The following is a 57,482-nucleotide window of genomic DNA, read 5'->3' as shown; positions in this document are numbered from 1 at the left end:
CGCCAACCAGGCGGTAGAAAACAGCCTCAAGCAGCTAAAGCAGAGCGACCTGGAGATGATCCGGGTGCTCGACGACCTGATCCAGGTTCTGACCGCCAAAGGTGTCATCCGTGTCACCGATCTGCCAGCGGCGGCCCAGGCCAAGCTGATGGATCGCAGCCAGGCCCGGGAAGCATTGGGTGGGTTGAGCCGGTTGATCGATGATGATGAGAAAGGGTTGATCTAGGCCTGATTCATCTGCGTCAGGGCTGGCCTCATCGCGAGCAGGCTCGCTCCCACATTGGTTCGGTGTGAACAAAGTATTTGCGACAACACCATCCCATGTGGGAGCGATCCTGCTCGCGATAATCGACTGACCGGCAACACCGCTACCAGGCCTTAAACCCAGCGGCCGGGCTCCCCAATCAACTGCCCCTGCACCCCGAACAAGCCCATTTCGCGGATCACCGCCAGCTCCCCCTCAGTCTCTACCCGCTCGGCAATCAGCGGCAGATCGATACTGTGGGCGGCGCGCTGGATGGCTTCGATGAACAGGCGCTTATCGCTTTCCTGATCGATGGCGCGGATGTAGCTGCCGTCGATCTTCAGGTAAGCCAGCCCCAACCGCGAGAGGTTGCCGATCATGCTGAATCGACCGCCGAAACGTTGCAGGCTCAGAGAGAAACCGAGTTCGCGCAGGCGTCGGGTCAGCTGCTCCAGTACCGCTTGCTCCGGCAATTGCTCTTCGCCGATCTCCAGGGTCAGGCGCGGCCCAAGGTTGGAATGGGAGCGCAGAATCTCGAAAATTTTATTCAATGCCTGAGAGTCGGCCAGGGTGGCTGAGGACAGGTTCAACGCCAGGGCGTGTTCGTGCTCGACCATCTGTTTGAGCACCTGCTCAAGCATCAGGCGGTCCAACCGCGCGGTCCAGCCAAAACGCTCCAGCCAGGGCAGGAAACGCCCGGCGGGTATGGTCTGGCCCTGCTCGTCCAACAGCCGGGAAAGCACTTTGTAATGCAGGACCACCTGGGTGTCCTGGGCCGCCACCACCGGCTGGAAGTACAGCTCGAACCGTTGATTGTTCAACGCCACGTCCAGCCATGTGTGCCAGGCATGGTGATCGTCGCCGACGCTGATCGATGCACTGTGTTCCAGGCAAGCCCAACCCGGTTCGCCCTGGCTTTCGGCCTGAGCCAACGCCTGGTCGCCAAGCTGGAGCACCGCTTGTGGGGAGTCGCCGTGGACAAACGGCGCCAGTCCGATGGACGCCACCGACGCCACGTCGGTCGCCCCCGTGGCATGCAGACTCGCCAGCGCGCCTTCGAGGTTCTGTGCCAACTGCACGGCTTCCTCACGTACCAATCCCGGGGCCAGCACAGCGAATTCGCCACCGCGGATGCGCGTCACCAGATTCTGGGTTTCAGGGTAGCGGGCACTTTCGCGCAGCAATTGCTCGCCCACCGCTTTAAGCAGTTGGTCGGTACGCTGCCCGCCCAATCGCTGGTTCAGGCCAGCCAGATCCCTGACCCGCAGCAGCAACAGATAACCGGAACTGGCCTGCTCGGAGCTGCTCACTCGGGCATTGAGCTGCATTTCGAAGTAGCGCCGGTTGGCCAGGCCCGTGAGCGTGTCCTGGTAGGATTCGATCCGCAGTTTTTCACTGCGCTCGGCCTGCTCCTCGAACAGCGCCTTGAGCTTCTCGACCATCTGGTTCATGGCCTGTACCACGCGACGCAGTTCGGGGGTACGCGGCAGCTCCGGCAGGCTCAGGAACTCGCGGCGGGCGATGGCGTGGGACTGGTGCACCATATAATCCAGCGGCTTGAGCTGACGTCGCAGCAGCAAGGCTCCCAGCACTGCACTGATGGCGCCACACAGCAACAGCCAGCCCAGGCTGCCCAGCGCACTCTGCCAGAGCTTGGCGAGAGCAAACATCGGATGGCTGACCACTTCGACCCGCGCCGCCTGCTCCCAGCCACGACTGACAATCGCGTCGCCACCGGCCGGCTCCAGACCAATGAGCTTGACGAACCATTGCGGCACGCTGCCAGCATCCGGCACGCCGGTGCGCTCGACGAGGGTCTTGTCGGTGGCCACATCGACCACGCGGATGCTGGCGTAGTAGCCGCTATCGAAAATCGAGCTGACCATCAGCTCCACCATCGCCGGGTCATCGATGTTCGGCGTCAGCGACAGCGCCAGCGCCGTGGCCGCGTCCTGGGCGTGGGAGCGCAACTGGTTGACGTACTGGGCCCGCGAGCTCTCCAGGCTGACCATGAAGCTGCCGCTGAAGGCAACCACCAGGAACAGACAGATAGCGATCAACAGCTGTTTGAACAGGGACATCTGAGCGCGCGCTCCTAGTTAGTCTCGACCGGAAAACCTTCGGCCTGCATTTTCTTCAATACATCCTGCCACCGGGACAGGCGCTTGGTATCACTCACTTTCTTGTTGCCCTTGGTGCCCGGCAGCCAAAGCCCTTCGGCGTTGAAAGAGTAGACCGGCAACAGGTCGGTTCGCTGGCTGGCCGGCTGGATGCCGTCGATCAGGCTGTCGAGCACCAACGGCATTGCATCGGGGGTGGCGTAGTAGGTCAGCACCATGTGCGCACGGTTCTGCCGCAACGCCTTGACGTAGGTGATGCGCAGCTTGTCACTGGACACCCCGAGATGACGCAGGCTGAAATACTTGGCGATGGCGTAGTCCTCGCAGTCGCCAGCGCCCTTCCACAGGGCCTGGATCGGGGTTTCCCAATAGTCGACTTCACGCCACAGGTCGATGTCTTCCACGTAGCGCACCTGCTTGTTGAAGAACAGGTTCACCACCTTGAGCTGTTCCAGTTCCGGAATCTGCTTCTGGGTCGCCAGCAATTGCTGCCAGGCATCGATCCGCTGCTGCCCTTCGCCCAACTGCCCGTACAACGCCTGCGCCCGCCGGCTGATCTGGGCAAAGTCCCAGTCGGCCCTGAGGCCGCCCAGCATGAGGCCGGCCAGCAACAATGCCGAACACAGCCAGCGCAAGGACCTGCAGACAGGGGAAGGTGCAGCCAAGGGAAATACGTCCGGAAAAGGGCCGTTGGAAATCGTTGGATGGTGAAGCCTGGCCCGGGAAAAAACAATGGCAGGGTGGAATCACCGCGGACACGCTAAACTTTAGTTCAGGAACCGGAGCCGTGAGATTTTGACGGCATGACAAACTGTAACTAGTGTTGGCTTGGATCCAATTTCGTTACACCAGTCAGGTGCGTTGTCGTGACACAGAAGCCCAAGCCGTTAAGCACTATCCAAGTCAATAAACCCGTCCCTGCGGCTCAGGCACGGTCGATCATCGAAGCCTCCCTGCGCGAGGCCATCCTCGACGGGCGCCTGCCTCGCGGCACTGCCTTGCGCCAGCAGGAGCTGGCCGACCTGTTCGGTGTGAGCCGTATGCCAGTGCGAGAAGCGTTGCGTCAGCTCGAAGCCCAATCGCTGCTCAACGTGGTCCAGCACAAAGGTGCCGTGGTCGCCCCGTTGATCACCAATAACGCCATCGAAACATATGCGTTGCGCGCGGTCCTGGAAGCATTCGCCCTGCGCCTGTCGATTCCGCTGCTGGATGACGATGACCTGGCTCAGGCCGCCCGGTATATCGATCAGTTGGAAACGCAGACCGATCACAGTGAAATCGGCAGGCTCAACCGGCTGTTTCACATGTCGCTTTACCACAAGGCGCCCAACAGCAAGCTGCTGGACCTGATCGAGCGCGAACTCAGTGAAGAAGAGCGCTTCCTGCGCTTTCACCTGTCTTCCATGGGACTGGGCAAGCTGACCCAGGATGATCATCGCGCGCTGCTCGAAGCGGCGGCATCCAGAGATATCGATCAGGCAGTGGCGCTGCTGGAGCGCCATCTGGAAAAAGCCTGTGTGACCATTCGCCGGTACCTGGAGCAGTCTCCAGGCTGACCCGCCTATCGACCCGCGTATCACTTTCTTACACATCCTTCCTACCGGCCTTCCCGCCTCTACGGCGGGCTTGGCCGTGGACGCGACGCATCGTCGTGTCGGCCTAATGGCACTGCCGTCGATTTGGGCTCACTCTTGCGTTTGTCGATTCAAGAAACAGACCTGAAGAAGTCAGCGTCCGGCCGTCAGCCAGGCGAATCGAAGCCACCACGCAAGGAGCGTCGCCCAACCGGCGGGATGATCGAGTGTCCGACCGATATCCCTCCCTTAATACACAAACTTCCTTATTTCCTGTTCCCTGAAGTGCTCCGAGTGAGGCATTCACTCGAACTTTCGATTCTGATGGCCCTCCATCGGAAGGAGCAACTTCGCCCCAATAAAACTTATAAATAAAGTTTTAATATCCCTCTTCGCACCCAATAAAACCACAACTAAAAATAATAAAAAAAGTTCTTGCGACCTACTTATTACGTGTATTAGTTTTTCGCTGTCGAGCTTTTATCGACGATCGATTTTTTTACCAAACACCGATAAACAAAGGCCCCAAGGCCCGGCACAGCTGGTAAAGCAAACACTTTAGCTATTCATGGATTCCGGTTCAGGCCCCCGCTCGCCTTGATTAAATATCGAGCCGCCTACTGGTCAAACATCATTGATGAGGACGTTCCAATGCAGCCAACCAAAGAACAACTTTTTCTGAAAAAGCGTGAACTTGGGCAACATCCGGTTTTTTCTGAAATAACGTCAATTGATCTGTTGCGCCGTTTTATGGAAAGCCATGTGTTTGCCGTGTGGGACTTCATGTCGCTGACCAAACGGTTGCAGCGGGAATTGACCTGCGTCCATCTGCCCTGGCTGCCGCCGGCCGATCCGCATGCGGCTCGCCTGATCAACGAGATCGTCCTGGGAGAAGAATCGGACGATCGTCCGGGTGCGGGGTACTGCAGTCACTTCGAACTGTACCTGGACGCCATGCGCGAGGTCGGTGCGGATACCCGAGCGATTGAACAATTCATCACCCTGCAGCAGGAAGGTGTCAGCCCTGACACAGCACTGGACAGCGTCGAAGTCGAACCGGCGGCGGCGCGGTTCGTTCGCCAGACTCTGCACACCGCCCTGCACGCCCCGGCCCACAGCGTGGCGGCTGCGTTCGTGCACGGCCGCGAGAGCGTCATCCCGCAGATGTTTCAGCGCATGTTGGATGCCTGGGGCATCGGCCTGGACCAGGCGCCGACGTTCCGTTACTACCTGCAACGGCACATCGAAGTGGATTCCGAAGATCACGGCCCGGCGGCGGAAAAACTGCTGGCCCGGCTGATCGATGGCGACCCGCAACGCGAGATGGAGGTGTTATCCGCCGCGCTCGCCGCCGTGCACAGCCGCGCGGCCCTATGGGACGGCCTGCGCGAAAGCATGAGCCAGCCGGTCGCGCAGGTGATGCCATGAACGCCATCCAATACCAATCTTTCGCCGACACCTGGGAAAGCCGCGCCACGATCCGCACCCGCCCACGGCGCCGTGTCGAAAACGACGACAAGCTGATTTTCCCGATGAGTCGCCAACCACTGGTGCACAGCCAGACCTTTCTCAGCCACTGCCCACAACTGCGCGACTTTGCGCTGGTGCAGAGCCTCTACAAGTTCATCAACGACGTGGTGATCTTCGAGACCGAACTGGTGGACCACACCGCCCGGCGCATCGCCAAGAATCGCTTCGGCATCGAGTTCCCGTTCGCCTGTCGCTACGACGCGATGACCGTGGTGGTGGACGAGGATTATCACGCGCTGGTGGCAATGGATTTCATGCAGCAGACCATCGACATGACCGGCATCGCACCGATCCCATTGCCGACACAGATCGAACTCAGCCGGGCCATCCCCGCGACACTGGCCCAGGCGCCGGAGCACTTGCTCAGCGCCGTCGAATTGATCTGCATCGCCATTGCCGAGAACACCGTGACCAACGAAGTAGCCGCCTTCGCCCGGGACGACTCGGTCAAGGCGTCGATCAAAGGGTTGATGGCCGATCACTTGCTGGACGAGGGTCGGCACTCGGGGTTCTGGACGCGTCTGGTGCAGATGTACTGGCGCACCGCTAGCGAAGAAGACCGCGAGACGATTGCGCGCCTGATGCCCGGTTTCATCGCCCAGTACCTGGCGAGCGACCTGCAGCAGGCCTTCGATTTCGAGCTGATCGCCCACTTGCCCGTCGACGAATCGGTGCGCCAGTCGCTGCGCGAAGAAGCCAGCGCGCTGGCCTATCCCATCAATCGCTATCACCCGCTGGTGGGCAACATCACTCGATTTTTCCGCAGCAGTTCGATGCTCGCCTCCCCCTGCGTGCGTGATGCGCTGGCCGATTACCTGATCCCATGAGGAGCCCCCGATGAGACGCCTCGAAATTGCAGTGCCTGGCACAAGCCAGGCCATGGCCGAATTGGCCCGAGAACTTGAAATGCACGGTCACGGGATCGTGGATGCTCAATCACCTGTCGACCTGTTGATCGATGACGGCACGGTGCAGTGCGCCATTGAAGCCCGATCCTGTCTTCAAGTGCGTGTGGCATTGCGCACGGTGCCCGGCGAGGCGCTGCCGCAACCCGTCGTGGTGTTCCACGACGGGGCCCAGCGCCTGCTATGCCAGGAAACCGTTGCCATGCAAAACTTTGGTAACGGTCAATCCTTGCGGCTGAATACACTGGCAACAGTGGTCGAAACCGCTGCTCGGCTGGTCAGTCAGCTATCCCGGGATGCTACCTGCTTCGATCACTGGCCGGCGCCCCATGTCGACGTTGTCGATCAGCCTTTACATGGGCTCGACGCACTGGAGCCACTGGCTTTCGAACACCGGCTCAATCGAGCCTCCGTGCCGTGGCTGTTGGCCGCCGCCGAAGTACCGGTGATGCACGACATCGAACAACGCATGCTCGATGACCCCATGTCACCGGCGCTGTGGGCCGACGGCAAGCTGACCGACTACAAAACCTTGCGCAGCGAAGCGCTGAAGTTGCAGCACGCCATGCTGGAACTGTTGGCGCATGCCTCTGTTGACGCAAGGCCTGTGGGAGCAAGGCTTGCCCGCGATACTGACACAGCGGTACCCAACCAGACCGAGCCATCGTTCATCGCCGGCAAGCCTTGCTCCCACAAGCCTCGCTCCCACCAGCCCTCTCTTCATCAGCCTAGCCCTCAAACGGTGATTGCGCTGTGCCTGCCAAAATCGGCGCAGTTGTACGCGGCTATTCTGGCGGTGCTGGGCTGTGGCGCCGTGTACCTGCCACTGGACCCGCAACACCCGGCGCAACGTCGACGCTTCATCTTGGAGAACGCCAGGGCCGACCTGCTGCTGCACGACGGCAGCACCGACCTGGGTGATCTCCCGGTGCCCACCCTGAACGTGCATCGGCTGCCCTCCGCCAGGCCGGATGTCCCCGCCTCACTGATCCGCCGCAGGGTGGACATCGACGATCCGGCGGTGGCGATCTATACCTCGGGCACCACCGGTCAACCCAAGGGTGTGCTGCTCAGTCATCGTAACCTTAGCCATTTCTGCGCCTGGTACGGCGACCATGTCGGGTTGCAGCGCAACAGCCGGGCGTTGCAGTTCTCCACCATCAACTTCGACGCATCGCTGCTGGATATCCTGCCGACTTTCATCCAGGGAGCGCTGCTGGTGGTGCCCGGCGAAGACCAACGTCGCGATCCGCGACAACTGGTCGAGCTGATCCGCTCACGACAAGTCACCCATGCCTTCCTGCCGCCCGCGCTGCTGAGCGTGATGCCCCTGGAGGAGCCGCTGGGCCTGACGCACCTGATCACCGGCGGGGATGTCTGCGAGCCGTTCGTGATTGAGCGCCTGGCGCCACAGTGCCGGTTTCACAACATTTACGGCCCGACGGAAACCACCGTGCTTGCCACCACGCGACAATTCACCGGTGGCGACAACAACCGCAACCTGGGGGTACCCATTGCCAACGGTCGGGTGCTGATCCTGGATGAACACCTGCAACCGGTCCCAGAAGGTACACCGGGCGAACTCTATATCGCCGGGCCTGGTGTCGGTCTGGGCTATCTGAATGACTCGACGCTGACCGCCAGCCGCTATCTCGACCTGTCGCTGCCCGGCGAGCGCACGCTACGGGTTTATCGCACCGGTGATATCGGCCAGTGGACCGAGCACGGTATCGAACTGTGCGGCCGTCGCGACAACCAGGTGAAGATCCGCGGCTTTCGGGTCGAACCGGAGGAAATCGAGCATTGCCTGCGGGAAAGCCAGTTGTTCCGTCAGGTCGCGGTCGGTGTGGATGAACGTCGACGGATCCTCGCGTTCCTCGTCCATCCGCAGGAAGACCGACCCGGTGCCGCACTCCAGGCCTTGCGCGAGCATGTGCAACGGATGCTGCCCGGCTACATGCATCCTGGTGCCTACATCGAGCTACCCAACCTGCCCTACACCAGCAACGGCAAGGTCGACCGCCGGGCCTTGCTCGCCCTGTCGGTGCAGGTCCAGTCCGATAGTCAGCACCGGCAGCCACAAAACCAGCTGCAAGCACAGTTGCAGCAGCTGTGGGCCGAGCTGCTGGAGCTGCCCGCCGAAGACATCGCCATCGATGAAAGCTTCTTCAACCTGGGCGGGCATTCGATCCTGCTGTCGCAGATGCTGCTGAACATCCACCAGGCTTTCGGTCGCAGCCTGTCGATCAATCGCTTCATCGAAGCGCCCACGCTGGTCACCCTGGCGAAATTACTCGACGGTCCCGAAACAACGGATGTATCGGTACTCAGCCCACAGGCTTTCATCGATGCCGAAGCCGAACTCAACATCGATCCGCTGCCCATCAGTCAGATCGGTGATGTGCACAAGGTGGTGGTGACGGGGGCCAACAGTTTTCTCGGCGTGCACATCGTCGAGGCCTTGCTGGCCTGGGGCGCCACCGAAGTCGCCTGCCTGGTGCGTGAGTCCGCCGGGCAAAGCGCGGCACAACGCTTCTCCCAGGCCCTGCAGGACAATCGCCTGGCTCATCTGGACCTGAGCCGGGTCAGCGTCTACGCCGCTGACATCACCCTGCCGCAGTTGGGCCTGCCGGACGACGTCTACACTCGCATCGACCGCACCTTCGGCGCGCTGGTGCACAACGCCGCCCACGTCAATCACGTCCTCGATTACGAGTCGCTGGCGCGGGACAACGTGGAGCCGATCTTCGAATGCCTGCGTCTGTGCGAAGGGCGCAGCAAGAAGATCTTCAACTTCGTCTCCACCCTGTCGGCCTCCAGCGCGTTGGGCGACGACGGTCAGGTGCTGGAGCAACCCGCTGCACCGACACCGCCCATCTACATCAAGAATGGCTACAACCTGTCCAAATGGGTCGGTGAACGGATCCTGCAACGGGCCCGGGATCGGGGCGTGCGGGTCAATCTGTTTCGCCCCGGCAACATCAGTTTCAACAGCCTGACGGGGGTCTGCCAGCCCCACAAAAACCGCCTGATGCTGATGCTCAAGGGCTCGATCCAACTGGGCCAGGTGCCAGCCCTGTCACTCAATTTCGACCTGATGCCCGTGGATTTCCTGGCTCGTTTCATCGCCTTTCATGCCAGCCGCTACCAACCGAACCAGGCGGTATTCAACCTGCACAACCCCGAGCCTTTGAGCTGGGACGCTTACGTGGCGTCGTTTCGCGACAGCGGCCGGGAGTTCTCGCTGGTGAGCGTGGCGGACTGGCAGCGGCAGCTGGGCCGGGTCGATCCCGACAATGCGCTGTTCGGCGTGCTGGGTTTCTACCTCAACGGATTCGAGGAGGACATCGGCGACATTTCGATGATCCGCCACGACAACGCCCGGACCGGGATACGGCAGATGGGCGCCCGCTACCCGGAAAAATCACCGGCCCTGCTGCGACGCGGCGCCGATTACCTCAAGGCCATCGATTTCATCTGAAACACCCCATCCAAAAAGGAGCAAGACCATGACTGCATTTCAACCCGACACCCTGATCAAAAATCCCCAGGCCTGCCACGTCGAAACGTCGGTGGAAGTGGCAGCCGATGCTGCTCGGGTCTGGGAATTGGTGGGTAATTTTGGCGGATTCGACCAATTCATCCCGGCACTGGCGCGCATCGAAATGACTGGCGAGGGCGTGAGGTCCCTGCGCAAGAAGTTCTTCACCGACGGGCAGAACCTGGTGGTGGAACAGCTCAACAGCCGGGACGACCAGGCCATGCACATGACCTGGACACTGATCTACAACACCCTGGGCATCGACAACCTCTGGGCGGCGATGCGCGTCGAGCCGCTGGCGGACCACCGCTGCCGCGCCACCTGGACCATCATCGCCGACCACACCGACGCCCACACTCCATCGGGCTTCAGGGACTTCCTGCAAGGTTTCGCCGATGAGGCGATGGGGAATGTGCAGGCGCAGTTCGCCGGACCATCGCTAATACTTTGTGGGAGCTGAGCTTGCTCGCGATGACGGTGGATCGGCTCGCAGTGATGTTGAATATGCCGACGCCTTCGCGAGCAAGCCCGCTCCCACAGGGACTGGTGGAGAACCCTGATTCCAGGTCCACCCCGGAACCCAGTGTGGGAGCGGGCTTGCTCGCGAAAGCGGTCGGCCAGCTTGCAGCGATGCCAACTGGCCGACCGCTCCCGTGGGTCATCAGATTTTGAAGCTGTCCACCAACTGCTTCAGCCGATTGGCCTGTTGTGACAAGGCATCGCAATCCTTGAGGGTTTCATTGAGGTTGGCGACGCTTTGCTGGTTCAACAGATTGATGTGGCTGACGTCCATGTTGAGGGTTTCCACCACGGAGGTCTGTTCTTCGGTCGCCGCGGCGACTGATTGGTTCATGCCGTCGATCTCACCGATACGTTGCGTCACGCTGACCAGCCGCAGGCCGGCCTGGTTGGCGACGTCCACGGTTTCGGCGCTGGAGGCCTGGCTGGCGTTCATCGTGGTCACCGCTTCGCGGGAACCCACCTGAAGCGAGGTGATCATCTTGTGGATCTCCTCCGCCGATTCCTGGGTACGGTGCGCCAGGTTGCGCACTTCATCGGCCACCACCGCAAAACCACGCCCGGCTTCACCGGCACGGGCCGCTTCGATGGCGGCGTTCAGCGCCAGCAGGTTGGTTTGCTGGGAGATGCCCTTGATGACATCCAGGATGTGCCCGATGTTGTCGGTGCTGGCGTTCAGGGTCTCGATCTGCGTGCACGACAGGCTGATCTTCTGCGACAGTTCGGTCATGGCCTGGATGGTTTTTTCCACCACCTGACGACCATCGTCCGCCTGCTCGCTGGCACCGCTGGCGTGTTGCGAAGCGTCAGCGGCATTGCGAGCGATTTCCTGGGTGGCGGCGCCCAATTGGTTGATGGCGGCCGCCACGCTGTTGGTCCGCGCGCTTTGCTCATCCGACCCCACCAGCGAAGCGTTGGACGACGTCATCACCCGTTGCGACAAGTCGTGCACTTGCCGGGTAGCAGAAGATACCTCGGCGATCGACGCGTGGATCCGCTCGACGAACTGGTTGAACGAGCCCGCCAACACCGCGAACTCGTCCTTGCCGTGCACCACCAGACGCCGGGTCAGATCGCCCTCGCCCTGGGCAATGTCCTGCATGGCGCGGCCCATGGCGGTCAACGGACGCATCAACACCTGGATCAACAGACTCAGCAACAGCGCAATGGCCGCCACCGCAACGAACATCGCGATCAGGGCCGAAGTGCGGAACTGGCTCAGCGGGGCATAGGCCTTGTCTTCATCGATCGACAGACCGATGTACCACTGCGCATTCGGCAGGCCCGCGACCTGCGTGAACGACAGGATGCGATCCTGCCCGTTCAGTTCGACTTCCTGGATGCCTTTCTCGATGCGCACCGGCGTTCCAGGGTAGATGTCCTTGAGGTTCTTCATCACCTGGTCCTTGTCCGGGCTGACGATCACCTGACCGTCACCGCTGACCAGGAATGCGTGGCCGATCCCGCCGAAATCCACCGAGTTGATGATTTTCACCAGGGTGTCGAGGCTCAGGTCACCGCCCACGACGCCGAGCAGTTCGCCGTTTTTCTTCACCGGCAGGGCAATAGTCACCACCAGGCCACCGACTGCCGCCGAATAGGGCGGGGTGAGCATGGTTTTGTCGGCGCTCACGGCCTGTTTGTACCAGGGACGCTGACGCGGGTCGTAGCCGTCGGGCATTTTTGCGTCAGGGCGCTGGGTGAAGACACCGTTGGCCTGGCCCACATAGGTGAACTGGAAGTTCGATGTCAGTGCCGGCTGATCCACCAGCCCCGCCAGATCGGCATTGGCGCCTTGATGCGCAATGTTCTGCGCGAGGTTCTCCAGCACCAGTACCCGCCCACTCATCCAGTTCTGGACGCTGCTGGCCGTCAATTCGCCGGATTGCTCGATGGAAGATTCGAGGCTGCGGCCGATGGTATTTCGCTGCAGGTAATCGTTGTAGAGGGTGAAAAGCGCGAACGCCAGCACCACTACACCAGAGGCGGCCAGCAGGATCTTATGGCTGAACTTGAGATTCATCGATGAGGCTTCTTATGCAAAGAGTTGGGGTGCATTCCGGGTTGCAACGTTCCATGTAACAGCGTGGGCGGGAGCTGACCCGCTCCATTTTGGTGCACGCATGATTCTCTGTCGGCCAGTTCGCAAAAAAAATTAGGGCTTTCAAACATCAGGCGACGGAAGGATGCCAGTCGAATGGTGGTTGCAAATTCCCTGAACGCTGATGACAATGCGACCTATTATCATTTGTGACATCCAGGGCGTCGCGTTCATGTCATCTCCCGAGTTTGCAGTACAGGCGCTCTACAGCAGTCATCACGGCTGGCTTCATGCATGGTTGCGCAACCGGCTTGGCAATGCCGCGGACGCGGCAGACCTGGCACAGGACACCTTCGTCCGCTTGCTGCAGCGCACCGAACGGCTGGAACTCAAGGCCCCAAAAGCTTTTTTGCGCACCATTGCCCAGGGTCTCGTCATCGACCACTGGCGACGGGAAGAAATCGAGCGCGCCTACCTCGAAACCATCGCCCATCTGCCGGAAGCCGAAACCCCCGGCGCCGAAGCCCAGGCGTTGATCCTGGAACTGCTCGAAGCCATCGCCAGGATGCTCGAAGGCCTCAAGCCCAAAGTGCGCAGGGCATTTCTGCTGGCCCAGTGTGAAGGCCTGACCTACAAACAGATCGCCGAGCAAATGGGCGTTTCGTTGCGCTCAGTGGAACGTTACGTCGCTGATGCGCTGTATCATTGTTACGTGTTGCGTTATGAGAACTGAACCCGTGGGCCGTCGTAGCGGCCCTTCGCAGCAAGTGGTCAAACAGGCGATCAACTGGGTGCTGCGCCTGCGCAACCACGCCACCCATCCCACTCTGCATCAACAGTGCGAGGCCTGGCGCGCCACTCATCCTGAACACGAACTGGCCTGGCAACGGGTGCAATCGCTGCACAGCGAACTGACCTCGAACCTGAGGGCCGTGCCCGGCGCTCATATTGCCCTCGAAACCCTGGAAAACAGCGCCCGGCGACTCAACCGCCGCCAGGCTCTGAAATTGCTCTCGGGGGTGGCGCTGCTGGGCTCCGCCGCGTGGCTGGGCAAGGACCTGGGCTGGCAGCCGTGGAGTGCCGATTTCGCCACCACCATTGGCGAGCGACGGGGTTTCCAGCTACCGGATGGGACGCGCCTGGAGCTCAACACCCAGAGCGCAGCCGATCTGGACTACACCGCCCGCCAACGCCTGATCAACCTGGCACGCGGTGAAATCATGGTCACCTGTGGTCGAGATCCGGAACGGCCCTTGCTGGTACGAAGCCGGCAGGGACTGTTCGAAGGCATCGAGGGCCGCTTCGTCGTCCGCCAGGACAGCGACTGCACGCGTCTGAGCGTCAGCAGTGGCCGGGTGGTGATCCGTTCGCACGCTGACAGCAACGGGGATCCCCTCCAGGTGAATGCAGGGCAGAGCTACCTGATCACTTCATCCACGGCCACCGTTGCGCCGCCGTTGGACATGGATGCCGGCGCCTGGGCGGACGGGTTGATCGTCACACGCAACATGCGCCTGGAAGACTTTCTCAACGAGGTGGGGCGCTACCGCCGGGGTTACCTCAACTGCGCCGAGTCGATTGCGGACTTGCGGCTGTCAGGCGTCTTCCGCCTGCAGGATACCGACAAGCTGCTGGCCGTGCTGCCGCGCACACTCGCGGTGCAGATACGTTATCGGACCCGCTGGTGGGTCACGGTGGAACGCCCTGCCTGATTTTTTTTGGCGGGTTTTGGGAGGCTGACCGGCTAGGAAGGTAATCAACGCTTTTCTGCCTTCAGCGACTCCAACGGAAACCTGTAAATGACCGAGCGCGTAAACCTCAAGACCCCCTTCGGCGGTTCCTCGCAAACCCGACTGCTGCGCCAGGCCATCCGCGCCGCGCTACTGACCACCGCGCTGGGTGCCGGCGTCGCACCGGTACTGGCGGTCGCCGCCCCCGACAGCGTCAGCACCAGCCGCCAGAGCTACAACATCCCGGCCGGCCCCCTCAGCGACGTATTGAACCAATTCGCTCGCCAGGCAGGTATCACCCTGGCCAGTACCCCGGAGCAGACCCGTGGCGTCCAGTCCCCCGGTCTGCAAGGCGAATACTCGGCAGACCAGGCCTTGAGCCATCTGCTCAGCGGTTCAGGACTGGTTGCCGTCAGCCAGGACGGCAGCAGTTATGTCCTGCAGACCGAGGCCGAGGGCAGCACTCTGGCGTTGCCAACCACCGATATCAAAGGGTTTGCCCTGGGTAATGCCCTGGGCAGCATGGAGGGCTACAACGCCACCCACAGCCAGGTCGCCACCAAGACCAGTACCGCCCTGCGGGAAACCTCCCAAAGCGTATCGGTGGTCACTCGCGAGCAGATGGACGACCAGGGTGCACAGACCGTGTCCCAGGCCATGCGTTATACCCCAGGCGTGTTGACCAACCCCTACGGCGCCACCCACCGCTACGACTACGTGGCGATGCGCGGCTTCAACGATGGCTCGGTGGATAACATCTACCTCGACGGCCTCAAGTCCATGGGCGACAGCGGCACCTACAGTTCCATCCAGATCGACCCGTATTTCCTGGAGCGGGTCGATATCCTCAAGGGACCGTCCTCGGTGCTCTATGGCCGCAGCTCTCCCGGCGGCCTGGTGGCGCTCACCAGCAAGAAACCCTTGTACGAGGCTTATCGCCAGGTCCAGGCGACGGTCGGCACCCAGGGCCAGCGTGGTGTAGGCTTCGACTTCACCGGGCCGGTGGACGATGACAAGCGCATCGCTTATCGCCTGATCGGTTTGGCGGACACCTCCGACACCCAGTTCGATCACAACAAGGAAAAACGCTTCGCCCTCGCGCCCACGGTGAGCATCGATTTCACCGAAGACACTTCGCTGACCCTCCAGGCCTATCTGCAGCACGACCCCGACGGCGGCTACCACGGCGGCATGCCGGCCGACGGTACCTTGCACCAGCGCAACGGCCGACGGATTTCCGAAAACTTCTTCGAAGGTGAACCCGGCGTCGATCGCTATGAGCGTGACCAGCAATCGTTCGGCTACCAGTTCGAGCACCGCTTCAACGATGTCTTCACTGCCCGGCAGAACTTCCGTTACCTGGATTCGGAGGTCAAGAACGACCAGGTCTACGCCTACGGCTGGACGACGCCCACCAGCAACGAGCTGAACCGCTACTACACCGGCGCCGAAGAAAAGCTCCACGCCTTCATCGTCGACAACATGTTGCAAGCCGAATTCTTCACCGGCGCGACCAAGCACACCGTGCTGACGGGCATCGATTATCAGCGCCGCAAGACCGTGGTCGACTGGACCAGCGGCAGCCTGGCACCGATCAATGCCTTCGATCCGGTCTATGGCAACTCGGCCATCACCTATTTCAGCCCTACCAGTTATCTGCGGCGTCTGGAGCAGACCGGCGTTTACCTGCAAGACCTGGTCGAAATGGACAAGTGGCGCTTCTCTCTCGGCCTGCGCCAGGACTGGGTCGAGACCTCGGATGAAAACCGCATCGCCGAATCGGGTCGCCCGCAAGGCACCGAAATCAACGACAAGCGCACCAAGCTTACCGGCCGCGCCGGAGCGTTGTACCTGTTCGACAACGGACTGGCGCCATACATCAGCTACTCCGAGTCGTTCAACCCCAACTCCTATGCCGACAGCGCCGGCAACCCGCTGCCGCCGACCGATGGCAAGCAATGGGAGCTGGGCTTGAAGTACCAGCCACCGGGCACGGATGACCTGTACACGGCGTCGCTGTTCCGCATCGACCAGGAAAACCTGGCGACCAAACTGCCCCAGGAAAACTTCTACCGTGCCGTGGGGGCCGTACGTTCCCAGGGCCTGGAACTGGAAGCGCACCTGCAGTTGACCGAGCAGCTCAAGCTGTTGGGCAGCTACACCTTCACCGACATCGAATACTCGAAGTCAATGGTCAGCACGTTGAGCACCCCGAGCGACATCATCGAAAACAAAGGCAACTCACCGACCCAGGCCCCGCGCCACATGGCTTCGGTATGGGCCGACTACAAGTTCGACAGCGGCGCCCTGGATGGCCTGCGACTGGGCGGCGGCGTGCGTTATGTCGGCTACAGCTGGGCGGATGCGGAAAACACCATGAAGGTGCCGTCCTACACGCTGTTCGACGCCTCGGTGGGGTATGACCTGGGCAAGGTCGGCTTGAAGGGTATGGACGTGCGCCTGAATGCCAACAACCTGACCAACGAAACCTACGTGGCCTCGTGCGCCAGCCTGAGTTATTGCTACATGGGCGAAGAACGCAACGTGGCGGCTACCGTGAGCTACCAATTCTGACTCATTCTTCAGGTCACCCACGGCAACCTGTGGCGAGGGAATTTATCCCCTCGCCACAAGTTGTTTTTTATCCCTGAAATTGTGCTCCTCAAACCCGAACGGCCTTCCCTTCCCTCCGCACCACACCTTCCTGTCGCACGAACCTATTCGCCCGCCCGAACGTGCCAACGTCATTGAACCGCACGCCCATCTCCCGCATAACCTCGTGGGCCACCGGCACCGTCAATTGACGAATGTAGAACGGCTCCTTCACCACGAAATGATGGATTCCGTGACTGCTGCCGAAATTGAAGCAGAACGCCTGCAACGGCCACAGCCACCACGCATTGAGCACCTGGGTCTGCTGCATGACGTTGCCCGGCTCGACGTCGCCGTAGTAGTGCATGTTCGAGCTGATGAAATGCAGGCAAAAAGTGCGCAACACGTTCGGACCGATGATCACCACCGCCGCGATGTCGATGACGTGCATCACCGCCAGGGTGTCGGCGGACCAGTCGATCGCGGTGCCGAGCAGGCCGGCAATGCCGTTGGCCCCGTGAAAACCGAGAAACACATACCAGGCTCCCCAGTGCACCAGCGCCAGCGGGAAATACACCTTGAGTGTGCGCTTGAGAATGCTGCGTTTGTGGGCCCATGTCCTGGCCCGGAGCAGGCGGATGAAGGCCGACATCACGTTGTCGCCGACCATCAGCAATCGCGCCAGCCCCCAGGGCTCCCCGTTGGTGATGGCCCGCTCTTCCATGTCGGCTTCGCTGCCGGAGACCTTGTGGTGATTGAGGTGCAGGTGTCGACGGATCCACGGGTTGATGGTACTCGGCCGCGCCAGCCACACCAGCCCCATCATCAGGTTATGGGGCAGGCGCTGCTTGCGAAAGTACATGCTGTGGATCAGGTCATGCTCCAGCTCATGGGTCAGGGACGCGAAAAACGCGTTGAGCAGCAGGCATGCCCAGCCGTCCAGGTGACCGTTGAGGTACAGCAGGGCCGATCCGATCATCCCGGCCAGGGCGAACGCCAGGATGCACACTCCCAGCGCGTCCTGATGCCGAAGGATCGGATAACGCCGGCGCAATTCATCGCCTCGGGCCAACACCACCTGGCGAATATGGGCAGCTCGTTGTTGTGCATTCAATCGGTCGGGACTTGCGCAAGTGCCATGCATGGCTTACATCCTCTAGTAACGATGTGCTCATCCTGACGGGCGTGGTTCCACAGGGTGGTAGCCGTAAACGCCAACCTGTTGACCGCAAGCGCCAATCGTCATGACTGAACCGACCACCCTCGCCAGCTGGACCCGCGCCCTGCGCAAACAGCTCGATGCACTGGGCCTGGACAGCCACGCGCTGTGCGTCGAGGCTGGCCTCGACCCGCAGTTGATGGATGACCCCAACGCCCGCTACCCGCTCTCGGGCACCACGCGTCTGTGGACGCTGGCGGTACAAGCCAGTGGCGACCCGGCCATCGGTCTGCGGGTGTCGCGCTTCGTCAGTCCCACCACATTCCATGCATTGGGTTATGCCCTGGTGGCCAGCGGCAGCCTGCGGGAAGTGTTCGAGCGGATCGTGCGCTATCACCCGGTGGTCAGCGATGCCTTGACGTTGCAACTGCGCCGCTGCGAAGACCGCTACCGCTTCAGTCTCGATGCCCCCCAGGCCCATCCGGCCCCAGCCTTCGAGGCCATCGATGCCTTCGCCGCGATTTACGTGCGTACCTGTCGCAACCGGCTGGGCCGTGACTATGCGCCCCTGGCGGTATACCTGCGGCGTCCGGAGCCGGCGGATCCCGGCCCCTGGCATAAAGTGTTCCGCTCACCGGTGCATTTTTCAGCCGGCCAGGATTACCTGGAATTCGGCCTGGCCGATTTCGACAGGCACTTGGACGACGCCAATCCGGAACTGGCCGAACACAACGAAACAGTGCTCAAGCGCACCCTCGCCCAGCTCCAGCCACTGACCTGGGAACGCAAGGTACGCGCCGCCATCGAGGCCCAGTTGCCCGAAGGCGAACCCAGCGCCGAACGCATCGCCCAGGCCATGCACCTGAGCCTGCGCAGCCTGCAACGACACCTGGCCGATGAAGGCTGCCGCTTCGACGCGCTGCTCAACGAATGCCGGGAAAACCTGGCGCTGCTGCACCTGCGCGACCCCGATTGCTCATTGAGCGAAGTCGGATATCTGCTGGGTTTTGCCGACGCCAGCAGCTTCAGCCGTGCGTTCAAGCGCTGGACCGGGATGACGCCGGGGCAGTTTCGCGAGGGGTTGCGCTAGGGTTTTGTGTCGCCCGATCTGCCGTCATCGCGAGCAGGCTCGCTCCCACAGGAGGTTAGCGGCGAATGAAAATCGGTGTACCACCGAAGACCAATGTGGGAGCGAGCCTGCTCGCGATGACGGCGGATCAGTCGATACAACCCTTCAGGTGGCACTCAGCACCCGCAGCCGCTCAATATCGAGGATCTCGATTTCACCGTAGCCAAGGTGAAGGATGCCCTGGCCTTGCAGGTCCTTGAGGATCTGGTTGGTGGTCTGGCGCGAGAGCGACAGCATCAGCGCCAGTTGTTCCTGGGGCAGTTGCAGGACCTGGCGGGTCGCTTCGATTTCGCCGTAGCCCTCGGCAATCATCAGCAAGCGGTGGGCGACGCGGGCCGGTGCGGGCATCAGGCTCAGTTGTTCGAGATTGATGAAGGTCAGGCGAAGTTTGTGGCTCATCAGCAAAGCCAGTTGCCGCCAATGGACCGGTTGTTCCTCCAGCAATGCCAGCAACGCCGCTTGAGGCAAATGCAGCAAGGTGCATTGACCTACCGCCACCGCGTCGTGGGTACGCGGCTGGCCGTCGAACAGGCAGATCTCACCGAACCAGTGCGGCGCCTCGATCACGCTCAACAACGCTTCCTTGCCCTGTTCGTTGACCGCGCCGACCCGCACCGCGCCTTCCAGTACGGCGTACAGGCCGCACGGCGGATCACCGCGCTTAAAGAGTCGATGCCCCGGAGAAAGGCGACGCACCCGCGAGATCCCCAGCAGACTATCCTGTAACGGGACGGGCAAATGGCTGTACCAGTGACCGGTCATCAGGTGCGAGTGCCAGGGATGCGAATTCATGGAAACTCCGGGACAAGTGTCGGCTAGCTGACAGAGCGCCGCGTAGAACCTGGGCATCATGCAGGTATCACATCAGGAGGAACAACAATGAAAAGCCTCGTCGATCATCTCAGTCAATACGCCGCCTACCATCGCGACCCTCGCAACATCGCCACGCACTTCATTGGCATTCCGCTGATATTCGTCGCCGTTGCCGTGCTGCTGTCACGGCCGGGCTGGCCGTTGGGCGCGGTTCTGTTGTCGCCAGCCTTGCTGGTGGCGGCGGCCAGTGCCTGGTTCTACCTGCGCCTGGAGTTACGCCTGGGTGTGCTGATGACGGTGCTGTTGGGTCTGGCCGTATGGCTGGGGCAGGTATTGGCCACGCAAAGCACATCGGTGTGGCTCGGCAGCGGCCTGGGCCTGTTTGTGGTGGGTTGGATCATTCAGTTTGTCGGCCATTATTACGAAGGCCGCAAGCCGGCGTTCGTCGACGATCTGACAGGACTGATCGTCGGCCCCTTGTTCGTGGTGGTCGAAGCGGGATTTCTACTGGGACTGCGCAACGAGCTGAAGCAGGCTATCGAAGAACGCGCCGGGCCGGTGGCGATGCGCAACCAGCGTTCGGCGGTTTGAAAACAGCGCCATGTCATTAACGTGGTGAGGCCCGCTCCCACAAGAGCCTGGCCTCACCTCTCAAGCATTACAGCGCACCGAACTCGACCCGGATGGTCAGAGCGCCGGAGTTATCGCTCAAGCCAGCCCCGTGCTGCCCGGTCAAATCATCATTGATGCACAGTTGCAGTTCCCCTTGCTGGTTTCCTGGAACTTGCCCCAGATCACCCACCAGAAACGGTGTGCCACCATCGCCCACACGACCGACCAAGGCACCTTCGGCAGCCCCTGGCAAGGCGTAGCTGCTGTAGTCGATGTGCCTCGAACCGCCATTCCCATCGACATTCCCGCCTTGCGGACTGGCACACCAAAGTCCAGAGACGTAGCGAACCAGGCGTGGTACCAGCGCATTGACCTGCACGCCGGTGCCCTGCCAGCTTTTATTGGCCTGGACCGTCAGAGTCACCGCCTTCAGATCGTTGGCCACGGTGTCCCCGGCCTGGAACGACAAGGCGGCGATCGTCAGGCTCGGATTCGAGGTGCCGCTGCTGGGGAAAACCCCATCGCCCACCAGGAACAGGTTCTTGTGATCCCAACTGCGCTGGTCCTTGTCGACCACCGATGTGGCCGGGTCACTGCCCATGCGATAAGTGCCCATCAGGTGCCCGGCACCTTGGAAGCTCATAGGTTCGTTTCCGTAAGTGAACGTCCCTGGCGTAAGGGGTTTGGTCAGTTCCACGGCGCCGAGCAGGTCTTTGATAATGTGAGTGGCCAACCGTTTTGCCTCCAGGAACCCCTTCTGGGTGTACTTGGACAATTCATAGTGAATTTCCGGCCGGGGAATACCGAGCAGGTCCTTGTAGTCGGCCGATGGCACGATGTAACACTTGGCGTTATCGGGATCGTCTTCCACCTGCTCCACCAGGAACGCGATGCGGAACTGCCGGATGAAAATGTCGTTGAGTTTCTGCACCAGCGCTGTTCCATAAAGCGCCTCGGTAGGGGGTACGGGGTCCTGGTCCGACTTCACCGGGTTGACGCCGTTGTTGTTCGTACCGTCGATAAAATCGGCCACCGTGTCGTAGGGATCGTTGGCCGGCCAGTTCCAGCCCTCGTTGCCGATCTCAATACGCCACGCCGCGCGTTCGCTGCGAAAGGCACCGTCACGCAAGCTCTCGATGCCCGCGGTGGACAGGGGACCACGGTAGGGAAAAATCGCCTTGCCTTCAGGCATCAGCCCCCACGCCAGGTAGATCGGGTGGTCGGCCAGGTTGCGCCCCACCTGACCGCTGCTGTTGGCCACGCCCTTGGGCCAGGCGGGCGTGGCGGAGTTGAGCAATAGCTTGGGGGTTTCTATGGCATGGGCCGCGATGACATAACGTTGAGCAATGGCCTCGCCAAAGCCGGTGACCGGTCCATCACCCAATTGATACTGCTTGAATTCCACGCCGAAGATAGTGCCGTCCAACCCTACGTTCAACTTGGTGGCAACCGTCCTGTACAGCACCTTGACCTTGCCGGTGGCCAGGGCCTTGTTCAACGTCACGGTGGCGTCGTACTTGGCCTGGATCGGGCAGATCGGCGTACAGTTGGTGTTGCCGGCACATACGCGGCGCCCTGCATAGGGTTGGGAGTTGCGTCCGGCCGGCGTCGGGCTGACAACCAACGGCAAGCCGTCGAATACCTGCCCCGTCACCGCCGCGACAAAACTGCCATCGACCAAGGACAACGGAATGCTGTGCATGGGAAATTCGTAACCCTCGGGAAACGTCATGCCCAGGTAGGCCTGATCGGCAACGTTGGCCGAGACGCCGATCTCCGCTTCGGCCCGGCAATAGGCGCTCTGCAGGTCATCGTAGCCGATAGGCCAGTCCACCCCGACGTTGTACAGAGTCTTCAGGCGAAAATCGTTCGGCACCATGCGCAGGCAGGTCCCGACCCAGTGCCAGGTGGTTCCGCCGCCGACTCGCTCATAAGTGCTGGTGAAAGGCATCGGCCCCTTTTGTACCAGGTAACTGGTCTCCGGTTTGTCCCATCCCAGGATCAGGTCAGCGATGGTCGCACGCGGGGCGTTCTGGCCGGCCGGGTTGCGGGGCGGGTCCAGTGTAGTGACCGGTGGGTAGGGCGATTCCGGGGTTTTCAGCGTGGTGGTATAGAAGCGTTCCATGTATTGCGCCCGGTTGACCGGGATCTCCGGTCCCGACTCGAGCACCAGCACCTCCACCCCGGCCATGGCCAGTTGATAGGCAACGATACTGCCCGCCAGCCCGGCGCCAACGACCACCACTTCGGCTTGTTCAATAGTCATGACCGGTCTCCTTGCTGGGCTTTGAAAGACGTGTTGGCGGGTACGCCGGTCAAGTCCTCGAGGCTCGACGGCTGTTCATTCCAGTAACCGAAGAACGATTCGCTGTAACCCATGGGGTGGGCCTGAGCCACTTTCCAGGCCCAGCTGTAGATATAGGCCTGGTCGGATACCACCGCCGAGTCACCCTTCTTGTAATTCCCGGCGTCATAGGGTTGGTACCAGACACCCAGATACCACAGCTTCATGATCGAACGCGCCGCCAGCACGGAGTTGGGGGTCGGTTGCGAGGTGACCAGCACCTGCTGGGCGATCTTATCCGGGGATACGTTGTCGGCCGCCAACGTGGCGTACTGCGTCAGCAACGGGTTGAGCACATCGGTGGTGATGCGTGGGGTGACGTAATCGAGAAAAAGCGGCGGCAAACCCACCGGATCGAGCTGCGGCGCCAGGCGCTCGATGGGAATACCAGTCAGGGCTGACGACAGGCCGACGAAATTGTCCAGGTCAGTGCTCATTGTTTGGCTCCTTGTCCGGTAGTGGACTGCGCGCGTTCGAGCAAATAGGTGAAGTCCGCGAAGCTGGTACGCGGGGATTCGGTGACATGAGTAGCAGCGTTGCCGTGACAGGCCATGCAACTGGAAGATGCCTGGGGCGTGGTGCCCTGGATGTAGGTTTCCAGCGTGGCATTGGCCAGGAACGAAGGGGCGGGGTTGCCCAACGGGTTGGCGGCCGATATCTGGCAATCAGGCGGCGGTGCGGCGGTCGGCCATTGCGTGCTGATCAGTTGATAATTGGCCCAGACACTCTGCGGATTGACCGTGCGCAACAAGGCCTGGTAGCTGGTATTCAAGGTCTTGGTGGCATCGGTCAGCGGCACCTCGCGCACGATCTGCGAGGGCGTCGCCTTGACGGCAGGGTTCCACGGTCGTGGGGGTGGCTGGTTGATCGTGCTGTCGCTGCTGGCGTTGTAGAACAGGTAGGGGCCTTTGCGCTGCGCCACCGGCGTGGATTGTTCCGGCACGTTGTTCACATGCTCGAAGGTCGACCAGACCCACTGCGGCGCGCTGGCGGTCTTGTGAACGATGTGCAAGCCCACCAGACCCACCGACTGTGACGCACACGACTCCTCGACAATAGGCCCGTGACTCGGATCACTGTTACCCGGCGTATAGACCAGCGCGTCGACCGTGTGGAAATCCTGGGGGCGGTCGTTGGCGCCCAGCACCTTCCAGGATGCCTTCACCATCACCGAACCGACCTGCTGGGTATCGGTGGATCCGCAGCTGAAGGCCACGGTGTTTTTCTGACTGGCGGCGAAGAATTTACGCTGGCCTTCGATGCTGTACAGGCCGTTGTCGACGATCCCGTTGAACATCGACTGGTTGACGACGATTTCGTTGCGCGTATAAACGCCGTTCTGATCCACCAGCGGGCCGCTCTCAAAGGGCTGGATAAATTCATCCAGTACGTCGGGGACCTTGCCCATCTGCTGTAACAGGCGGCCCGGCTTGAGCTGCTTGCACACTTCGGGAAGCGTCGCCGGCGCATCCCAGGGCAAGGGCGTCTGGCCCTTGGCGCGGAAAATCTGATAACTCTCTTTCCAGCTCTCCCAGACCGTGGCCCCGTCCTGTTGGCCGATGGTGGTACCGGTGTTGGGATTGCCATTGTCCAGCGCCGGCCAGTTCAGGGCGATGAAGGTCTGCCATGAAAGCGTGTCGAAATTGCCTTGCAGGCTGGCCAGCGAAATCGGTTGGGTGGCCGTGACATCGAAGGGTATCTGCGGTGATAACGCGGGGGCGGCACTGGCGGACGGGCACAGCAACACGCTCAACAAGGCACAGCCCAGCGGGCCATGCCGACTGACTTCCATTCTCATGCTTTCTCTCCTTGGCATCAGGGCGCCAGGAGAAAACACCGGTCCGTCATGGACTCTCACTTGCCTCCTGGCAAGTCAGAGTCTAGGTAGGGTTTGATTCAAGAAGAGACATGAAGGTAGAACCAATCGAAGCAAAGCCGGGCGGTATTATTCGGACTCAGAAAGCGGTGTCATGGAAGACGCCATCGCGAGCAGGCTCGCTCCCACAAGGGTTCAGTGTCGTTCACAAATCCGCTGATCGACGCTGCCATTGTGGGAGCGAGCCTGCTCGCGATGCTCTTGATTTAAAGGTTGGCGACCTTCTGCCAGACCTTCGGTTTGAAGAACAGCGTCTCACCCTTCGCCAGGCCTACCAGGCTGTCGTGATCCTTCACCACTTCGGCTTCGATCAGTTCGCTCTGGCCTTCCACCTTCAGGGTCACCCGTGTCGTGGCGCCCAGCGGGCGGATATCGCGTACTTCAGCGGCGTGGTGGTCCTCCAGCGCCGAGCGCGACAGCGAGACTTCATGGGGACGGAACAGCACATGCCGATCTTCCCCCAGGTGCAGGCGGTTGGAGTCGCCCAGGAAGTGATACACGAAATCGCTGGCCGGATTTTCGTAAACATCGCCCGGCGAGCCGATCTGCTCGATTACGCCTTTGTTCATCACCACGATCCGGTCGGCGACTTCCATGGCCTCTTCCTGGTCGTGGGTCACGAACACCGACGTCAGGTTGATGTCCTCGTGCAGCCGCGCCAGCCAGCGGCGCAGCTCCTTGCGGACCTTGGCATCGAGGGCGCCGAAAGGTTCGTCCAGCAACAGCACCTTTGGCTCCACCGCCAAAGCGCGGGCCAGGGCGATACGCTGGCGTTGGCCGCCGGAAAGCTGTTCGGGATAGCGGTCGGCGAGCCAGTCCAGTTGCACCATATTCAGTAGCTCATGGACCTTGGCCGCGATCTGGCTTTCGTTCGGGCGCTGGCCCTTCGGTTTCATCCGCAGACCGAAGGCGACGTTGTCGAATACCGTCATGTGGCGGAACAGAGCGTAGTGCTGGAACACGAAACCGACGTTGCGATCACGTACGTCGTGGCCGGACACATCCTCGCCATGGAACACGATGCTGCCCTGGTCCGGCGTCTCGAGGCCGGCAATGATCCGCAGCAACGTGGTCTTGCCGCAGCCCGACGGGCCCAGCAGCGCCACCAACTCGCCGCTCTGGATGTCCAGGCTGATGTCGTCGAGGGCCTTGAAGGCGTTGAAATTCTTACTGACGTTACGGACTTCGATCGACATGACTTATTCCTCCGCGGCGCTGGCGCGCAGGCGGTTGATTCGGTTTTCGCTCCACTGCTTGAGCAGCAGGATGAAGAGCGCCAGGATCAGCAACAGGCTCGCCACGGCGAACGCGGCCACGTGGTTGTATTCGTTGTAGAGGATCTCGACGTGCAGCGGCAGGGTGTTGGTCACCCCGCGAATGTGCCCGGACACCACCGACACCGCGCCGAACTCGCCCATGGCCCGTGCGGTACACAGCACCACGCCATAGATCAGGCCCCATTTGATGTTCGGCACGGTGACATGCCAGAACATCTGCCAGCCGTTGGCGCCCAGCAGGCGCGCGGCTTCTTCCTCCTGGGTGCCTTGTTCCTGCATCAAGGGAATCAGTTCGCGGGCCACGAACGGCACGGTGACGAAAATCGTCGCCAGCACAATGCCTGGCAATGCGAACACGATCTGGATGTCGTGGTCCGCCAGCCACGGGCCGAACAGGCCCTGGGCACCGAACATCAACACATAGACCAGGCCCGCAATCACCGGCGACACGGAGAACGGCAGGTCGATCAGCGTCACCAGCATACTTTTGCCGCGGAACGAGTATTTGCTCACGCACCAGGCGGCACTGACACCGAATACCAGGTTCAGCGGTACCGAGACCAACACCGCAATCACCGTGAGTTTGAGCGCCGACAGCGCATCGGGTTCGAGGATCGCCTCGAAGAAAGTCCCCAGGCCAGACTTCAGGCCCTGAGATACCACGATGAACAGCGGCAACAGCAAGAACAGCGCGAAGATCAACCAGCCGAAGCCGATCAGGATGCGCCGCGAAACCGCGCTGCCACGACGGGCGGCATTGGTGGAAGCGGCGGAAATAGACGATTGGGACATTTTTCGCGCCTCCTCAAGGGGTTTCGATGCGCCGCTGCAGCAAGTTGATCAGCAGCAACAGGACGAAGGACACCACCAGCATCAGCACGCCGATGGAGGTGGCGCCGGTGTAGTCGTATTGATCGAGCTTGACCATGATCAGCAGCGGCAGGATTTCGGTTTTCATCGGCATGTTGCCGGCAATGAAAATCACCGAGCCGTACTCGCCCACGCCACGGGCGAACGCCAGGGCAAAACCGGTCAACCAGGCTGGCAACAACGCCGGCATCAGGATGTGGCGAAACACCTGCCAGGGCCTGGCGCCGAGACAGGCGGCAGCTTCCTCCACCTCACGGGGAATATCCGCCAGCACCGGCTGTACCGTGCGCACCACGAACGGCAACGTCACGAAGGTCAGCGCCAGGGTGATACCCAGCGGGGTGTAGGCGATCTTGAAGCCCAGGTAGGTAGCGAACTGGCCCACAAGACCGGTCGGCGCGTACAACGCGGTCAGGGCAATACCGGCCACGGCGGTGGGCAGCGCAAACGGCAGGTCGATCATCGCATCGATGACCTTGCGACCCGGGAAGGTGTAGCGCACCAGCACCCAGGCCAGCAGCGTGCCGATCACGCCATTGATGATCGCGGCGTACAGCGCGGTACCGAAACTGAGCTTCAGGGCAGCCAGCACCCGTGGCGCCGAAATGATCGCCCAGAACTGATCCCAGGTGAGTTGGGCGGCATGCACGAACATGGCCGCCAGCGGTATGAGCACAATCAGACTGAGGTACACCAGGGTGTAGCCCAGCGTCAGCCCGAAGCCGGGTATGACGGGGGAGATGCGACGCGACATAGAAGTCCTTGGTTGAGAACGCGCAAAAGTCCCAATAAATCGAGACCTGTTAAGCAAGTGTCAGCCCATCAGGTTTGCATACCTGTGGGAGCGGGCTTGCTCGCGAAAGCAGTGTGTCAGGCAATGCTGTTATTGACTGTATTACCGCTTTCGCGAGCAAGCCCGCTCCCACATGAATTGCGCTTGGCTGGCCATCAGTTGACCTGTTCCAGCTTACTGCGCCTGATAGATCTGGTCGAACACGCCGCCATCGTTGAAGAATTTCGGCTGAGCGGTTTTCCAGCCACCGAAGTCCTTGTCGATGGTCACCAGGTCCAGTTTCGGGAACTGGCGGGAATACTTGGCGGCCACGTCCTTGTCCCGTGGACGATAGAAGTTCTTCGCGGCAATTTCCTGTCCAGCCGGGCTGTACAGGTGCTTGAGGTACGCTTCGGCAATCTCGAGGTTGCCCTTTTTCTCGGCGTTCTTGTCCACCACGGCCACGGGCGGTTCGGCAAGGATCGACAACGACGGCACCACGATGTCGAACTTGTCGGCGCCGCCATCCTCTTTCAAGGCCAGGAAGGCTTCGTTTTCCCACGCCAGCAACACATCGCCCTGGCCGTTGTTCACAAAGGTAATGGTCGAGCCACGGGCGCCGGTGTCGAGGATCGGCACGTGTTTGAACAGCGCCTGCACGTATTCCTTGGCCTTGGCCTCATCCCCGCCGTTGGCCTTGAGGCCATAGGCCCAGGCCGCGAGGAAGTTCCAGCGAGCGCCGCCGGAGGTCTTCGGGTTCGGCGTGATGACCGATACGTCATCCTTGATCAGATCGCCCCAGTCCTTGATGCCCTTGGGGTTGCCCTTGCGCACCAGGAACACGATGGTGGAGGTATAGGGTGTGCTGGCCTCCGGCAGGCGTGTCTGCCAGTCCGCCGGCAGGGATTTGCCCAGCTTGGCTATTTCGTCGATATCGCCGGCCAGGGCCAGGGTCACCACATCGGCCCGCAGCCCATCGATCACCGCCCGGCCTTGCTTGCCCGAACCACCGTGGGATTGCTGGATTTTCACTGTGTCGTCCGGGTGAGCCTTCTTCCAGAAACTGGCGAATTCGGCGTTGTAATCCTGGTATAGCTCGCGGGTCGGGTCATAGGAAACGTTGAGCAGCTCGTAATCTTTGGCGACCGCTGAACCTGCGAAAACAGCGCTGACCAGTGCGGCCAAGGCATAACGACGAATCGACGACATGGTGAAAGCTCCTGGAATCTGGTTTTTTCTTTTGGCTTATAAATCGTGAAACCTGAACAAATCGAACCTGTGAGAGCACAGCCTGCTCGCGATGAAGGCGACACGTTTCCCCAAAAATCGAGGCGCCTGTTCGCGAGCACGCTGTGCTCCCACAACCAGGCTGTTTCAGCCCGGCTTATGACTCGGCTGCTGCAGACGGAATTTTTCCTTGCGCTCGATCTGGACCACTTGCGCGTTATGCACAGTGATCTCCACCGCGCCAAAGCGCAGATCGCGCAGCGCGCTCTGAATCTCGCGCAAAATGGTTGCTTCGTCCTGGCCGTCAACGCTACGTAGGGATGCGCTCATGGTGCTGCTCCTTGAATGAATGCCGGGCAGTGGGCGGCACTGCGCGTGGCGTGGAGCCATACTAGATAAGGCGGGATATTCTTAAAAATACTATTTAAGAATTTTTATATAACCGTTTTTACACATCCGTAAGAAACGAGCCTGCACGCTTGAGCCAGGCGGCTTGCATTCTCAGGCGATGGCTGGCGCATCGGCCCAATTCAGTTGCTGCACGGGCCCAGGCCGTCCGAACCAGTAGCCCTGCCCCAATCCACAACCCTGTTCCAGCAGAAAAGCCGCCTGCTCGCGCTGCTCGATGCCTTCGGCATGCACCTGCATGCCCATGCTGCGGGCCAGAGCAATGATGACCCGGACGATCGCCGCATCGTCCTCATCCCAAGGCAACCCGGCGACAAAACCCTGATCGATCTTGAGTTTCTGCACCGGCAAGCGCTTGAGCCGCAACAACGACGAATACCCGGTACCGAAATCGTCGATCGCCAGACGCACGCCCAACTCCCGCAGGCGATGCATCTGTTCCAGCGCCACCTCGGGGTCTTCCATCACCGCGCTTTCGGTCACCTCCAGTTCCAGAAGCGCCGGATCCAGCCTGGTGTCATGCAGCACCTTGGCGACCTGCTCATACAACTCGCGATGGGCAAACAAGCGACTGGAGACGTTCACCGCGACGAATGACAGCACAACGCCCTCTTCTCGCCACTGGCACATCTGCCGGCAGGCCTGGGCCATGACCCAGGCATCGATCTGGGCGATCAACCCGATGCGCTCGGCGACAGGGATGAACCCGGCCGGCGAAATCAGTCCTCGAACTGGATGTTCCCAACGCACCAACGCCTCGACGCCGATCAGGCGGCCGGACGCCAGGTCATGCACTGGCTGGTAGTGCACTCGCAACTCCTGCTGTTCGAGGGCACGACGCAGTTCGGTAGCGATTTCGACCCGTTGCTGGGCGTGGGCAGTGAGTTCTTCCGTGTACAGGGCGTAACCGTCACGCCCGGCGCTCTTGGCCTTGAACAGCGCCGAGTCGGCATTGCGCAGCAGTTGCCCGGCGTTGAGGGCATCACTGGGAAACAGACTGATGCCAATGCTGGCATTGATGAACAAGGCATGGCCATCGAGCCGCAGTGGCTCTCTCAAACCGTCGAGGATGCGCTGGGCCAGGACCGCCGCCTGGCCAGGCTGGGAGCAGTTTTCCACCAATACCGCGAATTCATCGCCCCCCAGGCGCGCCAGGGTTACGCCCGGCGCAAAAAGCCCACGAAAACGCTCGGCCACCCCTTTGAGCAATTCATCGCCAACAGTGTGCCCCAGGCTGTCATTGATGTTTTTGAAATGGTCCAGGTCCACCAGCAGCAGGGCACAGCCACGCTTGTGTTGTTGCGCCGAAGCCAGGGCCTGCTCCGCTCGGTCGGTGAACAGCACTCGGTTAGGCAGGCCGGTCAGTGGATCGTAATGGGCCAGGTGCGCCAGTTCGTGTTGCGAATCCTTGATGGCACTGATGTCGGAAAACACCGCGACGTATTGGCTGACCTGGCCACTCTCATCGGTAATGGTGCGGATGGTCTGCCATTGTGGGTAAATCTCGCCGCTTTTGCGCCGGTTCCAGATTTCGCCGCTCCATTCGCCCACGTTCGCCAGGGACGCAAACATATCCTGGTAGAAGTCCAGGCCATGGCGACCCGACTTGAACAAGCTGGGACGACGGCCCAGTACTTCGTCCCGGCCATAGCCGGTGATCGCCATGAAAGCCCGGTTCACATGTACGATCAGGCCGTTGCGATCTGTCACCAGCACGCCTTCGCGAGTGCAATCGAAGACAGCGGCCGCCTGGCGCAGACGTTCCCGATCGGAGGAAGGCAGGCCCGCCTCCATCGTTCGAGGCCTGCGTATCCACACCAGGAACATCGCACCGGCACTGATCAGGATCCAGGTATAACCGTTGATCAGTTGCCAGCGAAGCCTGTCGGCGGATTCATCGAAGAAACTGCTCAATAAATAACCAACCAACTGCAGCCAGACAACTGACAGCACGAGATAGAGCAGCGTGCCCCGCAAGGCAATACGGTGATAAGCAGTCATTGGTCGTCCATGTCCTTACAAAGAGGCCGGAATTATAAAGGAAGAAACATCCTGCCACTCTTATCTGAAAGGCCGACTGGTTTTATCCGTGGGGCTGGCGATAATGCAGCGGCTGTTTCTACTTTATCGAGGGCCCCATAGCCTATGTGGTACGAAGGTTTTCTTGGCTTGTCGCCCTGGTCGCTGGTGGCAGTCACCCTGCTGATGACCCACGTCACGATCATCAGCGTCACGATCTACCTGCACCGTTATTCGGCTCACCGTTCCCTGGAGCTCAACGCAGGCCTCAAACATTTCTTCCGCTTCTGGCTGTGGCTGACCACAGGGCAGAACACCCGCGAATGGACCGCTATCCACCGCAAACATCACGCCAAGTGCGAAACCGTCGACGATCCCCATAGCCCGGTCGTCAAGGGCCTGTCCACCGTGCTGCGCAAAGGCGCCGAGCTGTACCGCGCCGAAGCGGAGAACCCGGAAACCCTGCGCATCTACGGCAAGAACTGCCCGGAAGACTGGATCGAACGCAACCTCTACAGTCGCTTCCCGCTGCTGGGCGTGGCACTCATGGGCCTGATCGACCTGTTGCTGTTCGGTACCATCGGCATCACCATCTGGGCCATCCAGATGATGTGGATCCCGGTCTGGGCCGCCGGAGTGGTCAATGGCCTGGGCCACGCCGTGGGCTACCGAAATTTCGAGTGCCGTGACGCGGCGACCAATCTGGTGCCCTGGGGCATCCTGATCGGCGGCGAAGAGCTGCACAACAACCACCATACCTACCCCAATTCGGCCAAGCTGTCGGTACGCAAATGGGAGTTCGACCTCGGCTGGGCCTGGATACGGGTGTTCAGTTTCCTGCGACTGGCCAAGGTCCAGCGGGTCGCGCCGATCGCCCATCGGGTCGAAGGCAAGGGGCACCTGGATATGGACACCGCCATGGCGATTCTCAACAACCGCTTTCAGATCATGGCTCAGTACCGCCGCCTGGTCATCGCGCCGTTGGTCAAACAGGAGCTGGAAAAGGTCGATCACTCGGTACGTCACCAGTTCCACCGGGCCAAACGCCTGCTGTCACGGGAAACCAGCCTGCTGGACGACCGTCATCACCTGCGCATCCAGAACATCCTGGAACACAGCCAGGCGCTGAAGGTGATCTACGAAAAACGCCTGGCCTTGCAACAGATCTGGGTCAAGACCAGCAGCAACGGTCACGAAATGCTCACGGCCATCAAGGAATGGGTACACGAGGCCGAGGCCAGTGGTATCCAGTCCCTGCGTGACTTCGCCGACCAGCTCAAAACCTACTCGCTGCGGCCCGCCACTGCCTGATAACAAACCCCGCCATCCGGCGGGGTTTTCCTTTGACCAGGGAGTAAAATCCCGTCGCCATCGGCCTGGCTCGCCAAGTCCCCGCACTTCGTCGCCTGGGAAGGAACTTCGCCCGGAATCCCCTATCTCAAGAGCACTTCGCCATCCAGGCGGGCTTTGGAGTGAGCGCGTGCGAACCTACAACACTGCGCGCTCTTTGAGATATGTGCCGATGGTCGACAAGAACCTGCAGGATTCATCCCAACCTCATTGGCCCGAAGCGGCCCAGATGCTCATGGCGCTCATGCATGCCAAAGGCGAGGTAGCACGCTTGAGTGAGCGCGAGCAGCTGTTCAGCTCGTTGCTGGACAGCGTCAATGCAGTGCTTTGGGCGTTCAACTGGGAAACCCGGCAACTGCTGTATGTGAGCCCTGCCTATGAGCGGATCTTCGGCCGTCCCGCAGGCCTGGTCCTGGCTGATTTCAACGAATGGCGCGATGCAATCTACCCCGATGATCTCGACTACGCCGAACGTAGCCTGGCCGAAGTACTGGTCAAGGGGGCCGTGGAGGACCGTGAGTACCGCATCATTGCCGCCGATGGCCAGATTCGCTGGCTGAGCGACAAGTGCTTCATCAACCGCCAGGCTGACTCGGAACAACCCGTGATCGTGGTGGGCATCGCCGAAGACATTACCGAAAAGAAGTTGCTGGAAAGCGAACTGCAACGGCTGGCGACCACCGACGTACTGACTCAGAGCAGCAACCGCCGCCACTTCTTCGAGTGCGCCCACCGCGAATTCGAGCAGGCACGGCTACAAGGAACCCCCATAGCGTTCCTGTTGCTGGATATCGATGACTTCAAGGTGATCAACGATACGTACGGCCACCAGGAAGGCGATATCGTGCTGCAGAAAATCGCTGAGTGCGGGCGGACCGTGCTCCGGCGTGGCGACCTGTTCGGGCGCATCGGCGGCGAAGAGTTCGCGGCGGTATTCCCCGGTTGCCCTCCGGACATGGCGCTGCAAGTGGCTGAGCGTCTGCAACGGGAAATCCAACGCATGACCTTCCGCAACGCAGAGCAGGGCTTCGGGATTACCGTCAGCCAGGGTCTGACTGGCATCACCGCCGAAGATCAGTCCCTCGACAGCCTCTATTCCCGCGCCGACGCCGCCATGTATGAAGCCAAGCGCCAAGGCAAGAATCGCATCATCACCGCCTGAATAAAGGGGAGGCGATAGCTTACTTCCTGCGCAAGCGCGTCAATTCCGGCAGCCCGATCTTCAACAGCCGCGCCGTGCGACCTCGGGCCAACTCTTCGAGCCCTTCGTGTTCGGTCAGGCGGGCCATCTGCGCCGCCATGTTCATCACCAGCGCTTCCCGCGAATACACCCCGCCACCGAGGCTGTAGACTGCGGCAATCAACTCTCGCAGCTCCAGTGGCAGGCGCCAGCGAGTACGCAATGCCGAACCGAAACCTGCGCCATACTGGTGGAGAGAGTTTCCGACCTCCTCAGGTTCATCCAGCTCGCCACCCGCCTGTTTCCATTCTTCCAGGCATCGCAACACCGCCAGCTCGCCCAGGCGATGCAAGAGCCCAGCGCAGTAGCAGCGCTCCGGCTCCAGATCCAGCAACCGGGCCATCATTCGGGCATATTCGGCAGTGTGCAGCGATAACGTCCAATAACGCTCGGCATAGTCCGCCAGGCACGGAACGCTGAGCCGGGCGCAGCGTTTGAGGGTCAGGCCGAGAATCAGGTTCATGCTCTGCCCGGTGCCGAGCTGGTGCAGCGCCTGGGCCACGGTCTGGACCGGACCGCCACCTTGATGCTGAGCAGCGTTGTTGGCTGAGGCGATCAATACGGCGGTGATCTGCGGATCGGTGCGAATTTCTTCTTCCAGCAGTTTCAGGTCCAGGCCACTGGGGTTGAGACTGCGCTTGACCGCCACCTGAACATCGGTGAGCAGCGGCGCCCCCTCGGACAAGTCGCGCCGACGCTCGAGAAAGGCTGCCAAGGTCTGCGCCGGACCGGGAACCGGCGCATCATTGGAGGTTTCTTCAGCACCGCTCAACAGCAAGCCTCGCAAACGTTGGGCCAGGTTTTCCCGGTTCAAGGGCTTGGTCAGGTACGCCGTCGGCGCCAACGGCAATACCTCACGCACACTGGCAGCGTCGTTGCGTCGGCTCATCAGAATAAACGGCAGCACCGGCGTGCGGCGTTGGTGGCGAAGTCCACGCAGGAGGCTCAAGCCATCCACTCCCGGCAGCTCCCAGTCGGCGATGACCAGGTCGTAGGGGTTGTGCGCCAGCAGCTCAAGGGCTTGTTTGCCCTCCTCACAGGTGTCCACCCGCGCATCACAGCGCACCTGCGACAATACCTGCTCGAGCAGCTCCCGGGACGCCGGATCGGCCTCGGCAATCAGCACACGAGGTACAGCGGGTAAATCCACAGCAGTCATTGCAGTATCGCTCCCTTGCCATACATGCACCTTAGACAATGGCAGCCATTCCAGACAATCCAAAAAATCCGAACCGGCAGGCGGATATGAAAAAACCCGCCGAAGCGGGTTTTTTTGTGAATCAGCGCACAGGATCAAAGCTCGGCGAAGCACTCTTCGATGATCGCCAGGCCTTTGTCCAGTTGCTCGTCCGGCGAGGTCAGCGGCACCAGCACCCGCAGGACGTTGCCGTAGGTGCCGCAAGACAACAGGATCAAGCCCTTTTCCCGAGCCTTGGCCACGATCTGGGCCACTGCGGCGGCGTTTGGTTTGTGGGAATCGCCGTTTTCGAACAGCTCCACTGCGATCATTGCACCCAAGGCGCGGACTTCACCGATCACCGGGTATTTTTTCTGAATGGCCTTGAGGCCAGTTACCAGACGCTCGCCCACGGCCTTGCAGCGGTCCAGCAGGTGCTCTTCTTCAAACACTTCCATTACCGCCAGCGCAGCAGCGCAAGCGATCGGGCTACCGGCGTAGGTGCCGCCCAGGCCGCCTGGTGCGATGGCGTCCATGTACTCGGCCTTGCCGCACACACCGGCCAGTGGGAAACCGCCAGCGATGGATTTGGCGAAGGTGGTCAGGTCGGCAGCGACGCCCATCTGTTCCATGGCGAAGAAGGTGCCGGTACGGCCGGCGCCGGTCTGGACTTCGTCAGCGATCAGCAGAATGCCGTGCTGGTCGCACAGGGCACGCAGACGCTTCATGAATTCCTTCGGCGCGACATAGAAACCACCCTCGCCCTGAACCGGCTCGATGATGATCGCAGCGATGTCACGCGGCTCGGCGTCGTTCTTGAAGATGCGTTCGATGCTGGCGATGGAATCGTCGATGCTCACACCATGCAATTCGTTCGGGTACAGCGCACGGAAGATACCGCCTGGCATCAGGCCCATGCCCGCCGAGTACGGCACGACTTTACCGGTCAGGCCCAGGGTCATCATGGTCCGGCCGTGGTAGGCACCGGTGAAGGCAATCACGCCGGCACGGCCGGTGGCGGCGCGGGCGATCTTCACGGCGTTCTCGACCGCTTCGGAACCGGTAGTGACCAGCAGGGTTTTCTTGGCGAAGTCGCCGGGCACCTTGGCGTTGATTTTTTCGCACAGTTCCACGTACGGCTCGTAGGCCAGGACCTGGAAGCAGGTGTGGGTCAGCTTGTTCAGCTGTTCCGTCACGGCGGCGATGATTTTGGGGTGCACGTGGCCGGTGTTCAGTACGGCGATGCCGCCGGCGAAGTCGATGAATTCACGGCCTTCGACGTCGGTTACCGTAGCGTTCTTCGCGGAATCAGCGAAGATCGGGTGAATCTGGCCAACACCGCGTGGAACAGCGGCGGTACGGCGGGCCATCAGATCAGCGTTAGTCTTGCTCATTACAGTCCTCATTCGCCGCTCATCGGTCGGCGTGGGTCAAGGATTACACGGCGAGAAGTCAACGGCGGCAGCATGCGATGATCGACTGCCACGGCGTTCCCGGCCGCAGAGAAATTACGTTTTGAAACGGCGCAAAGGGACAGCGCTCTCGTGCCCTTCGCGCTTGCAGCAGGATCAGATACCCAAGCAGAGGTATTTGATTTCCAGGTAATCCTCGATGCCGTACTTAGAACCCTCACGGCCCAGGCCCGAGGCCTTGATACCGCCGAATGGCGCGACTTCGTTGGAAATCAACCCGGTGTTGACGCCGACCATGCCGTATTCCAGGGCCTCGGCCACACGGAACACTCGGCCCAGGTCGCGAGCATAGAAGTACGAGGCCAGGCCGAACTCGGTATCGTTCGACATCGCGATCACTTCGGCTTCGTCTTTGAAGCGGAACAGCGGCGCCAGCGGGCCGAAGGTTTCTTCCTTCGCCACGGCGGCATCCTTCGGCACATTGGTCAGGATGGTCGGCTCGAAGAAGTTGCCCTCCATCGGCTTGCCACCGGCCAGCACGGTCGCACCTTTGCCAACGGCATCGGCGATGTGTTCCTGGACCTTGGCCACGGCTTTTTCGTCGATCAAGGGACCGGTGGTGGTGCCGTCTTCCAGACCGTTGCCGATCTTGAGCTTGGCTACCGCGGCCTTGAGTTTTTCGGCGAAGGCGTCGTACACCGAATCCTGGATGTACAGGCGGTTGGCGCAGACGCAGGTCTGGCCGTTGTTGCGGTATTTGGAAATGATCGCGCCCTCGACGGCCTTATCCAGGTCCGCGTCGTCAAACACGATGAACGGCGCGTTGCCGCCCAGTTCCAGGGAGACTTTCTTGATGTCCTTGGCACATTCGGCCATCAACTGGCGACCGATCTCGGTCGAACCGGTGAACGACAGCTTGCGCACGATCGGGTTGCTGGTCAGTTCACCACCGATGTCGCCAGCGCTGCCGGTGACCACGCTCAACACGCCTTGCGGGATACCGGCACGGTGTGCCAGCTCCACCAGGGCCAGGGCCGAGAACGGGGTTTGCGAGGCCGGTTTGATGACCATGGTGCAACCGGCGGCCAGGGCCGGGCCGGCCTTGCGGGTGATCATCGCGGCCGGGAAGTTCCACGGAGTGATGGCGGCAGTCACGCCGATGGGCTGCTTGATTACAATCAGGCGCTTGTCAGGCTGATGACCGGGAATCACGTCACCATAAATGCGCTTGGCTTCTTCGGCGAACCACTCGATGAACGATGCCGCGTAGGCGATTTCGCCCTTGGCTTCGGCCAGCGGCTTGCCCTGCTCCAGGGTCATCAGGCGACCCAGATCGTCCTGGTTTTCGATCAGCAATTCGTACCAGCGGCGCAGCTTGTTGGCGCGCTCCTTGGCGGTCAGCGCACGCCAGGCCGGCAGCGCCTTGTCGGCGGCTTCGATTGCACGACGGGTTTCGGCAGCGCCCATCTTCGGCACGGTACCCAATACTTCACCCGTGGCCGGGTTGGTGACCTTGATTGTCTGACCGTTGTCCGCATCGACCCAAGCGCCATCGATAAAGGCTTGCTGGCGGAACAACTGGGTGTCTTTAAGCTGCATGTCGGCTTTCCTTAACAGCACCGCGCGCACGCGGAGCGAATTAGAGTTGTAGAAAGGCGCCTTATGGGCTGCCGTCAGGGAAATCATTCACCGGGCTGAAGCACAGAAATAACGCACAACAAGCATAGACGTGCGGTTCAGCACCCAGACAAGAGCGTTTGAAATCTCAAACGAATCCTAGGGCCGATAGGGGTGAAGGACAATAGTCTGTTCGAAAAAAAGAACAAAAAAGCCGCATTTGCCTGTTTTTTCTGATCAGCGTAGCCGATGCCCGCCCAAGGGCAGGAAAACACCGGCGAATCAGCAGCATGGACGCCCGGCATGCTTATGAGTATCATGGCGCCCGCATTGCACCAGTAGCTCAGCTGGATAGAGTACTGCCCTCCGAAGGCAGGGGTCGTGGGTTCGAATCCCGCCTGGTGCGCCATACAGAATCAAAAAGCCCCGAGTCGTAAGACTTGGGGCTTTTTTGTGGGCGATGTTTTTTCTCAACGCTTTCGCAATGCCTCCAACCGCGCAGGCAGATCCTCCTTGGGAAAGCGCTTGTGCAGCGCCAGCAGCTTTTCATCCGCCGCCCTGACCTCTCCTGCTTGGCGCAGGCGTAGGACCTCCGTCAATTCTTCTTCCAACGACGGCAGCGCAACGGGTGCGCGCTTGCTCATCTTCGCCGCAGGTTTGTCCGCGTGAAGCTGGCCGGCGAGGCTGTCCGGAGCCTGGGCCATTTCGGCCTGGGGCGCCATGCGGACCATCGGCGCGGGCGCCGGCATGGCGGGTGCTGGCGCGGCGGCAGTGACCGGCGCCTGGCGGTCGGTGGAATCATCCCGCGAAACCGGCGCGGCCAGTTCGTCATGGGGCACCGGTGAACGAATCACCAGCCCGATTATCAGCGCGACGCCGGCGACCGTGGCGAATGCCATTTGCCAGCGTGGCCGTTGGCAGGCCTGCAGCCAGCGTTGCCACAGGCTTGGCGTGGGAGCCGGCGCTTCGCGGTGCGCGGCGGCCAGGATGGCGGCATCCAGGTGCGCGGGCGGTTCGCCGCCGGCGTGCTGGCGGAAATGCTCGATCATCGCGTCTTCATTGGGATCCTGGGTGTGTTTGGAATCGATCATGCGGGTACCTCCTCGGCCAGCAGGCGGTGCAATTTCTGCTGGGCGTAACGCAAGCGGCTTTTCACCGTTTCCAGCGGGACGCCGGTCAGGGCAGCGATCTGTGGCAGCTCCAGGTCACCGTGCAGGCGCAACAGGAAGACTTCCCGTTGGTCTTCGGGCAAAGCTTGCAACGCGGCCTCCAGGCGAGCCTGGTCGCGGCTCAGGCTCAACTGCTGCTCGGGGCTGCCGGTGTCGTCGGGCTGGACGTGAAGCTGCTCGTCGTAGCTGTCATGCAGCGGGTTGTGGACGCCGTGTTTGCGCCAGTGGTCAATCAAGCGATTACGGGCAATCTGGAACAACCAGGTGCGAAAACTCGCCCGCCCCTGTGGCTGGGTGGTGCTGCGGATCAGACTGAGCCAGGTGTCCTGGAAGATTTCCTCGGCCAGTTCGGCTTTGTTGCTCAAGGACAGGAGGAAACGGTAAAGCCCCTGCCGATGACGGGCGTACAGGGCTTCAAAGCAGGCCCTGTCGCCGTTTCGATAGCGAGCCAGCAGCGATTCGTCGCTGGATGGGTCCATCTGAGCGGACATGTGGGTGGCGAACTCCTTTCGTGTGAACGCGGTCTTGCAGACAACAAGGGCCAACTGTGGGAGCGAGCAGGCTCGCTCCCACAATCGGTCCTCGTTGTGCTTGGGATCAGTATCTGGCCGCAGGCTTGAGGCTCTGGGCCAGCTCGACCATCTGCACGAACTCGGCACGCAGCCCGAACGGGTCATCGCCCCGGGCAGAGCGGGCCAGTTGAGCGGTGTCCTTCAAGCTCATGGCGCCAGTGTAGCGTCCATCGCCCTTGAGCTGCTGGGCGAAAGCGGCCACGGCGGCCGAGAAACGCAGATCGTCGCTGGCCTTGCCTTCGCTCTGTGTGGCGGCAATGGGATGTTCGATCAAGCGGCTGCTGCCACCCTCGGCAGGTTTGTAGCGCACACGCAACATCGCCAGTTCCCCTGACGGGCCTTCGAGTTGGGGCGTGCTGCCGTAACGCAACGGCTCCAGCCAGCCCTGCTCGCCCTTCGGCACGATTTCATACAATGCCGTCACCGTATGCCCGGCGCCGATCTCCCCGGCATCGACCTTGTCATTGTTGAAATCCTCACGCTTCAGCGCCCGGTTCTCATAACCCAGCAGGCGATACTCACTGACCTGGGCGGGGTTGAACTCCACCTGCAACTTCACGTCTCTCGCCACCACCGCCAGGGTGGAACTGAGCTGGTCCACCAGGACCTTGCGCGCTTCGAGCAGATTATCGATGTAGGCATAGTTGCCGTCACCGGCGTCGGCCAGTTGCTCCATCAGATGCTCGTTGTAGTTATCCACACCGAAGCCCAACGTTGTCAGGGATACACCGCTCTTGCGCTGGTCCACCGCCATCTGTTTGAGGCTGTCGAAGTCACTGATGCCGACGTTGAAGTCGCCATCGGTCGCCAACAGGATGCGATTGATGCCTTTGTCGATGAAGCTTTCCCGCGCCATTTGATACGCCAGCTCGATACCCGAGGCCCCCGCAGTGGAGCCGCCGGCGTTCAGTTGATCGATGGCGTTACGAATGCTGGCCTTGTCGCGCCCCGAAGTGGGCTTGAGCACCACCCGCGATTCGCCGGCATACACCACCAGCGAGACGCGGTCCTGGTCGCGCAGTTGATCCACCAGCAATTTGAGCGTGCTCTTGACCAGCGGCAAGCCTTCGCGACGGTCCATGGAACCTGAAACATCCACCAGGAATACCAGATTGGCCGGCGCCAGCTCCGCCACAGCACGATCGGAAGCCTTGATGCCGATGCGCAGCAGACGGGTGTGAGGATTCCAGGGCGAGGATGCCACCTCGGTGGTCACGCCAAACGGCGAGCCGTCGGTGGGCAGCGCGTAATCGTAGGGAAAGTAGTTGACCATCTCCTCCAGTCGCACAGCGCCTTCAGGCGGCAGGCTGCCCTGATTGAGGAAACGTCGCACATTGGCATAACTGCCGGTGTCGACATCCGCACCGAAGGTCGACACGGGGGTTTCGGCGACGCTATGGACAGGGTTATCCGGCAGCTTCTCGTATTGCTCTCGCGGTTCGGTACGGTAATCCCCGACGATGGCATCGTTCGCCACACTCGGCGCGACCACCGATGCCGGGGCAGCCATGCGCTTGGTCAGCGGTTGGCGAGTATAGGCAGCCTCGCTTTGTAGAACCGGGCTGGGAGCTACCGGTTCGACCGGCTTGGGGGCCTCTCGGGAAGACAACCCACAACCGGCCAGCGCCACCAATAAGGTCATTGCAAAGCCCTGGGCAGCGGGACGCAGGAATGGACAGGGAAGGGACATGGGCTGAACCTCGTGAATGAATGATCCGTTCACAAGCTCAGACGAGGGGTATCGGGGATTCGGGTTAAGGGCCGGACATTATTTTACGGCGCACTGCAATCGCAGGCCCGGCCCCCCGAAGGCGACCAGGCCGCAAACCGACTAGCGGGACGGAATGGCCTGCAGGTCATCGGCGATAAAGCGGCTCAGCACACCGGTGTAGTAACCCTCGACGTCGGCATTACCTTTGTTGGTCAGCGCCCCCATCATGCTTTTCATGTTCTGCATCTGGCCTATCGCGCCTGCAGGCATCAGCCCTTCCCGGGCCTGGGCAAAGTGCAGTACTTCGGCGCCGGCCTTCTTGACCTTGACCTGATAGCTGAAATCGACGCTGGCGAGGTACGTGCCGTCGGCAACGATCTTGCTCATGAAGCCGCCCTGAGTGTCCTGGATACGACGTGTGTAGACGGCGTTCACATCCAGCAGGTAATCGGCGGTTTCCTTGCTGTCGGCATAACGATTGCCGTCGAGCAGGCGGACGATCAGGTCGGAGTGCAGTTGATCGCGGACCTTTTCGTCAGGAAGAAAACGTTCGTTCTTGCCCACGACTTCGACATTGAACGTGTCGATCCAATAGGTGGCGGTCTTGGGGATGGTCACGGGGGCGGGAGAAATATAGTAGTCCGGCTTGGAGGCACAGCCTGCCATGAGGCAAGCAGCAAGCAACAGTGCAAAAACGCGCATGTCTGAATTCGTCCCTGGGAAATGAAGAGTAAAAAACCGGCGGCATTTTAAGGGAGCCGAGCGTTTCTCACGTCACCTTTTTCATTTGTGTACGCATTTCTTTCAGCGAAACGTCATCAAGTCAGAAAAGCCCAGGTCCTGGAGACTGGGCTTTGCTGGCTTCCATGGTTCACATGTCAACCACCGTCTTCCCTGCGCCAAGCCCCTCGGCCACTTGCTTGAACGCGCCGTTCACGTCGTCCAGGCCAAACCGATGTTCGTCCACCTTGATTCGCAATTGTCCGGCTTCGACCAGTGCCGTCGCCTGCCGCAGGATCTGCCCGTGGTGCTCGCGCCCCTTGCCGGTCAGCAGCGGCATCAAGGTAAACACCCCAGAATAACTCGCGCCTCGAAACGACAGCGGTGCCAGGCTGTGCTGGCCCCACCCCAGGCAACTGAGCACGTGGCCGGTGTACGCCTTCACGGCGTTGAACGACGCATCCAGGGTCGAGCCGCCAACCGTGTCGTAGACAATGTCGAAGCCCTCGTCATCGGTGTGCAGGCGCACGTAGCTGTCGGTGCCCTGGGTCCGGTAATCGATGGCGGTGGCCCCCAGCTCGCGAATGAAATCCAGGCTACCGGCCGAGCCAGTGGCATAGATCCTGGCGCCTCGGGCCTTGGCGATTTGCACGGCCATCTGGCCGACACCACCGGCGCCGCCATGGACCAGCACCTGTTGACCGGCCCGGACGTTGGCGCGATCGACCAGGCCTTCCCAGGCCGTGATGAAGACCAACGGCAAGGCCGCCGCTTCACGCATGCTCATCGACCGGGGCTTGGGTGCGATCAGCGACGCATCGACGGCAACGTATTGGGCCAGGGCGCCCTGGATTCCGCCGATTCCTGCAGCCATGCCGAATACCTCATCGCCAAGGATGAAGTCGGTGACGCCATCGCCCAGCTCGACGACCGTGCCGGCCAGGTCGATTCCCAGCACTGCGGGAAGCGGTTGGCGGGCATGGGCGCCGCCTCCCGTCGCAATCTTGGTATCCAGCGGATTGATGCCGACGGCATGGACCTTGATCAAGACCTGTCCCTTGCCAGGCACGGGCCGGGCAACAGGACGGATGACCAAAGGGGCCTGGGCGGTTTCAGCGATGGCGGCGAGCATGGTGTCGTTCATGTCAGTGACCTCCAATGAGTGGGTGGAGCACATGTTGCAACCCACGATGCATTCCGATAAGTAAGCAAGTACGGATAGGTTTTATTCCATGAAGAGGCCAAATTCCGATGGATCTGTTCGACGCGATGCAGGTATTCGTACGGGTGGTGGAGCGCGGCTCGTTCTCGGCTGTCGCCAGGGAACTGAACCTGGGCCAACCGGCGGTGAGCAAGCAGGTCCGAGCGCTGGAGCAGCATCTGGGTGGCGCGTTGCTTGCCCGCAGCACCCGCCAGCTTGCGCTGACCGACCAGGGCCAGCGCTTCTACGCGCAAAGCAAGGAGATACTCGCCAGCCTGGACGCGGCCCGGCTCAGTTTCGCCAGCGGACAGGAAGAGATCGCCGGCCCCTTGCGTGTGGCGGCGCCAGTCAGCTTCGGGCGGCTATGCATCGCGCCGCTGCTGGGCGAGTTCCTGGCGCGCCACCCCAAGGTGCGGATCGACCTGCGGCTCAATGACCAGAACGAAGATGTGCTGAAGGAAAACATCGATCTGGCCATTCGCATCGGCACGGTGAAGCACGAAGGGCTGGTGGCCGTCTCCCTCGGCGACAGTCCGCGCCGGGTCTACGCCGCTCCCGCCTATTTGCAACAACACGGCACGCCGCTCGAACCGGCGGATCTGACCCGCCATAACTGCCTGGCCTTCACGCTGCTGGAGCACTACGACACCTGGCGTTTCGACCAGGAAGGCAGGCAACACTGCGTGACGATCAAGGGCAACGTCACCAGCAACAGTAGCGAGGCCATTCGGGAAATGGTGCTGTCGGGGCTGGGCATTTGCCTTTCACCCCAGTGGTTGTTTGCCGCCGACCTGCGTCAGGGAACCGTTTCGCAGCTGCTTGGGGATTACCAGCCAACCGCCCTGCCCATCAATGCGGTCTTCAGCAGCGACCGCCGACGCTCGGCACGTACCCGGGCCTTCGTGGACTTTCTGCGCGAACGCCTCTGATGAGACTGACCGGACGCGCGGCAGGGCGTCGTCGTGCAAATCTAGGACTCACACACTAGAGGCGATGGCGCCGACTTCGTGGCCCGCCCCGGAAAATACGCTGCCGCACCCACCCCCACCGCGCCCATGACCACGCAGTAGGCCACACACACCCACGGGCTCCAGGGCACCAGCGCTATCAGTAGCAGCGGCGTCATGCTGGCCCAGAGGGCGTAGGCGATGTTGTAGGTGAGCGAAATGCCGGACACGCGGATTTTCGCCGGGAACAGATTGACCATCACCGAAGGCACCGCGCCCACCACACCGCATCCCAGGCCAGCCACGGCGTAGGCCAGGCCCAGCCAGGCACCGCCGCCGATCAGGCTGGCATAGAGTAACGCTATACCCACCGGCAGCAGCAGGCTGTAAAGCATGACGGTGCGCCAGGCACCGAAGCGGTCGACGATGAGGCCGGCCAGAACGCAGCCGATGTTCAGAAAGACAATACCCAGACTGCTCAAGGCGAAAGTATGGCCAGGGGTCATGCCAAAACTCTTTTGCATGACTGTCGGGGTGATGACCACGAACACCACCACGGCGGAGGTCAGCACGCAGGTGAGAATAGCGGCAGGCAACAAGGCGTGGCGATGGTCACGCAGTACCGTGCGCAGGGGCAGTTCCGCCGCGCCGTCACGGTTGGCTTGCAGGGCCATGAAGATCGGCGTTTCGCTCAGCCAGCGACGCAGCCAGACACCGATCACGCCAAAGACGCCACCCAGCAGGAAAGGCAGCCGCCAGGCGTAATCGAGGATTTCGGTGGGGGTGAACAGCCGTGCCAGCGCCGTAGCGGTCAGGGCGCCCAGCAAGTAGCCAAAGGTCAGCCCGGCCTGAAGGAACCCCAACGCGTAGCCACGATGCGGCGGCGGTGCGTGTTCGGCCACGAATACCCAGGCACTCGGCACCTCTCCCCCCACTGCCGCGCCCTGCAGGATGCGCAACGCCAACAGCAACAGGGGGGCGAAATAGCCGATTTGCGCGTAGGTCGGCATCACCCCGATGAGCAGGCAGGGCAGCGCCATCATCAGGATGCTTAGGCTGAATACCCGCTTGCGTCCCAACCGATCGGCAAAGTGCGCCATGAGGATGCCGCCTAATGGGCGCGCCAGATAGCCGGTGGCGAAAATCCCGAAACTTTGCAGCAAACGCAGCCAATCGGGCATTTCCGGCGGAAAAAACAACTGGCTGAGGGTCAGGGCGAAGAAAACGAAAATGATGAAATCATAGATTTCCAGCGCGCCGCCCAGGGCAGCCAGGCCCAGGGTCTTGTAGTCGGACCGGCTGAATCGGTCGCCTGGCAGATGCGTTGTGTCAGTCATAGGCAGATAGCACAAAGGTTGAGAGAGGACGACCGTTCAGTCGTCGCTCCGGTTGTCCATGGGCGGAACCGGCGGTTGGCCCGGTCCGGCGTCTTCGGCCTCGTCTTCAGGCAGAAAGTCCTTGCGGCTGCGCGCGATGGCACGGCGGATTTCGTCGCCTTTGGTGGGGCAGTTCTTCAGCCGGGCAATGCCGTCGGTTTTCTGCGTCATCGCCGTCCTCCGGCATGTGAACAGGGGCTCGATAGTGCTCGCTTTTGGCGCGCGATGCCAATGTTGTGGTTGGGGCCGCTGAGCGGCCCAACGGGAATGCCCCTCGCCACAGGGTGGCCAGCGGGCCGTCAGCGGTGGTAACGACGCACCACGCTGCTGTTGCGCAGTACGTGGCCTTTGATCTTTTCCATCAATTGGGCACGGGTCAGACCGGCAGGCAGCGCTTCCGGTGGCAAGTCCAGGGCGTAGATCTGGATCAGGTAATGGTGGGCGCTATCACCGACAGGTGGACAAGGACCGATATAACCAAGAGTATTCTTGCTGTTGGTGCCGCTCACTCCGTCCAACGCCGACTTGGCACCCACGCCTGCCGAAATCTGCCGCGTGGAGGCCTTGATGCCGTAATGCACCCAATGGTCGACGCCCTGGCCCTTCTGACCATCCGGATCATGCATGACGATGGCGTAGCTGAGGGTGCCGGGCGGGCCGGCGTTCCAGCTCAGGGCCGGGGAAACGTTCTTGCCGCCGCAATTGTTCGCATCGCTGGCGGCCGCTGCGGTGAAGAGGCGGTCGTCCGACACACCGGGAATGCTGAGGGTGAAGCGCTCCTGCGCCTGGACGGTTCCCTGTGCGCACAACACGAGGGCAACGGCGGCCAGCCAGGGAGCAAGGGAGGTTAATCGAGTCATACCGGGCACCTTATGCGGTTCAGGCCATGGACGGCTTGCGAACTATAGCCGCAGCGCCCGCCGGGTTGCAGTGACAATTACGCTGAACCTCATGCCCTCCCCCGGTTCCAATGGGAAACGCCTGTCGGAGAGCCATCATGCCTGTGCATCATGTCGCCCGTTTCGCTGATGTGCGCGAGGACCGCGGCCTCGAAGTCAACATCAACGACACCGCTATCCTATTGCTGCGCGCAGGCGGCCAAGTACGTGCCTTCCAGGGCAAATGCCCGCACGCCGGAGCACCGCTGGCCAAAGGCGCGGTGTGTCATGGCAGGTTGATCTGTCCCTGGCACAAAGCGGCATTCCGGGCTGAAGACGGCGCCCTGTGCGAGCCGCCGGCCTTGGACAGCCTGGCGCGCTATCACGTCGAGATGCGGGGCGACGATGTCTGGGTCGACGACCAACCGCTGCCGGCCGAGAAGATCCCACCGGCCGATGACTCGCGCACGTTTGTCATCATCGGCGCCGGGGCTGCCGGCACGGCTTGCGCCGCGGCGTTACGAGAGAAAGGGTTTGGCGGTCGCATCCAGATGATCGATCGCGAAGCCGAGGCCGGATACGACCGTACCGTGCTGAGCAAGTACGTCCTGGCCGGCGACATGAAGGTCGATGAGAGGCCGTCTCTGCGTGATGAAGCTTATTTCACCCAGCAACGTATCGAACGGATCCAGGGCGACGTCACGGGCCTCGACACCACCGCTCGTCAGATCCACCTCGCCGACGGCCAGTCGCTGAACTACGACGCTGCCCTGATCGCCACCGGCGGCACGCCCAGGATCCCGGATCTGCCAGGCATCGATTTGCCGCAGGTGTTCGTACTGCGAAACCTGGAACATACCCGACAGATCGTCGACCACGCCCGGGCAGGACAACGGGCGGTGATCATCGGCGACAGCTTCATTGCCATGGAAGTCGCCTCGTCATTGCGCAAGCGGGAGCTGAGCGTAACCGTGTTGGCCCGTCATCCCGTGCCGTTCGCCAAGCAGTTGGGCGAGAGCGTCGGTCAGGCGATCCTGGCCCGGCATCGCGCCAATGGCGTCGTTTATCACACCGATGGCGAGGCGGTGCGCATCGAAGGCACCGGCCGGGTGGAAGCCGTGGTGCTGGATAACGGCCAGCGCTTTGGGGCAGACCTGGTGATCGTCGGCGTCGGCGTGCGCCCGGCCACCGAGCCGTTTACCGACCTGCCTGGGGAAAAGGACCAGTCCTTGCGCGTCGACGCGGGCATGCGCGTGACCGATGGGGTGTGGGCGGTCGGTGATATCGCGACTTTTCCCCTCGACGGCCAGCCCCTGCGCATCGAGCATTGGCGCCTGGCCCAGCAACAGGCGCGCATCGCCGCGGCGAACATGCTCGGCGCCGACGAACATTACCTGGACGTGCCTTTTTTCTGGACCTATCACTTCGGCAAACGCTACGACTACCTCGGCCATGCCGAGCAGTGGGACGAGGTGCAGTTCAAAGGCTCACCCGAGCACCCGCCCTTTATTGGCTTGCTGGGCAGAAATGGCCTGGTTGCCGCCGCGGTTGCCTGCGACGAAGGGCGGGCCATGGCGGCCCTCGCCCAGCGTATGAAACAACCGTTGCCGGTGGATGAGGCGTGGCGGCTGGTTCGCGATTTCTCGACGTCCTGAGGACAGGGATTTGCAAGCGCCATCGCGAGCAAGCTAGGCTCCTATGGTGTTGTCGTCGAGCGCTTGTGGGAGCGGGCTTGCTCGCGAAGGCGTCGGTTCAGCCTGCAATGATGTCGCCTGATACTCCGCTTTCGCGAGCAAGCCCGCTCCCACAACGGACGGTAGGTGTTGGAGGTGAGGCACTACGTGACTGATGTCGCCGTCCTGGTTGTTGTGGATAACTTTCGAGCCCGGCTGGCGCAAGGTGCCCAGGCGCTCGTCGCACAACTTGAAGCGGTTGCTCAAATCCTGATCATCCACCACCGGCGCCGGCAGCCGACGCTGGGCGAAACGGCCGCTCTTGCGCTGCTGATATCGCGCCCAGCCGATCAGGATAGCGGCGTTGACCAGCGCCACCCAACCGTAGATCTGCAACGTCCCGAGGGTCTCCAGCCATGCGCCCCCCAATCGCGGCCCCGCCTGACTGTCGAACAGCGGCCATAAGCCGGTGATCAGCAGATACAACAGCCCGATCCATGCCAACACGGTGAAACAGACATCGATCACCACCAGAAAAGGGCGTTGCCGGGTCCTGATAATCTTCATCGGATCACTTCCTCTTCTTCCTCACCGAACGGTTTGATGCCGCGATCCGGACTGATCCAGCGCGCACGCTTCTGATGCTGCCCGAACAACACTTTCGGAAAGCTCACCAAGGTCGTGAGCAGGCTGATCAGCCAGAACACCAGCGGATACCAGACCACCCAGAACATGATGTGCCACAGGCCCTTTTCGTAGCGGCGATCGATCAAGATGCTCACGGCGAACTGCATCAGGCACACCACCGCCAGCAACAGTCCGGTGAAGGCCGGCGGCATCAGGTGGTCCACGGCGATGGCCGCCGGCATCTCGACGAATTTGCCGGCGCCCCAGAAAACCACCGACAGCAGGAAGGTGAACGCCCACCCGGTGGACAGGCAATATTCGAACAGCAGCGGCCACAGGTAACGATGCCGGTATTGCCAGATGCCGCGAATATTCTTGAACAGCACCTCGGCACCGCCCTGGGCCCAGCGCAGCCGTTGCCGCCACAGACCGCGCAGGGTTTCGGGCATCAGGATCCAGCACAGCGCGCGAGGCTCGTAGAAGATGCTCCAGTGATCCAGTTGCAGCTTCCAGCTGATGTCGATGTCTTCGGTGATCATGTCCGGGCTCCAATAGCCAACCCGGTGCAGGGCCGTGCGCCGGAAGGCGACGATCACGCCGGAGACAGTGAAGATCCGCCCGAAGACCCGCTGTGTACGCTTAATCAGACCAATGATCGAAGAGAACTCACCCACCTGGACCCGGCCCACCAAGGTGGAGCGGGTGCGGATGCGCGGGTTGCCGGTCACGGCGCCAAGGCGGGCGTTGTCCAGCATCGGCGCCACCAGGTAGGCGCAGGTATTGGGCGCCAGCAGCGCATCGCCATCGATGCACACCAGGTATTCGCTGCGTGCGGCAATGGCGCCCATGCGCAGGGCCACGGCCTTGCCCTGGTTCTCTGCCAGGTGCAGCACGCGTAAGCGCGGGTCTTGCGTCGCCAACTGATCCAACACCGCGCCGGTGCTGTCCTTGGAGCCGTCGTTGATGGCGATCACTTCGATATTCGGATAGTGCTGCCCCAAAGCGGCGTGGATGGTGTCGGCGACGTTGTCGCCTTCGTTGAAGCATGGCACCAGGATGCTGATCAGCGGCTCACCGGCCAGGGGTGGCGGCAGGGTGTCATCTTTCCACGGCCAGTGGCGTTCCCAATGCAGCCAGAAATACAGGCCGCCGGCGATCCACAACCCGGACATGAACAGTGGATAGAAAAATACGAAGTCCATCAGGAATTGCCCGGTGACCAGGAAAATCAGCCCCAGGGGTACCCCAAGGACAATCGCCAGTACCAACAGGGCGAGCAGTCTGTCGAGCATGTCAAGGATTCCACTTGTTGGAGAGCGCAGGACGCACGGTTTTCACGGCGGGCTGGTCTTCGATGAAGTTGTCCGGGTAGTAGCCGAAACTGGTCACGCCCTGGCGTTTCAGCAGCCCCATCCATTCGGCCAGTTGCGCGCCGTCGATGTCAGTGGCCGGTTGGCTGTGCCAGTCACGGGCCTGCAGTTCGAACACCGTGCGCTTGAGCGCGCCGGGGCGAGCCTTGACGGTGCTCACCAAGCGTTCGAGCCAGGGACCGGACTGCCGGCGGGTCTGTTTCTCCATCAGCGGCATGGCCATTGGCGCCGTCCAGTCATAGGCGCCAAGGAAATCGTCGAGATTCTGGGCAAACCAGGCTTCGCTTTCGGGATTGAGCATCGGCTCGGCGAACAGATTGCGTGCTGTCAGTACCTGCGGCCCGCGAATCGCCCGGACCTTGGCGGTCAGCTCGTGGGTAAAGTCGATCAGGTAGCGGCTCTTGAAGCGGGTCCAGCGTTGCATGGCCGCCGGGTCATCGCGCAGGGCTGCGATGGAGGTCGACAGGCCGTTGTCGGCATAGACCTTCAAGGCAGCGGGGCCGGCATCCTCGAAGTCGGAGAACACCGCGTCGTCATGGTACAAAACGCCGTCTACCGAACTCATTCGCGCCATGTCCTCGTAGACCTCGCCGATCACTTGCCGAACCTTCGGGTCGAAGGGTGACAAACGGACGTACTGATCCTTGGCGATGCCGGTCCTGCCAGTCTCCGGGTCCCAACGCTGCACGCGCGGCAGCTTCGAGTCCAGGGCAAAACTGAGCACGGGCATCCAGGCGAAGACCTTGGCGTTCGCTCGGGTTTTCAGCTGCCATGCCACCCGATCGAACAGATCGGCCCGTACCGGCAGGTGACGGTTAGGGAAGTACAGCGAGTGCACCAGGCCGTCACCTTTCGGGTCAGCGAAGGCTTGCAGGAACACGGTGTTCGCGCCCAAGTCATAGATGCGCTGGACCAATTTGCCAACGTTGGCTTCCTGCTGGACGGGGTCCGGGTCATAGACGTAATCCAGATCGACATGAACCACTCGCATCGGGTCCATCGTCTGCACGGAAACGATGCTTTCAGCGAAGTGCGCACCATCCGGATCGGAGGACACCAGAAAACGCGGCCCGCTCATCAGGTTATCGAGGCTGTCGAGGCCATCCTCCAGGGTCAGGGCCATTTGGTAGCCTTCATGACCAATCACCTGTAGCGCGGTGCCGTCCGCTTCCCCATACGGCCAGACCCAAACGCGCGGACTATAGCCTGCGACTTTACGGATTTTTTCGGAAATCGCTGTCACGTCCTTGCGCAGGCGAGCCTGGAAGTCAGCCTCGGTTTCATAGCGCCCGGTGGAAGGATCGTAGCGGCGGGTGGTCGCCGCGGGTTGCTGGTTACCTTGCGGATTGGCCAGCACGCCCTTGTGATTGGCATCGGTGTGAGCGGCGATTTCCACCAGGCCAGACTGGGAGACCTCGCGGATCTGCTCCCACGTCAGGAATTCTGAACGCTTGCGCGGCACTCCGGCAAAGTCCACTGCCTGGTTCGATGGTGTATCGACCCAGCTGCCCACCGGGGCCAGAATCGCCGGCCAATTATAAGCGCGCAGAATCGGCATCACGCGGGTGTAGAAGCTGGAGTAGCCGTCGTCGAAACTCAGTAACACCGCCCGGGGTGGTAGTTGCGGGCCGCCATTGCGGGCGGCGATGATCTGGTCCACCGTGACCGGCTGATAGTTATTCTCCCGCAGCCACGCCAGCTGTTCGATCAGACGCTCGGTGCGCACGGCCACCAGCGCCTGGTCCGGATCGCGATCGTTCACGTCGTGGTAGGCGATACCGAGCAAATGGTTTTTCGGCCATGGAGTTTCATTGGCGGCCAACGGACGCTGCAAAGGAGGCGTGAACGCCGGGGCCTGCTGGGCGCAGGCGCTGACCAGCAAAACGCCCAGCAGAAGGATGAATCGCGAAATGACAGGCATCTTCAAACTCTTCTAGAAGCGATAGGTGAGGTCGACGAGCAGGCGCAGATCACTTTCGCGATCGCCGTCGTAAGGGCGGTTGAGCCAGCTCAGCGCGGCACCGGCCTCGAGTACGTCGTTCCAGATGAAACGCTGTCCGTAGCCGAGCAACCCCATGGCACCGGTGCCATGGTCGCGCTGGCTGTAGGTACCGGCGCCGATCTGAAATTGCTGGCTCCAAGTGGTTTCATACCGGCGGTACAAGACGTGATTGGCGCTTAGGGTCGGCATCACACCGAGGTCCGACTTGGGATTGAAGTACGGTACTTCATCGGTTCCGCTATTGCGGCTGACACTTACTTCCAGGCCTAACTCCACTTGCAGTCGAGGCGCGCTGTATAGGCCCTCGCGACCGCTGAGCAATGCCTCGAGACGATTATTGCCATCGCTGAAATGGGACGGGCTCACGGTGAGTCGCCACTCGCGACTTTCATGGGCACGCCAGCGAACAAAGCCAGTGCCGCCATTGGCGCGGATACCGCTATTGAGCGCCCGCAACGGTGTGTTCGCCGAGAGGTAATCCAGGCTGCCGCCGTACTGCCAGTGATCGTCGATATCCCGCGCCACCGCCAGGCGTGCGCCCTGTTTACTCCCGGAACCGTACGCATGGTTGGAAACCTCCGCCTCAAGCGTCATGTCCCGAGTACGTCGTTCCACGCCAAGGCGCTGCCAGCGATGATGCCCGGTACCTTCCTCGAAATCGCCCGTGGCATAGCCGACGCCGCCGAACAGCCGCCAGTCTTCATCGATGGGCGGGCTGTAGAGCAAGGTCTCGATGCCGAAATCCCGGCTACCGGTCACCGCACCGGCCTCACCGTTGCCACCACCGTAGCTCTTGCCGGTGTAGGCTTCGACGCGCAGCTCGGCCATATCATGCACGTCGCGCTGACGTTGCAGGCGCTTGACATGAGCGTTCTCCGGGTAGCGGGCCACCACATCGTCAGTCAGCGCATCCAGTTGCCGCCACTCCTGCAACTCCATGGCGGTACGGGCCTGGGCGACCTCCAGGTCACGGTTGCGCGGGGTCGTGGTTTCAACTTCCTTGAGCAGGCTTTCCGAGCGTCGCGGCCATTCGCGGGCCCGATACAGATCGGCCTGGGCCAGGCGCAAGCCGATGTTGCCGGGTCCCTGGTTGACCAAGGCGTTCAGGCGCGCTTCGGCGGACGGGTAATCCGCACCGTAGGTACCGGCCTGGGCGGCGAGTAGCTGGGCATCCATCCATTCGTCGTTGGGGTTACCGATGGGCAGCCCCTTGAGCTCGACGCGCGGACGCTGGGACTTTGCCAGATCCTCGGCCAAGGCTCGGGCCTCCTCTGACTTTTCGCTTTCCAGCAGGGCGTAATAAAGTGCCGTGCTGTCCTCGAAGCGATCCGCCGCATCGGCGTCCGGCGCCGTCAGGACCTGGCGATAGAGCTCGACGGCGATTTCCGGCTGACGCTGCTCGAGATAGGAGGACGCCACCCAGCGCAGCGCGTAAGTGGGAATGCTGACCCCCTCGGCGCGCAACTTCTGATATTCGGCAATCACCTCCGACCGATACGCACGCGCGTTGAGGGCCCCCATGCGGTCGATTCGCCAGCGGAGCACATCATCGTGAGCCTCGGCCACCGGCGTCCAGGTCGCGAGCAATTTGTCGTAGTCGGCCAAGGCACGGTCAGCGATGACAAACCGCTCTTTTTCGCCACGGGTCGCCATGTCCGCCAGTCGAACCCGCTCAGCGGCCACATCGCCTTCAAGCCGTCGCTGTACGCCACGGTCCACCAATCCCGGCTGTAGACGGGCCAGGCGCAGGGCCGGCTCCGGCAGGCGAGCCCGTTGCAGGGCGTTGATGTATTCCCGGGCAATCTCCGGGTTGTTGCCGGCGCGAGTGAAGGCCTGGTCGTATTCGAACAGTGCCTCATGCGGATTGTCGGCACGGGTCAGCGCGTAGCCCAGGGCCATCCGGCGCATCGGGTCGTGGGGTTGGGTGGCGACCAAGGCCCTGGCGCGACTGACAGCTTCGTCAGGCTTGCCCGCGTCGGCCTGGGTCAACGCCAGGCCGAGTTGCAGGTCAGGGTTTTGCGGGTCGAGGACTAACGCCTGGCGATACAGCTGCGTAGCTGAATCCCAGCGCTTGAGGTTGCGATAAGCACGAGCCGTTGCGCTCAAGGCTTGGATGGGCAAAGTCCGATGGCGCCCCTGGGTTTCGTAGACCTGTACCACTTCGGCATCGAGGCCGGCCCAACTGGCGATTTGCAGGTGATCGCTGACCTGCGTCGTGCTGGCCTGGTCAGCCGGCACCTGGCGCAATACAGCCAGGGCGGGGGTGTAGCGACCGGCGCGGGCGTCACGAACCGCTTCGTCATAGGCGGTATCGGCAAACGCCAGCGCAGGCCAGCATAATTGGCTGCACAGCACGACACTAAACAACGGGCGCAAACCACATTGAATAAAAGGACCTACGGTACGCGGCATTCGTCAGCACCCTTACATGGCCAGCCGGGTCGCAGTGCCCCCTTGCCCATCAAACAGGAAGCCGGATCAAAGGAACCCAGCCAAGCTCTAATGGGCTTAGTCTTGCATCCCCGTGCGGGTCACTTTTCGCAGCGCAACAATTCTTCAGAATCGATCAGATTTGCTGCCGGCTTTTCAGCGGGCCAAAAAAAACCGGCCGGTGCGCAATGCACGGGCCGGTTCTGGATGACGCTGCTGGGGATTATTGAACGGCGACGCCGCCACCCATCTGATTCATCACAAACGTGATGAACTGCTCAACCGTCATCTTCTGGCCGTTGAAATCAACCTGATCGTTGGCATAGCGCAGTTTGCTCACCACGTCATTGCCCTCCAGAGTCGCCAATTGTGTCCCCACCGCCATTGCACTGAACATGTCGCTGGTGGCGGTGGCCTGATCGGCGATCAACTTGGCGTCGGTCTGGCCTTCCATTTGCGCCTGCACGGTTGCCAGATCCGCCAGCATCGGCTTGGACACCTTCACATTGAGTTCCAACAGAGCAAGCAACTGCCGACCCAGCTCATCAGGTGGCAGGTCCATGGACTGAGGCTTGGCCAGGTTAATGATCAGGCTCGCGCTGCTTTCGCCGTTAGGAGTGCTGAAGGACAGCTTTTCCACCGCCACTTGCGGGCTGCCGGCCAGGATCTTTTCCAGATCAGCCTTGACCTGCTTCTCTTCGGCTTCGGTCAGGTTCAGCTCAGGAGTTGGCTCACCGGCTTCAGCGGCCTCGGCGGCGGCTTTCTCATAAGACGGTAGCTTGGCCTGATAGAGCTGCATCAGCGACATCGTAGCGGGGACATCCAGGTTCTTCAGGCTCAGCGCCATTTGTGCGGAGCCGATAGCCTTATCGTTGAACGACAATTCGCCGATCTTGTAATCGGCACGCCCCGAAGCACTGGCACCGCTCTCGGTACTGTTGTTCCTCATTTCCAGATTCTTCAGGCCCACCACTGACTTCTCTGCACCGAAGCTAGCTTTGGTGTTACTGAGGATCAGGGCGTTTTCACCCAGGTAATACCCATACGAACTCTTGCTCAAGTTGCTGGCGAGCGTGAGACCGCTGACTTCGACTTGTACCGGGCTCTGATCCTCCTCCGAGACGGTGGTCAGTTTGAGGCTGTCCATATAACCGTCGAGCTTGATCTTCTGGGCCTGGGCGCTGGCAGCCAGGTCGATTTTCAGGCCGGAAAAGATAAGCTGGGATTGTTCATCCAGCTTGGTGTCCAGAGGCAGGAACTCCAAGGTACCGTTGACTGACTGATCGTAACCGAGGTTAAACACGCCCTTGACCGGCGATTTGTCCTTGGCGGCGGCAAACCATTTTTCAGTCAACGGGTTGCGCTCGATCTCGGTGTGGCTTGTGGCCATGACCGGTAGCCATTTGAGTGTCATCAGACGCGAAAATGGCAGCGGACCATGTTCGATATTGTCTACCAACTGCAGTTCAACCGCTTCGCCGCCAAACATTTCGCCTTCACCCTTGAGGCGATAACGAGCGGTGCTGCTGAAGATCCCCCGCTCCAGCGAAACCAGCTCGATGGAAGACGAGCTGTTGGAACCGGTCAAGGCGATCGTCATCTGCTTGTTGCTGTCGGCAATTGCGTTCTGCAGTACACCTTCGAGCTTGGTGCCGGTGTACCAGGCGCCGCCCGCACTGATCGCACCGACAACCACGACGATTCCCAAGAGTACGCTTGCTGATTTATTCATGAGTGACCCGATCGATATCCATGGTTTAAAAAGTCGTCGTCTTCCCTGGCCCGCGAAGGGGGTGGCTCGACGCCGTGAAGTGCGGGGAGATTACCATCAGGCCCCGGTAGAGGCCCAATGTTTAAAGGGGGAAAAGCGAATTCTTGAGAGGCGGTCTACGAATATTGGACTTCGATCTCATCCAGTTGATGGTCGAAGGTCCTGAGGCGTGCCGTCCAGGTGTACACCAACACCTCAAAATCACGATTGATCACCGCTGCGCCCGATGATTCTGTGCGGGGGTCGCAGAAGTCCAGCTGATAGCGTTCACGGGCCATGGCATTGGCGACATCGCACAGTTCACGAGCATTGTTCAACCAGTGCCAGTCCTCCTGTGCAACTTGCTTGTCCAAAGCGGCGCATTGGATCTTCAGGGCCTCAAGACTTTTTTCCAGCGGGGTGCCAGTCAGCTCTCCCATGACTTCCTGGAAGGTACGACCAGGCTGCCAGTAGCTGCCCCAGAAGTAACGGTCAAACACCGTCTCGACCCGACGTAGCGCAACCTTGGTGTCCCAGATCAACAGCAGAGTCTTGCCTTGTCCCAGGTGTTTTCTCTTGATGCGTTGGCCCTGTAGCGATGCCCAGGCCACGACAGCAATGGAGATCACACCGATCAGAGCGGCTGCACTGTCGAGAAATATCAGCGCTTTTTCGATCTGGTGAGTCAGCATGACGCCATAGAAATACGTCGCTGAAAGCAGCACCAATGCTGCGATGGCACACCAGAAACCAGGAGCATAAGGGTTTTTCATTATTGGAATCCCCATGACCAGTGACGCATTGACCTCGCTGGCTCCGTTTCTGGCAGAGCCTTCGACATTCAAAGCATAGCAATGGCCACGGGGTTTGCCGGTGGCGGTCGCACATTCAGGTGATCATCCGATTACCGGCCCTGAAACGACAAAACCCCTGTCTGCGTCAGCAGACAGGGGTTTTG

The 57,482-nt window shown here is 61.2% G+C and carries 46 protein-coding genes and 1 tRNA gene (1 of these 47 running past the window's edge); 16 read left to right on the top strand and 31 right to left on the bottom strand.

All coding sequences use genetic code 11. From position 1 onward, the window contains the following. Window positions 1-226: the 3' portion of a hypothetical protein gene (locus LCU97_RS25680; protein ID WP_053151984.1), read on the top strand. 113 nt of this gene lie to the left of the window's left edge; 226 of the gene's 339 nt are visible here — the last part of the coding sequence; the start codon falls outside the window, past its left edge; the stop codon is at window positions 224-226. 152 nt (window positions 227-378) lie between these two features. Here the strand turns inward: LCU97_RS25680 and lapD are convergent, their stop codons facing one another. Continuing rightward, on the bottom strand, window positions 379-2,325 hold the full coding sequence (lapD, locus tag LCU97_RS25675; protein ID WP_232778088.1) for a cyclic di-GMP receptor LapD: 1,947 nt from the start codon (window positions 2,323-2,325) through the stop codon (window positions 379-381). 14 nt (window positions 2,326-2,339) lie between these two features. Further along, window positions 2,340-2,960 (bottom strand): cysteine protease LapG, encoded by a 621-nt coding sequence (lapG, locus tag LCU97_RS25670; RefSeq protein ID WP_371259583.1) that lies wholly within the window; start codon window positions 2,958-2,960, stop codon window positions 2,340-2,342. A gap of 270 nt (window positions 2,961-3,230) precedes the next feature. Here lapG and LCU97_RS25665 point away from each other — a divergent pair, with 270 nt between their 5' ends. The 5 genes from LCU97_RS25665 (at window position 3,231) to LCU97_RS25645 (ending at window position 10,374) form a co-directional block, all read left to right on the top strand. Then, the gene (locus LCU97_RS25665; RefSeq protein WP_053151990.1) at window positions 3,231-3,920 is read left to right on the top strand and encodes a GntR family transcriptional regulator; all 690 of its coding nucleotides are present in this window, start codon (window positions 3,231-3,233) and stop codon (window positions 3,918-3,920) included. 669 nt (window positions 3,921-4,589) lie between these two features. Continuing rightward, window positions 4,590-5,366 carry a DUF3050 domain-containing protein gene (locus tag LCU97_RS25660; RefSeq protein WP_053151992.1) on the top strand — a complete coding sequence of 259 codons (777 nt, stop codon included), beginning with the start codon at window positions 4,590-4,592 and terminating at the stop codon, window positions 5,364-5,366. Further along, window positions 5,363-6,295 (top strand): diiron oxygenase, encoded by a 933-nt coding sequence (locus LCU97_RS25655; protein WP_053151994.1) that lies wholly within the window; start codon window positions 5,363-5,365, stop codon window positions 6,293-6,295. The genes LCU97_RS25660 and LCU97_RS25655 overlap by 4 nt, the downstream gene beginning before the upstream one ends. A 10-nt stretch (window positions 6,296-6,305) precedes the next feature. Beyond that, window positions 6,306-9,854, top strand: a complete 3,549-nt coding sequence (locus LCU97_RS25650; protein WP_232778087.1) for a non-ribosomal peptide synthetase — start codon at window positions 6,306-6,308, stop codon at window positions 9,852-9,854. A gap of 28 nt (window positions 9,855-9,882) precedes the next feature. Beyond that, a complete protein-coding gene (locus LCU97_RS25645) occupies window positions 9,883-10,374 on the top strand; it encodes an SRPBCC family protein (protein ID WP_053151998.1) in 492 nt (163 codons plus the stop codon). Window positions 10,375-10,575: 201 nt separating this feature from the next. On the opposite strand, the gene LCU97_RS25640 is transcribed toward LCU97_RS25645, so the two are convergent. After that, complete coding sequence (locus LCU97_RS25640) at window positions 10,576-12,456, bottom strand: methyl-accepting chemotaxis protein (protein WP_232778086.1); 1,881 nt, start codon at window positions 12,454-12,456, stop codon at window positions 10,576-10,578. A gap of 250 nt (window positions 12,457-12,706) precedes the next feature. Between LCU97_RS25640 and LCU97_RS25635 the strand changes: the two genes are divergently transcribed. The 3 genes from LCU97_RS25635 (at window position 12,707) to LCU97_RS25625 (ending at window position 16,778) form a co-directional block, all read left to right on the top strand. Then, a complete protein-coding gene (locus LCU97_RS25635) occupies window positions 12,707-13,207 on the top strand; it encodes a sigma-70 family RNA polymerase sigma factor (RefSeq protein ID WP_053152010.1) in 501 nt (166 codons plus the stop codon). Next, window positions 13,197-14,186, top strand: a complete 990-nt coding sequence (locus LCU97_RS25630) for a FecR domain-containing protein (protein ID WP_232778085.1) — start codon at window positions 13,197-13,199, stop codon at window positions 14,184-14,186. The genes LCU97_RS25635 and LCU97_RS25630 overlap by 11 nt, the downstream gene beginning before the upstream one ends. An 87-nt stretch (window positions 14,187-14,273) precedes the next feature. Then, the gene (locus LCU97_RS25625; RefSeq protein WP_053152004.1) at window positions 14,274-16,778 is read left to right on the top strand and encodes a TonB-dependent siderophore receptor; all 2,505 of its coding nucleotides are present in this window, start codon (window positions 14,274-14,276) and stop codon (window positions 16,776-16,778) included. 88 nt (window positions 16,779-16,866) lie between these two features. On the opposite strand, the gene LCU97_RS25620 is transcribed toward LCU97_RS25625, so the two are convergent. After that, window positions 16,867-17,940: a fatty acid desaturase gene (locus tag LCU97_RS25620; RefSeq protein WP_232778084.1), complete on the bottom strand. Its 1,074-nt coding sequence runs from the start codon at window positions 17,938-17,940 to the stop codon at window positions 16,867-16,869. A 100-nt stretch (window positions 17,941-18,040) separates the two neighbouring features. Here LCU97_RS25620 and LCU97_RS25615 point away from each other — a divergent pair, with 100 nt between their 5' ends. Next, a complete protein-coding gene (locus LCU97_RS25615; RefSeq protein ID WP_232778083.1) occupies window positions 18,041-19,045 on the top strand; it encodes an AraC family transcriptional regulator in 1,005 nt (334 codons plus the stop codon). A 144-nt stretch (window positions 19,046-19,189) separates the two neighbouring features. On the opposite strand, the gene LCU97_RS25610 is transcribed toward LCU97_RS25615, so the two are convergent. Continuing rightward, window positions 19,190-19,876: a Crp/Fnr family transcriptional regulator gene (locus LCU97_RS25610; protein ID WP_053153359.1), complete on the bottom strand. Its 687-nt coding sequence runs from the start codon at window positions 19,874-19,876 to the stop codon at window positions 19,190-19,192. An 87-nt stretch (window positions 19,877-19,963) separates the two neighbouring features. Here LCU97_RS25610 and LCU97_RS25605 point away from each other — a divergent pair, with 87 nt between their 5' ends. Beyond that, complete coding sequence (locus LCU97_RS25605; RefSeq protein ID WP_053153362.1) at window positions 19,964-20,488, top strand: Mpo1 family 2-hydroxy fatty acid dioxygenase; 525 nt, start codon at window positions 19,964-19,966, stop codon at window positions 20,486-20,488. Window positions 20,489-20,555: 67 nt separating this feature from the next. On the opposite strand, the gene LCU97_RS25600 is transcribed toward LCU97_RS25605, so the two are convergent. The 9 genes from LCU97_RS25600 to dibA form a co-directional block, all read right to left on the bottom strand. Next, the gene (locus LCU97_RS25600) at window positions 20,556-22,775 is read right to left on the bottom strand and encodes a GMC family oxidoreductase (protein ID WP_232778082.1); all 2,220 of its coding nucleotides are present in this window, start codon (window positions 22,773-22,775) and stop codon (window positions 20,556-20,558) included. Next, window positions 22,772-23,290: a sorbitol dehydrogenase gene (locus tag LCU97_RS25595; protein WP_232778081.1), complete on the bottom strand. Its 519-nt coding sequence runs from the start codon at window positions 23,288-23,290 to the stop codon at window positions 22,772-22,774. Before LCU97_RS25595 ends, LCU97_RS25600 begins: the two co-directional genes overlap by 4 nt. Next, window positions 23,287-24,651 carry a cytochrome C gene (locus LCU97_RS25590; RefSeq protein WP_232778080.1) on the bottom strand — a complete coding sequence of 455 codons (1,365 nt, stop codon included), beginning with the start codon at window positions 24,649-24,651 and terminating at the stop codon, window positions 23,287-23,289. Before LCU97_RS25590 ends, LCU97_RS25595 begins: the two co-directional genes overlap by 4 nt. Before the next feature lie 284 nt (window positions 24,652-24,935). Next, window positions 24,936-25,925, bottom strand: a complete 990-nt coding sequence (locus LCU97_RS25585; RefSeq protein WP_053153373.1) for a sulfate/molybdate ABC transporter ATP-binding protein — start codon at window positions 25,923-25,925, stop codon at window positions 24,936-24,938. 3 nt (window positions 25,926-25,928) lie between these two features. Continuing rightward, window positions 25,929-26,798: a sulfate ABC transporter permease subunit CysW gene (gene cysW, locus LCU97_RS25580; RefSeq protein ID WP_232778079.1), complete on the bottom strand. Its 870-nt coding sequence runs from the start codon at window positions 26,796-26,798 to the stop codon at window positions 25,929-25,931. A 13-nt stretch (window positions 26,799-26,811) separates the two neighbouring features. Further along, the gene (cysT, locus tag LCU97_RS25575; protein ID WP_232778078.1) at window positions 26,812-27,630 is read right to left on the bottom strand and encodes a sulfate ABC transporter permease subunit CysT; all 819 of its coding nucleotides are present in this window, start codon (window positions 27,628-27,630) and stop codon (window positions 26,812-26,814) included. A 213-nt stretch (window positions 27,631-27,843) separates the two neighbouring features. Next, entirely contained in the window at window positions 27,844-28,857 is a 1,014-nt protein-coding gene (locus LCU97_RS25570; protein ID WP_232778077.1) for a sulfate ABC transporter substrate-binding protein, read from the bottom strand. Between the two features lie 165 nt (window positions 28,858-29,022). Next, window positions 29,023-29,205 carry a sulfur starvation response protein OscA gene (gene oscA, locus LCU97_RS25565; protein ID WP_042732574.1) on the bottom strand — a complete coding sequence of 61 codons (183 nt, stop codon included), beginning with the start codon at window positions 29,203-29,205 and terminating at the stop codon, window positions 29,023-29,025. Between the two features lie 171 nt (window positions 29,206-29,376). Then, entirely contained in the window at window positions 29,377-31,284 is a 1,908-nt protein-coding gene (gene dibA, locus LCU97_RS25560; protein ID WP_232778076.1) for a phosphodiesterase DibA, read from the bottom strand. Window positions 31,285-31,428: 144 nt separating this feature from the next. On the opposite strand from dibA, the gene desA reads away from it, so the two are divergent. Beyond that, entirely contained in the window at window positions 31,429-32,613 is a 1,185-nt protein-coding gene (gene desA / locus LCU97_RS25555; RefSeq protein ID WP_053153388.1) for a delta-9 fatty acid desaturase DesA, read from the top strand. A gap of 211 nt (window positions 32,614-32,824) precedes the next feature. Continuing rightward, window positions 32,825-33,814: a GGDEF domain-containing protein gene (locus LCU97_RS25550; protein WP_053153390.1), complete on the top strand. Its 990-nt coding sequence runs from the start codon at window positions 32,825-32,827 to the stop codon at window positions 33,812-33,814. Between the two features lie 19 nt (window positions 33,815-33,833). Here LCU97_RS25550 and LCU97_RS25545 read toward each other — a convergent pair whose 3' ends face one another. From LCU97_RS25545 to gabD, 3 genes are all read right to left on the bottom strand, one after another. Then, window positions 33,834-35,051: an HDOD domain-containing protein gene (locus LCU97_RS25545; protein ID WP_232778075.1), complete on the bottom strand. Its 1,218-nt coding sequence runs from the start codon at window positions 35,049-35,051 to the stop codon at window positions 33,834-33,836. A gap of 134 nt (window positions 35,052-35,185) precedes the next feature. After that, window positions 35,186-36,463, bottom strand: a complete 1,278-nt coding sequence (gene gabT, locus LCU97_RS25540) for a 4-aminobutyrate--2-oxoglutarate transaminase (RefSeq protein WP_232778074.1) — start codon at window positions 36,461-36,463, stop codon at window positions 35,186-35,188. Window positions 36,464-36,637: 174 nt separating this feature from the next. Continuing rightward, on the bottom strand, window positions 36,638-38,080 hold the full coding sequence (gabD, locus tag LCU97_RS25535) for an NADP-dependent succinate-semialdehyde dehydrogenase (protein ID WP_053153398.1): 1,443 nt from the start codon (window positions 38,078-38,080) through the stop codon (window positions 36,638-36,640). Between the two features lie 350 nt (window positions 38,081-38,430). Between gabD and LCU97_RS25530 the strand changes: the two genes are divergently transcribed. Further along, window positions 38,431-38,507, top strand: a tRNA-Arg gene (locus LCU97_RS25530). 61 nt (window positions 38,508-38,568) lie between these two features. On the opposite strand, the gene LCU97_RS25525 is transcribed toward LCU97_RS25530, so the two are convergent. The 5 genes from LCU97_RS25525 to LCU97_RS25505 form a co-directional block, all read right to left on the bottom strand. Next, window positions 38,569-39,189 (bottom strand): hypothetical protein, encoded by a 621-nt coding sequence (locus tag LCU97_RS25525; RefSeq protein WP_053153400.1) that lies wholly within the window; start codon window positions 39,187-39,189, stop codon window positions 38,569-38,571. Further along, on the bottom strand, window positions 39,186-39,746 hold the full coding sequence (locus LCU97_RS25520; RefSeq protein WP_371259596.1) for an RNA polymerase sigma factor: 561 nt from the start codon (window positions 39,744-39,746) through the stop codon (window positions 39,186-39,188). Before LCU97_RS25520 ends, LCU97_RS25525 begins: the two co-directional genes overlap by 4 nt. Before the next feature lie 118 nt (window positions 39,747-39,864). Beyond that, window positions 39,865-41,529: a vWA domain-containing protein gene (locus LCU97_RS25515; protein WP_053153406.1), complete on the bottom strand. Its 1,665-nt coding sequence runs from the start codon at window positions 41,527-41,529 to the stop codon at window positions 39,865-39,867. Between the two features lie 141 nt (window positions 41,530-41,670). Further along, window positions 41,671-42,252: a hypothetical protein gene (locus LCU97_RS25510; protein ID WP_053153409.1), complete on the bottom strand. Its 582-nt coding sequence runs from the start codon at window positions 42,250-42,252 to the stop codon at window positions 41,671-41,673. A gap of 169 nt (window positions 42,253-42,421) precedes the next feature. After that, entirely contained in the window at window positions 42,422-43,414 is a 993-nt protein-coding gene (locus tag LCU97_RS25505) for a zinc-dependent alcohol dehydrogenase family protein (protein WP_232778073.1), read from the bottom strand. Window positions 43,415-43,521: 107 nt separating this feature from the next. On the opposite strand from LCU97_RS25505, the gene LCU97_RS25500 reads away from it, so the two are divergent. Then, window positions 43,522-44,400: a LysR family transcriptional regulator gene (locus tag LCU97_RS25500; RefSeq protein ID WP_053153417.1), complete on the top strand. Its 879-nt coding sequence runs from the start codon at window positions 43,522-43,524 to the stop codon at window positions 44,398-44,400. A gap of 41 nt (window positions 44,401-44,441) precedes the next feature. Here the strand turns inward: LCU97_RS25500 and LCU97_RS25495 are convergent, their stop codons facing one another. The 3 genes from LCU97_RS25495 to LCU97_RS25485 form a co-directional block, all read right to left on the bottom strand. Then, window positions 44,442-45,755 (bottom strand): MFS transporter, encoded by a 1,314-nt coding sequence (locus tag LCU97_RS25495; protein WP_232778072.1) that lies wholly within the window; start codon window positions 45,753-45,755, stop codon window positions 44,442-44,444. 36 nt (window positions 45,756-45,791) lie between these two features. Beyond that, window positions 45,792-45,965, bottom strand: coding sequence for a hypothetical protein (locus LCU97_RS25490; RefSeq protein WP_172679637.1), 174 nt, complete (start codon window positions 45,963-45,965; stop codon window positions 45,792-45,794). Window positions 45,966-46,093: 128 nt separating this feature from the next. Then, window positions 46,094-46,654, bottom strand: a complete 561-nt coding sequence (locus LCU97_RS25485; protein WP_232778071.1) for a YbhB/YbcL family Raf kinase inhibitor-like protein — start codon at window positions 46,652-46,654, stop codon at window positions 46,094-46,096. 137 nt (window positions 46,655-46,791) lie between these two features. Between LCU97_RS25485 and LCU97_RS25480 the strand changes: the two genes are divergently transcribed. Further along, on the top strand, window positions 46,792-48,327 hold the full coding sequence (locus LCU97_RS25480; RefSeq protein ID WP_053153427.1) for an FAD-dependent oxidoreductase: 1,536 nt from the start codon (window positions 46,792-46,794) through the stop codon (window positions 48,325-48,327). 33 nt (window positions 48,328-48,360) lie between these two features. On the opposite strand, the gene pgaD is transcribed toward LCU97_RS25480, so the two are convergent. The 6 genes from pgaD to LCU97_RS25450 form a co-directional block, all read right to left on the bottom strand. Next, the gene (pgaD, locus tag LCU97_RS25475) at window positions 48,361-48,912 is read right to left on the bottom strand and encodes a poly-beta-1,6-N-acetyl-D-glucosamine biosynthesis protein PgaD (protein WP_053153430.1); all 552 of its coding nucleotides are present in this window, start codon (window positions 48,910-48,912) and stop codon (window positions 48,361-48,363) included. Further along, window positions 48,909-50,264 (bottom strand): poly-beta-1,6-N-acetyl-D-glucosamine synthase, encoded by a 1,356-nt coding sequence (gene pgaC / locus LCU97_RS25470; RefSeq protein WP_053153433.1) that lies wholly within the window; start codon window positions 50,262-50,264, stop codon window positions 48,909-48,911. Before pgaC ends, pgaD begins: the two co-directional genes overlap by 4 nt. Before the next feature lies 1 nt (window position 50,265). Then, window positions 50,266-52,263, bottom strand: coding sequence for a poly-beta-1,6-N-acetyl-D-glucosamine N-deacetylase PgaB (gene pgaB / locus LCU97_RS25465; protein ID WP_232778070.1), 1,998 nt, complete (start codon window positions 52,261-52,263; stop codon window positions 50,266-50,268). Between the two features lie 12 nt (window positions 52,264-52,275). After that, window positions 52,276-54,756, bottom strand: a complete 2,481-nt coding sequence (pgaA, locus tag LCU97_RS25460) for a poly-beta-1,6 N-acetyl-D-glucosamine export porin PgaA (RefSeq protein ID WP_232778069.1) — start codon at window positions 54,754-54,756, stop codon at window positions 52,276-52,278. A gap of 241 nt (window positions 54,757-54,997) precedes the next feature. Beyond that, on the bottom strand, window positions 54,998-56,506 hold the full coding sequence (locus tag LCU97_RS25455) for a YdgA family protein (RefSeq protein ID WP_232778068.1): 1,509 nt from the start codon (window positions 56,504-56,506) through the stop codon (window positions 54,998-55,000). Between the two features lie 155 nt (window positions 56,507-56,661). Continuing rightward, a complete protein-coding gene (locus LCU97_RS25450) occupies window positions 56,662-57,297 on the bottom strand; it encodes a hypothetical protein (protein WP_053153444.1) in 636 nt (211 codons plus the stop codon). Window positions 57,298-57,482 lie beyond the last annotated feature (185 nt).

It is taken from the genome of Pseudomonas uvaldensis (assembly GCF_021271205.1).
Lineage (GTDB): Bacteria > Pseudomonadota > Gammaproteobacteria > Pseudomonadales > Pseudomonadaceae > Aquipseudomonas > Aquipseudomonas uvaldensis.
The sequence above is the reverse complement of the archived record's forward strand: the minus strand, read 5'-3'. Positions and strand labels throughout refer to the sequence as shown.

Excerpts from the sequence above, each read along its gene's own strand:
- LCU97_RS25505 (WP_232778073.1), bottom strand. The coding sequence starts at position 43,414 with ATGAACGACACCATGCTCGCCGCCATCGCTGAAACCGCCCAGGCCCCT.
- LCU97_RS25490 (WP_172679637.1), bottom strand. The coding sequence starts at position 45,965 with ATGACGCAGAAAACCGACGGCATTGCCCGGCTGAAGAACTGCCCCACC.
- LCU97_RS25500 (WP_053153417.1), top strand. The coding sequence starts at position 43,522 with ATGGATCTGTTCGACGCGATGCAGGTATTCGTACGGGTGGTGGAGCGC.
- oscA (WP_042732574.1), bottom strand. The coding sequence starts at position 29,205 with ATGAGCGCATCCCTACGTAGCGTTGACGGCCAGGACGAAGCAACCATT.
- LCU97_RS25525 (WP_053153400.1), bottom strand. The coding sequence starts at position 39,189 with ATGATCGATTCCAAACACACCCAGGATCCCAATGAAGACGCGATGATC.
- LCU97_RS25605 (WP_053153362.1), top strand. The coding sequence starts at position 19,964 with ATGAAAAGCCTCGTCGATCATCTCAGTCAATACGCCGCCTACCATCGC.
- LCU97_RS25660 (WP_053151992.1), top strand. The coding sequence starts at position 4,590 with ATGCAGCCAACCAAAGAACAACTTTTTCTGAAAAAGCGTGAACTTGGG.
- LCU97_RS25595 (WP_232778081.1), bottom strand. The coding sequence starts at position 23,290 with ATGAGCACTGACCTGGACAATTTCGTCGGCCTGTCGTCAGCCCTGACT.
- LCU97_RS25655 (WP_053151994.1), top strand. The coding sequence starts at position 5,363 with ATGAACGCCATCCAATACCAATCTTTCGCCGACACCTGGGAAAGCCGC.
- LCU97_RS25570 (WP_232778077.1), bottom strand. The coding sequence starts at position 28,857 with ATGTCGTCGATTCGTCGTTATGCCTTGGCCGCACTGGTCAGCGCTGTT.
- cysT (WP_232778078.1), bottom strand. The coding sequence starts at position 27,630 with ATGTCGCGTCGCATCTCCCCCGTCATACCCGGCTTCGGGCTGACGCTG.
- desA (WP_053153388.1), top strand. The coding sequence starts at position 31,429 with ATGTGGTACGAAGGTTTTCTTGGCTTGTCGCCCTGGTCGCTGGTGGCA.
- LCU97_RS25455 (WP_232778068.1), bottom strand. The coding sequence starts at position 56,506 with ATGAATAAATCAGCAAGCGTACTCTTGGGAATCGTCGTGGTTGTCGGT.
- LCU97_RS25615 (WP_232778083.1), top strand. The coding sequence starts at position 18,041 with ATGACTGAACCGACCACCCTCGCCAGCTGGACCCGCGCCCTGCGCAAA.
- lapD (WP_232778088.1), bottom strand. The coding sequence starts at position 2,325 with ATGTCCCTGTTCAAACAGCTGTTGATCGCTATCTGTCTGTTCCTGGTG.
- LCU97_RS25485 (WP_232778071.1), bottom strand. The coding sequence starts at position 46,654 with ATGACTCGATTAACCTCCCTTGCTCCCTGGCTGGCCGCCGTTGCCCTC.
- LCU97_RS25450 (WP_053153444.1), bottom strand. The coding sequence starts at position 57,297 with ATGAAAAACCCTTATGCTCCTGGTTTCTGGTGTGCCATCGCAGCATTG.
- pgaC (WP_053153433.1), bottom strand. The coding sequence starts at position 50,264 with ATGCTCGACAGACTGCTCGCCCTGTTGGTACTGGCGATTGTCCTTGGG.
- LCU97_RS25625 (WP_053152004.1), top strand. The coding sequence starts at position 14,274 with ATGACCGAGCGCGTAAACCTCAAGACCCCCTTCGGCGGTTCCTCGCAA.
- LCU97_RS25520 (WP_371259596.1), bottom strand. The coding sequence starts at position 39,746 with ATGGACCCATCCAGCGACGAATCGCTGCTGGCTCGCTATCGAAACGGC.
- LCU97_RS25585 (WP_053153373.1), bottom strand. The coding sequence starts at position 25,925 with ATGTCGATCGAAGTCCGTAACGTCAGTAAGAATTTCAACGCCTTCAAG.
- LCU97_RS25600 (WP_232778082.1), bottom strand. The coding sequence starts at position 22,775 with ATGACTATTGAACAAGCCGAAGTGGTGGTCGTTGGCGCCGGGCTGGCG.
- gabD (WP_053153398.1), bottom strand. The coding sequence starts at position 38,080 with ATGCAGCTTAAAGACACCCAGTTGTTCCGCCAGCAAGCCTTTATCGAT.
- LCU97_RS25590 (WP_232778080.1), bottom strand. The coding sequence starts at position 24,651 with ATGAGAATGGAAGTCAGTCGGCATGGCCCGCTGGGCTGTGCCTTGTTG.
- pgaD (WP_053153430.1), bottom strand. The coding sequence starts at position 48,912 with ATGAAGATTATCAGGACCCGGCAACGCCCTTTTCTGGTGGTGATCGAT.
- LCU97_RS25650 (WP_232778087.1), top strand. The coding sequence starts at position 6,306 with ATGAGACGCCTCGAAATTGCAGTGCCTGGCACAAGCCAGGCCATGGCC.
- LCU97_RS25630 (WP_232778085.1), top strand. The coding sequence starts at position 13,197 with ATGAGAACTGAACCCGTGGGCCGTCGTAGCGGCCCTTCGCAGCAAGTG.
- LCU97_RS25495 (WP_232778072.1), bottom strand. The coding sequence starts at position 45,755 with ATGACTGACACAACGCATCTGCCAGGCGACCGATTCAGCCGGTCCGAC.
- LCU97_RS25515 (WP_053153406.1), bottom strand. The coding sequence starts at position 41,529 with ATGTCCCTTCCCTGTCCATTCCTGCGTCCCGCTGCCCAGGGCTTTGCA.
- pgaB (WP_232778070.1), bottom strand. The coding sequence starts at position 52,263 with ATGCCTGTCATTTCGCGATTCATCCTTCTGCTGGGCGTTTTGCTGGTC.
- LCU97_RS25550 (WP_053153390.1), top strand. The coding sequence starts at position 32,825 with ATGGTCGACAAGAACCTGCAGGATTCATCCCAACCTCATTGGCCCGAA.
- cysW (WP_232778079.1), bottom strand. The coding sequence starts at position 26,798 with ATGTCCCAATCGTCTATTTCCGCCGCTTCCACCAATGCCGCCCGTCGT.
- pgaA (WP_232778069.1), bottom strand. The coding sequence starts at position 54,756 with ATGCCGCGTACCGTAGGTCCTTTTATTCAATGTGGTTTGCGCCCGTTG.
- LCU97_RS25645 (WP_053151998.1), top strand. The coding sequence starts at position 9,883 with ATGACTGCATTTCAACCCGACACCCTGATCAAAAATCCCCAGGCCTGC.
- LCU97_RS25640 (WP_232778086.1), bottom strand. The coding sequence starts at position 12,456 with ATGAATCTCAAGTTCAGCCATAAGATCCTGCTGGCCGCCTCTGGTGTA.
- LCU97_RS25620 (WP_232778084.1), bottom strand. The coding sequence starts at position 17,940 with ATGCATGGCACTTGCGCAAGTCCCGACCGATTGAATGCACAACAACGA.
- gabT (WP_232778074.1), bottom strand. The coding sequence starts at position 36,463 with ATGAGCAAGACTAACGCTGATCTGATGGCCCGCCGTACCGCCGCTGTT.
- LCU97_RS25610 (WP_053153359.1), bottom strand. The coding sequence starts at position 19,876 with ATGAATTCGCATCCCTGGCACTCGCACCTGATGACCGGTCACTGGTAC.
- dibA (WP_232778076.1), bottom strand. The coding sequence starts at position 31,284 with ATGACTGCTTATCACCGTATTGCCTTGCGGGGCACGCTGCTCTATCTC.
- lapG (WP_371259583.1), bottom strand. The coding sequence starts at position 2,960 with ATGCTGGGCGGCCTCAGGGCCGACTGGGACTTTGCCCAGATCAGCCGG.
- LCU97_RS25545 (WP_232778075.1), bottom strand. The coding sequence starts at position 35,051 with ATGACTGCTGTGGATTTACCCGCTGTACCTCGTGTGCTGATTGCCGAG.
- LCU97_RS25480 (WP_053153427.1), top strand. The coding sequence starts at position 46,792 with ATGCCTGTGCATCATGTCGCCCGTTTCGCTGATGTGCGCGAGGACCGC.
- LCU97_RS25635 (WP_053152010.1), top strand. The coding sequence starts at position 12,707 with ATGTCATCTCCCGAGTTTGCAGTACAGGCGCTCTACAGCAGTCATCAC.
- LCU97_RS25510 (WP_053153409.1), bottom strand. The coding sequence starts at position 42,252 with ATGCGCGTTTTTGCACTGTTGCTTGCTGCTTGCCTCATGGCAGGCTGT.